Source organism: Kitasatospora xanthocidica (assembly GCF_014656195.1).
GTDB classification, from domain to species: Bacteria; Actinomycetota; Actinomycetes; order Streptomycetales; family Streptomycetaceae; genus Kitasatospora; species Kitasatospora xanthocidica.
The window spans coordinates 1-57,671 of sequence record NZ_BNBY01000025.1; the positions used below are offsets into that span (position 1 = coordinate 1).

At 69.9% G+C, this 57,671-nt stretch carries 43 protein-coding genes and 1 CRISPR repeat array (1 of these 44 running past the window's edge); of the genes, 21 read left to right on the forward strand and 22 right to left on the reverse strand.

Annotated features, from left to right (window positions below):
- Window positions 1-62: 62 nt before the first annotated feature.
- Window positions 63-1,073, reverse strand: a complete 1,011-nt coding sequence (locus tag IE332_RS31210; protein WP_189922992.1) for an HNH endonuclease — start codon at window positions 1,071-1,073, stop codon at window positions 63-65.
- A gap of 237 nt (window positions 1,074-1,310) precedes the next feature.
- On the opposite strand from IE332_RS31210, the gene IE332_RS31215 reads away from it, so the two are divergent.
- Window positions 1,311-2,954 (forward strand): IS1182 family transposase, encoded by a 1,644-nt coding sequence (locus IE332_RS31215; protein ID WP_189922994.1) that lies wholly within the window; start codon window positions 1,311-1,313, stop codon window positions 2,952-2,954.
- Between the two features lie 109 nt (window positions 2,955-3,063).
- Here IE332_RS31215 and IE332_RS31220 read toward each other — a convergent pair whose 3' ends face one another.
- A complete protein-coding gene (locus IE332_RS31220) occupies window positions 3,064-6,630 on the reverse strand; it encodes a ricin-type beta-trefoil lectin domain protein (RefSeq protein WP_189922996.1) in 3,567 nt (1,188 codons plus the stop codon).
- A 632-nt stretch (window positions 6,631-7,262) separates the two neighbouring features.
- Between IE332_RS31220 and IE332_RS42035 the strand changes: the two genes are divergently transcribed.
- The 3 genes from IE332_RS42035 to IE332_RS31235 all read left to right on the forward strand — a co-directional run bounded on the left by IE332_RS42035 (window position 7,263) and on the right by IE332_RS31235 (window position 15,967).
- Window positions 7,263-14,408: a polymorphic toxin-type HINT domain-containing protein gene (locus IE332_RS42035; protein WP_189922998.1), complete on the forward strand. Its 7,146-nt coding sequence runs from the start codon at window positions 7,263-7,265 to the stop codon at window positions 14,406-14,408.
- Between the two features lie 16 nt (window positions 14,409-14,424).
- The gene (locus IE332_RS31230; protein ID WP_189923000.1) at window positions 14,425-15,108 is read left to right on the forward strand and encodes a DUF2625 family protein; all 684 of its coding nucleotides are present in this window, start codon (window positions 14,425-14,427) and stop codon (window positions 15,106-15,108) included.
- A gap of 538 nt (window positions 15,109-15,646) precedes the next feature.
- A complete protein-coding gene (locus IE332_RS31235) occupies window positions 15,647-15,967 on the forward strand; it encodes an SUKH-3 domain-containing protein (RefSeq protein WP_189923002.1) in 321 nt (106 codons plus the stop codon).
- Window positions 15,968-16,404: 437 nt separating this feature from the next.
- Here IE332_RS31235 and IE332_RS31240 read toward each other — a convergent pair whose 3' ends face one another.
- Entirely contained in the window at window positions 16,405-17,601 is a 1,197-nt protein-coding gene (locus IE332_RS31240; protein ID WP_189923004.1) for a site-specific integrase, read from the reverse strand.
- Window positions 17,602-17,805: 204 nt separating this feature from the next.
- Between IE332_RS31240 and IE332_RS31245 the strand changes: the two genes are divergently transcribed.
- The gene (locus IE332_RS31245; protein ID WP_189923006.1) at window positions 17,806-18,243 is read left to right on the forward strand and encodes a hypothetical protein; all 438 of its coding nucleotides are present in this window, start codon (window positions 17,806-17,808) and stop codon (window positions 18,241-18,243) included.
- Between the two features lie 162 nt (window positions 18,244-18,405).
- On the opposite strand, the gene IE332_RS31250 is transcribed toward IE332_RS31245, so the two are convergent.
- From IE332_RS31250 to IE332_RS31290, 9 genes are all read right to left on the reverse strand, one after another.
- Complete coding sequence (locus IE332_RS31250; RefSeq protein WP_189923008.1) at window positions 18,406-19,041, reverse strand: hypothetical protein; 636 nt, start codon at window positions 19,039-19,041, stop codon at window positions 18,406-18,408.
- 350 nt (window positions 19,042-19,391) lie between these two features.
- Window positions 19,392-19,940, reverse strand: a complete 549-nt coding sequence (locus tag IE332_RS31255; protein WP_189923010.1) for a flavoprotein — start codon at window positions 19,938-19,940, stop codon at window positions 19,392-19,394.
- A 498-nt stretch (window positions 19,941-20,438) separates the two neighbouring features.
- Window positions 20,439-20,873, reverse strand: coding sequence for an NUDIX hydrolase (locus IE332_RS31260; RefSeq protein WP_189923012.1), 435 nt, complete (start codon window positions 20,871-20,873; stop codon window positions 20,439-20,441).
- A gap of 635 nt (window positions 20,874-21,508) precedes the next feature.
- Entirely contained in the window at window positions 21,509-22,672 is a 1,164-nt protein-coding gene (locus IE332_RS31265; RefSeq protein ID WP_189923014.1) for a hypothetical protein, read from the reverse strand.
- A gap of 4 nt (window positions 22,673-22,676) precedes the next feature.
- Window positions 22,677-24,758, reverse strand: a complete 2,082-nt coding sequence (gene fxlM / locus IE332_RS31270; protein WP_189923016.1) for a methyltransferase, FxLD system — start codon at window positions 24,756-24,758, stop codon at window positions 22,677-22,679.
- 14 nt (window positions 24,759-24,772) lie between these two features.
- Window positions 24,773-26,029, reverse strand: a complete 1,257-nt coding sequence (locus IE332_RS31275; RefSeq protein ID WP_189923018.1) for a lanthionine synthetase C family protein — start codon at window positions 26,027-26,029, stop codon at window positions 24,773-24,775.
- Entirely contained in the window at window positions 26,026-29,010 is a 2,985-nt protein-coding gene (locus IE332_RS31280; protein ID WP_308437627.1) for a lantibiotic dehydratase, read from the reverse strand. The genes IE332_RS31275 and IE332_RS31280 overlap by 4 nt, the downstream gene beginning before the upstream one ends.
- A gap of 212 nt (window positions 29,011-29,222) precedes the next feature.
- On the reverse strand, window positions 29,223-29,393 hold the full coding sequence (locus tag IE332_RS31285) for an FxLD family lanthipeptide (RefSeq protein ID WP_189923022.1): 171 nt from the start codon (window positions 29,391-29,393) through the stop codon (window positions 29,223-29,225).
- Between the two features lie 66 nt (window positions 29,394-29,459).
- On the reverse strand, window positions 29,460-30,347 hold the full coding sequence (locus tag IE332_RS31290) for a TauD/TfdA family dioxygenase (protein ID WP_189923032.1): 888 nt from the start codon (window positions 30,345-30,347) through the stop codon (window positions 29,460-29,462).
- A gap of 177 nt (window positions 30,348-30,524) precedes the next feature.
- Here IE332_RS31290 and IE332_RS31295 point away from each other — a divergent pair, with 177 nt between their 5' ends.
- Window positions 30,525-30,956 carry an NUDIX hydrolase gene (locus tag IE332_RS31295; RefSeq protein WP_189923034.1) on the forward strand — a complete coding sequence of 144 codons (432 nt, stop codon included), beginning with the start codon at window positions 30,525-30,527 and terminating at the stop codon, window positions 30,954-30,956.
- A 3-nt stretch (window positions 30,957-30,959) separates the two neighbouring features.
- Window positions 30,960-32,108: a helix-turn-helix domain-containing protein gene (locus IE332_RS31300; RefSeq protein WP_229929066.1), complete on the forward strand. Its 1,149-nt coding sequence runs from the start codon at window positions 30,960-30,962 to the stop codon at window positions 32,106-32,108.
- A 321-nt stretch (window positions 32,109-32,429) separates the two neighbouring features.
- Here the strand turns inward: IE332_RS31300 and IE332_RS31305 are convergent, their stop codons facing one another.
- Complete coding sequence (locus IE332_RS31305; RefSeq protein ID WP_189923037.1) at window positions 32,430-32,879, reverse strand: ATP-binding protein; 450 nt, start codon at window positions 32,877-32,879, stop codon at window positions 32,430-32,432.
- 34 nt (window positions 32,880-32,913) lie between these two features.
- Window positions 32,914-33,285 (reverse strand): hypothetical protein, encoded by a 372-nt coding sequence (locus IE332_RS31310; protein WP_189923039.1) that lies wholly within the window; start codon window positions 33,283-33,285, stop codon window positions 32,914-32,916.
- 986 nt (window positions 33,286-34,271) lie between these two features.
- Between IE332_RS31310 and IE332_RS31315 the strand changes: the two genes are divergently transcribed.
- Entirely contained in the window at window positions 34,272-35,021 is a 750-nt protein-coding gene (locus IE332_RS31315) for a helix-turn-helix domain-containing protein (RefSeq protein ID WP_189923041.1), read from the forward strand.
- Window positions 35,018-35,488 carry an NUDIX hydrolase gene (locus tag IE332_RS31320; RefSeq protein WP_189923043.1) on the forward strand — a complete coding sequence of 157 codons (471 nt, stop codon included), beginning with the start codon at window positions 35,018-35,020 and terminating at the stop codon, window positions 35,486-35,488. Before IE332_RS31315 ends, IE332_RS31320 begins: the two co-directional genes overlap by 4 nt.
- Here the strand turns inward: IE332_RS31320 and IE332_RS31325 are convergent, their stop codons facing one another.
- Complete coding sequence (locus tag IE332_RS31325; protein WP_189923045.1) at window positions 35,489-36,034, reverse strand: HD domain-containing protein; 546 nt, start codon at window positions 36,032-36,034, stop codon at window positions 35,489-35,491.
- 224 nt (window positions 36,035-36,258) lie between these two features.
- Between IE332_RS31325 and IE332_RS31330 the strand changes: the two genes are divergently transcribed.
- From IE332_RS31330 to IE332_RS31340, 4 genes are all read left to right on the forward strand, one after another.
- Window positions 36,259-36,411: a hypothetical protein gene (locus IE332_RS31330; protein WP_189923047.1), complete on the forward strand. Its 153-nt coding sequence runs from the start codon at window positions 36,259-36,261 to the stop codon at window positions 36,409-36,411.
- Window positions 36,412-36,451: 40 nt separating this feature from the next.
- A complete protein-coding gene (locus tag IE332_RS42040; protein ID WP_268256648.1) occupies window positions 36,452-36,577 on the forward strand; it encodes a hypothetical protein in 126 nt (41 codons plus the stop codon).
- 129 nt (window positions 36,578-36,706) lie between these two features.
- Entirely contained in the window at window positions 36,707-36,952 is a 246-nt protein-coding gene (locus IE332_RS31335) for a hypothetical protein (RefSeq protein ID WP_189923049.1), read from the forward strand.
- 124 nt (window positions 36,953-37,076) lie between these two features.
- Window positions 37,077-37,640 (forward strand): peptide deformylase, encoded by a 564-nt coding sequence (locus tag IE332_RS31340; RefSeq protein WP_189923051.1) that lies wholly within the window; start codon window positions 37,077-37,079, stop codon window positions 37,638-37,640.
- Here the strand turns inward: IE332_RS31340 and IE332_RS31345 are convergent.
- A complete protein-coding gene (locus tag IE332_RS31345; protein ID WP_189923053.1) occupies window positions 37,577-39,412 on the reverse strand; it encodes a hypothetical protein in 1,836 nt (611 codons plus the stop codon). The two genes, IE332_RS31340 and IE332_RS31345, sit on opposite strands and share 64 nt — an antisense overlap.
- 662 nt (window positions 39,413-40,074) lie before the next feature.
- Here IE332_RS31345 and IE332_RS31350 point away from each other — a divergent pair.
- Window positions 40,075-40,614: a GNAT family N-acetyltransferase gene (locus IE332_RS31350; RefSeq protein ID WP_189923055.1), complete on the forward strand. Its 540-nt coding sequence runs from the start codon at window positions 40,075-40,077 to the stop codon at window positions 40,612-40,614.
- 893 nt (window positions 40,615-41,507) lie between these two features.
- Here the strand turns inward: IE332_RS31350 and IE332_RS31355 are convergent.
- Window positions 41,508-41,747 carry a hypothetical protein gene (locus IE332_RS31355; protein ID WP_189923057.1) on the reverse strand — a complete coding sequence of 80 codons (240 nt, stop codon included), beginning with the start codon at window positions 41,745-41,747 and terminating at the stop codon, window positions 41,508-41,510.
- Between the two features lie 162 nt (window positions 41,748-41,909).
- Here IE332_RS31355 and IE332_RS31360 point away from each other — a divergent pair, with 162 nt between their 5' ends.
- Window positions 41,910-42,821 (forward strand): aminoglycoside phosphotransferase family protein, encoded by a 912-nt coding sequence (locus tag IE332_RS31360; RefSeq protein ID WP_229929067.1) that lies wholly within the window; start codon window positions 41,910-41,912, stop codon window positions 42,819-42,821.
- A gap of 162 nt (window positions 42,822-42,983) precedes the next feature.
- Here IE332_RS31360 and IE332_RS31365 read toward each other — a convergent pair whose 3' ends face one another.
- Window positions 42,984-43,559 (reverse strand): AAA family ATPase, encoded by a 576-nt coding sequence (locus IE332_RS31365; protein ID WP_189923059.1) that lies wholly within the window; start codon window positions 43,557-43,559, stop codon window positions 42,984-42,986.
- Between the two features lie 200 nt (window positions 43,560-43,759).
- Window positions 43,760-45,190 (reverse strand): hypothetical protein, encoded by a 1,431-nt coding sequence (locus IE332_RS31370; RefSeq protein ID WP_229929068.1) that lies wholly within the window; start codon window positions 45,188-45,190, stop codon window positions 43,760-43,762.
- A gap of 349 nt (window positions 45,191-45,539) precedes the next feature.
- Between IE332_RS31370 and IE332_RS31375 the strand changes: the two genes are divergently transcribed.
- The 6 genes from IE332_RS31375 to IE332_RS31400 all read left to right on the forward strand — a co-directional run bounded on the left by IE332_RS31375 (window position 45,540) and on the right by IE332_RS31400 (window position 51,802).
- Entirely contained in the window at window positions 45,540-46,565 is a 1,026-nt protein-coding gene (locus IE332_RS31375; protein WP_189923062.1) for a hypothetical protein, read from the forward strand.
- Between the two features lie 204 nt (window positions 46,566-46,769).
- Window positions 46,770-48,299 (forward strand): serine/threonine-protein kinase, encoded by a 1,530-nt coding sequence (locus tag IE332_RS31380; protein WP_189923064.1) that lies wholly within the window; start codon window positions 46,770-46,772, stop codon window positions 48,297-48,299.
- A gap of 111 nt (window positions 48,300-48,410) precedes the next feature.
- Entirely contained in the window at window positions 48,411-49,568 is a 1,158-nt protein-coding gene (locus IE332_RS31385) for a helix-turn-helix domain-containing protein (RefSeq protein WP_505744311.1), read from the forward strand.
- A gap of 10 nt (window positions 49,569-49,578) precedes the next feature.
- Window positions 49,579-50,052 (forward strand): hypothetical protein, encoded by a 474-nt coding sequence (locus IE332_RS31390; RefSeq protein ID WP_189923065.1) that lies wholly within the window; start codon window positions 49,579-49,581, stop codon window positions 50,050-50,052.
- 291 nt (window positions 50,053-50,343) lie between these two features.
- Window positions 50,344-50,829 carry a hypothetical protein gene (locus tag IE332_RS31395; protein WP_189923068.1) on the forward strand — a complete coding sequence of 162 codons (486 nt, stop codon included), beginning with the start codon at window positions 50,344-50,346 and terminating at the stop codon, window positions 50,827-50,829.
- A 394-nt stretch (window positions 50,830-51,223) separates the two neighbouring features.
- Window positions 51,224-51,802, forward strand: a complete 579-nt coding sequence (locus IE332_RS31400) for an RICIN domain-containing protein (RefSeq protein ID WP_189923070.1) — start codon at window positions 51,224-51,226, stop codon at window positions 51,800-51,802.
- A 113-nt stretch (window positions 51,803-51,915) separates the two neighbouring features.
- Window positions 51,916-52,859: direct repeats of the CRISPR family, unit length 29 nt; unit sequence CGGCTGACCCCCGCTCGCGCGGGGAGGAG.
- 242 nt (window positions 52,860-53,101) lie between these two features.
- Here the strand turns inward: IE332_RS31400 and IE332_RS31405 are convergent.
- The 3 genes from IE332_RS31405 to IE332_RS31415 form a co-directional block, all read right to left on the reverse strand.
- Window positions 53,102-54,625, reverse strand: a complete 1,524-nt coding sequence (locus IE332_RS31405; RefSeq protein WP_189923072.1) for an HsdM family class I SAM-dependent methyltransferase — start codon at window positions 54,623-54,625, stop codon at window positions 53,102-53,104.
- Window positions 54,622-55,998: a restriction endonuclease subunit S gene (locus tag IE332_RS31410; RefSeq protein WP_189923074.1), complete on the reverse strand. Its 1,377-nt coding sequence runs from the start codon at window positions 55,996-55,998 to the stop codon at window positions 54,622-54,624. Before IE332_RS31410 ends, IE332_RS31405 begins: the two co-directional genes overlap by 4 nt.
- A 67-nt stretch (window positions 55,999-56,065) precedes the next feature.
- Window positions 56,066-57,671 carry the 3' portion of a DNA/RNA helicase domain-containing protein gene (locus IE332_RS31415; protein WP_189923076.1) on the reverse strand. The gene runs 326 nt beyond the window's last position, so 1,606 of the gene's 1,932 nt are visible here — the last part of the coding sequence; its start codon lies off the right edge, out of view; the stop codon is at window positions 56,066-56,068.

The window sequence follows — 57,671 nt, forward strand, 5'->3', positions numbered from 1 at the left end:
CCACGCCGCGTCCGTCAACTCACCTCGACCTGCCACGAGATCAATTATCAGACAGGCCTTAGTCAGGAGCCGTCCTGGGCGCCCGGCGCCCCGGCCTCCGAGATCAGGGACCGAAGCTCTCCAGGTGTCGGCCACGGAGCGCGGCGATGGATCATCCGGTGGCAGTTCGCACAGATCAGAGCCAGGTCCGAGAGCTTCGTCCGGCCCTCTCCCGCCGCATGCAGGGGGACTACGTGGTGGCACTCGATGTACCCCGTGCCGCGGTCGCCGTAGGTCCGCTGGAAGTCGAAGCCGCAGGCCTCGCAGGCGAGGCGCCGTCCGTGCCGCACCACTGATTCGATCTTTTGGCGCCGCAGCTTGGGGTTCCTCTCCCGGGCGAGGTGCTGGCGCAGCAGGAGACGGCCTTCCGGCGCGTCGAAGTCCTCCAGGTCTTCATCTGCGACGGCCGGTGCCTGCAGGCCACCAGTGAGGACGCCGGCCCGGATCAGCTGGGCAGCCGCAGCCATCTCGACCGGGCTTGCCAGGAACTCCTGCAGGACGGCGCGGTCTGTAGCGCCGCCGTTGGTGGGCTTGCCCTGGTAGTCCGGATGGCGCGTAGCGATGTCGAAGGTCTTGCGTGCGACCCCGTTGGCGTTGCGGAAGGTGTCGTTCCTTGACGAGGCGTCGTGGATCGGGAGGAGCCGGAGCAGGCCGGATAGCTCGACGACGCGGGGGTCGGTCGCGGCCAGCCCCCTCCAGCCGTTGTCTGCCGTGATAGCGCACGCCAGGACGACCTCATCCCACGCCCAGTCGGGATTGCGGAGCGACTTGACCGTGAAACCGAGCTGCTCCAGCCAGACGACGGCCTCCCCGGTACCGCCGTGGAACTCCGTCGGCCGCAGCGCCCTGCCGTACTCGTACTGGTGGGCCACGCCGGCGATGGCCTTCGAGTCGTACTCCCTGCCCTCGTGTACGAGCAGGTAGTTGCGGGCCTGGGCGAACCCGTACTCGGCGAGGAAGGCGTCCTGGCCGACACGGTCGTACTCGTCTACCGCACTGAGCACCGATTCGCGGCTGATCACTCCCTTAAGCATGCTCTCCAGCATAGGACTTGGCGCAACTCGGAGGTCAGGCCCGGGACCGGCGGTACGGTGCAGGGAGGCCAGGACTGCTGCGCCGACTGCCTTGCAGCTGGTGGGCCGGTACGCGCCGAGGGCGGGGCCCGGCTGGTCTGACACTGTTGGTAAATAGCCAGACCCCGACCGTGACGTCGGTCTTCTCCACCTGGTTGTGGGTGGTGAGGACCGACGTTGCGCTTGGGGAGGGTATCGGTGTCGTTGCGGGAGAGCGGGCTGGGTGAGATCCCGGCGGAGACTGTGCGGGTGGCTCGGGCGGTGTGTTCGGAGGGCACGTTGGCGATGAGGCTGCGCGACGAGTTCGGGGAGGTCTTCTCCGGTGACGCGTTCGCGGCTCTCTTCCCCCGCCGGGGCCGACCTGCGGTGTCACCGGGCGTGTTGGCGCTGGTCACGGTGCTGCAGTTCGCTGAAGGGCTGTCGGACCGGCAGGCCGCCGAAGCGGTCCGGGTGAGGATCGACTGGAAATACGCGCTGGGGCTGGAGCTGACGGCCACCGGTTTCGACTTCTCGGTGCTCAGCGAGTTCCGTGCCCGCCTGGTGGAAGGGCGGATGGCTGATGAGATCTTCGAGCGGGTGCTCCGGGCTGCCAGGGAACGTGGTCTGTTGAAGACAGCAGGGCGGGCGCGGACCGACTCCACCAAGGTGCTGGCGGCGGTCCGGGCGGTCAACCGCCTGGAGATGCTCGGAGAGACGCTGCGGGCGGCCTTGAACGCGCTCGCTGAGGCGGTCCCCGAGTGGCTGGCCACTCAGGCCGTCCCGGAGTGGTCCGACCGGTACGGCCATCGGGTGGAGGAGTCCAGGCTGCCCCGAAGCGCGGCCAAGCGCGGGGAGTGGGCACTGCGGGCCGGCGTCGACGGGATACGCCTGCTGGAAGCGGTCTTCTCGCCATGGGCGCCGACTGAGGCCCGTTCGCTGGAGGCGGTGGAGCTCCTGCGGCAGATCTGGGTACAGAACTACCAAGTCCTTGACAGGCAGGTGTCGTTGAGGGATGCGAAGAACGTTCCCCCAGGCCGGTTACGCCCGTTCTCCCCATACGACCCGCACGCCCGCGCCGGCAACAAGCGGGGCAGCACATGGACCGGCTACGCAGTGCAGCTGACCGAGACGTGCGAGCCGGACGCCCCGAATCTGATCACCCACGTTGCCACCACCGGCGCATCGGTGAGCGACATGAGGATGACTGACGTCATCCGCGCTGACCTGCGATCCCGCGACCGGCTGCCCGCTGTGCACCTGGTCGATGCGAACTATGTGGACGCCCAGCGTCTGGCGGCCTGCCGCCAATCCGACTTCAAGCTGGTGGGGCCGATCCAGAAGAACAAGGCCACCCAGTCCTCCAGCAGGTTCACCACCGAGGCGTTCACGGTGGATTGGGAAGCCAGGAGCGTGACCTGCCCCAACGGCCAGGTCTCCGAGCAGTGGTATTCCCGAGCCTCTTCCCGTGGTATCCCGGTGATCCGAATCCGGTTTCCCTCCTCCGTCTGCCAGCCTTGCCCCGACGTCCAGACCTGTGCGCCCTCGAAGGCCGGCCGAGGCCGGGAGATCACGCTGCGCGAGAAGGACGCGCACGACGCCATCCAGAAGAACCGTGCTGATCAGCAAGATCCCGATTGGCAGCGTATCTACCAGCACCGCCAGGGAATCGAGGCAACCATCTCGCAGGGCGTTCGAGCATTCGGCCTGCGCCGATCCCGCTACCGCGGGCAACCGAAGACCAGCCTCCAGCACCTCTACACCGCCACCGCCATGAACCTCACCCGACTCGACGCCTGGATCACCGGCACACCACGCGCCGGAACCCGCGGCTCCCGCTTCGAACGACTGTGTCCCGCCGCTTGAGAACGGCGGGACACAGTCAAACCCAGCTATTTACCAACAGTGTCTGGTCTGCCGGGCCCCGCCCTCGGGTGTCAGCAAGGTCGGCTCGACCGGCCCGACCGCTTCGTTCTCAGGGAGCGTGCTTCTCGTAGGTGAGGTTCCACTGCTGGTTGGCCTGCGGCGCGGGGCAGTCCCAGATGCCGAGGCGGGTTCCCGGTTCGGTGTGCCATCCGGGCAGTTCGAGGCAGCGGCCGCCGGGGTTGTCCGCGGTGACGGTGGCGGGCAGGTAGATCCGGCCGTCGGGGCGAACCGCCCACTTCTGGCCGGTGTTGCCGACGCAGCGGGAGAGCATCAGGCCGGTGCCGTTGGCGAGGGTGTTGCCCTTGGTAGACACGCACCAGCTGCCGGAGCGGATGGTGCCGTCGATGGCGAAGTTGAACCGCTGGTTGACGGTTTGCCAGCAGCCGTAGACGGCGACGTCGGTGCCTTCGTTGGGGCCGCCGATGGAGTCCATGCACTGCCCGTCCGCCAGCTTGGGGTGGACGGTGACGCTGGAGTCGGAGTAGCCGGCGAAGGCCCAGTGGTCGAAGCTGTCGACCTTGCCCTTGACGCCGGTGCCGCTCTTGCCGGGGAAGATGGCGATCGCGTTGGTGTTGTCCATGACCCACAGGTCGGGTGTGCCGTCGTTGTTGAGGTCGCCGGCGCCGATGCGGGGGTAGTCGGACGCCTTCACCGGCAGCCCGACGGTGAGCTTGATTCCCTGGTCGGGCTTGGTGAGGGCGGTGTAGTCGACGGTCCCGTCGGGCTTCCAGCCCAGCGGGTAGGCGTAGACGTCGCCGGTGACGCGGTTGCGTGCCCAGACGGTGGCCTGGCTGGTGGGGTCGGTGGTGCCGGGGACGACGGTGGTCCCGTTGGCCGCGCCCGGGTTGATCAGCTCCAGGTCGGCCCAGCTGCCGGAGGCTGCGGGCAGGTAGGTGGCGGCGTCGAGGGCGTCGGCGAGGCCGTTGGGCTGGAAGAGGTAGAGGTTGTTGTTCTCCAGGGAGAGGATGGAGGTCTGGGTCATGATGACCTTGCGGTTCGCGTTGCCCGGGTCGCCGCCGACCGCCTCGCCGTCGGGCGTGCCGATCGCGAGGACCTGCGAGGCGCTGCTCCAGTTGGCCTGGTTGTAGCCGGGGCAGGCCGCGCCGGTTACGTAGGTTGTGCAGGCGGGGCGGTTGAGGGCGACGGGGGTGAGGGTGTCGAAGCGCCCGGTGCCATTGTTGGGGATCAGGTACAGGGCCTCGCGGAGCTTGGACGTGGTGTCCTTGTTGTAGTGCGCGAGGACCTCGTCGACGGCCTGACCGACATCGAAAGTGCCGTGGTGGCTGATCTGGTAGTCGGCCCACGTGGTGCCGTACGTGCCATTGTTGGGGGCCGCGGCGGCGGGGGCGGCCAGCGATGTGGTCGGGTCGGTGGTGCCGCCGATGACGCGCAGGTCGCCGTTCTTGTCGACGGTGACCATGTCGGGCTTCTGGTCGTTGTCGACGTCGCCGAACAGCGGCTGGGTGTCGGGCTTCCAGGGGACGTAGAAGTTGTAGACGGCCGCCTGGCTGTAGTTGCCTGCGTTGTCCATGGCCCAGGCGTACAGGGTGTTGGTGCCCCAGTCCTTGGGCTTGTACGTGTAGGGCTGGCCGGGGGCGAGGGTGCCGCCCTGGCCGCACTTCCAGCCGACGACCGGGGTCGGGTCATTGCTCACCCGCACGCACGCGACGCCGGAGGCCTGCAGGCCGGCGCCGGGGGCGGGGTCCTCGGCGTTGATGGTGAAGGTGCCCTGGTCGTTGACGTACTTGGCCGGGTTGGGGTTCGGTGTGCCCGACGGCGGGAAGTCGGTGGAGCTGATACTGAGGCGCGGGTTGGTCTTGTCGACGCGGAAGTAGCACCAGGCACTGCTGGGCGAGGTGAGCGTCTCGTCGGTGGCGCGGGCGAGCCAGCCGTACTGGTGGCCATCCGACAGCGAACCCACGCCCGAGGTCGGGCCCGGATCGTTGTAGCTTCCACCCCACCCACCGGGAACCGCGCTGAAGTTGGGGTCGTTGTCGTCCCACATCTGGTAGCCGGTGTAGAGGTTCTGGCCCGTGGGCGACCAACTGTTGGCGGTCAGGTAGATGTCCTGGTTGTTGCCGACCCAGCCGGGGTTGTCCCAGGGGTTGGCGCCGCCGCTGGTGCACTCGGCCGTGCTGTTGTTGCTCGCGAACCCAGGGGCGGGACTGGTGCGCGGGTACCAGATGGTGGGTGTGATGTCGTAGGTGGTGGTGATGGAGGGATTGTTCGCCAGGTAGTGGCGGAAGTCCATGTTCCACTCGGAGGTCTGCGGTGCGATGCCGACCGTCCAGACCTGCCACTTCTCCGCGGCGGCGCGCTTCATGGTGTCGGTCACGTCGATGGCCAGCGGGCCGGTGCCCTTGAGCATCTGCCCGTTGACGGGGGTGCACCCGTTCATGACGAGGTTTCCGTTGTCACCACAGGGCTGCACGTACCAGTTGGTGTCGAGGCCGATCGTCTTGTCTGAGGGTGTGGAGTAGATGACGAACGGCGTGTCGGTCGCCATGTTGGAAGCGCTGGTGACCTGCCCGTTGAAGGTGGCTCCGAGGATGGTCGGGGCGGAGTAGGCACCCTGGGGGATCGTGTAGATGGCCGGGTTGATGCCGAACTGGAAGTACGCGCGCTGGCGCCCTTCCTGACCGCAGTCGAGGCTGGGATCCTTGCTGTGGAAGCCGCAGTAGCCGGTGGCGACGTTGGACTTCAGGTTGTAGTTCTTGGCCTCCTTGTGGTTCTCCTGGACCTCGACGGAGCCCTGCGTGTAGCTGGTGGCCGCGACGAAGGAGGGGTCGAGGAACCACGGCCCGTCGCCTGATCCCAGCGCGTCCTGGTTCGGCGTCAGCTCGATGGCCGAAGGGGTGACCTTGGTGGCGATGGCCGCGATGTTCGCACCGTCACCCGGCTCCTCGGTGGTCGACGGGATCCCGGTCGGCCCCGCCGTGGGCGCCGGGGCCGGATCGGCGGCGAGCGCCGCGCGCTGCTCCGACCGGGAGGCACGGGTCGCGGCCACGGGCGGGTTCGCGGGCTTGCTGGAGTCCCACTGCAGGGGCGCCGGGGCGCGGAAGCGGGTCGTGCCCTTGTCGTCCTTGACACTGAGCGCACCCGACTGGTCGGCGGCGACCGACAGACCCTGCGCGGAGACCGGGAAGGTCAGCGACTTGAGTGCCGCGCTCTCTGCGGCGGCCTTGGTCCGTACGACGATGACGTCCCGCCAGCCGCCCTGGGGCAGCGCGGTCAGCTGCAGGTCCACCCCGGGAAGGACGTCGGCGTAGGTGGCGTTGGCACCGGCCACGGACGGCTTCGGCAGCGGGAACGGTGCGTTCACCGCCAGGCTCTTGCCGTCGTCGGTGGTCACGGTGGCCATCGGGCCCGCACCGCCGCCCGAGAACGTCAGCCCGGTCGTGGCCACCGCCGGGCTGAGCGTGCCGTTGCCGTTGGCCCGCAGCGTCGGGTCGATGTCCTTCCAGGAGCCGGCGCGCTTGGTGCGCACGGCCTGGGCGTTGTCGGTAGTGGTCAGCGTGCCGTTCGGGTTGGCGACCGTCGTGGAGAGCTCGTTCGTCAGCCTCTCGACGGGGACGGGCTTCCCGGTCGACTTGGCCTTGGCGATCGCATCCAGCATCGCCTGCTGCTCGGGCCTGCGCGACGGTGCGGGTGACGTCGGAACAGGGACCTTCACGCCGCCCACGGGGCCGTGGGTCGGTGGGGCCGGGGTCGTGTCAGCCGCGAGCGCGGTCGGAGCACTGAGCAGAGCGAGGCTCAGTGCGCAGCCGGTGCCGAGCGCGGTGAATGTGAGCAGGCGCTTGCGTATGGACGGTGTTGGCGGTGTGTGCGCGATGGCGCGTGGAGTGCTGGACATGGTGGAGCTGTGGGGTCCCTCCCGGTCGGCCGCCCCTCGAAGGGGGACGTTCGGGTGGGAACGATGCGGCCTGACCTGGGGTTGGGTCAACCCCGGCATCGGCTTGCACGGACATGTCCAGATATGCGGTGGATCGCGAGATCAAGACTTCATAAACATCTCATGCATGGCGTCCGAACAACCTGGTGATGTGATCGCCGGCTCACATATCGTCACCTCGAGCATGGTGCGTCCATGACTATATGACGTTGTGTCGACATTTCACGAGGAGAAGCCACGTGACGGTTTGGCCTGCCCGGAAACGGGCCGGAACACGAATAGGCGGGCGGTGGCGGTCACCGGCGGTGGCAGCCGCAGTCGCGCTCGCACTGACCGGCGTGAGCGTGCCACCGGCAGTGGCATGGACCTACCCCGAACCCGAGGGCAAGGTCTGGACACCTCCGAACACGCCCCTGGGAAGCACGGGCCGCCCGGTCAAGGGGCATGACGCCAAGCCTTCGGGCGCCAAGGCCCCGACCAAGGCGGCCGACTGGAAGCCGGAGGTCGCGGCACCCGTCGTCACCGGCACGGCGACGGTGGTCGTCGGGGCCGGCAGCGCCGAGGCCGAGGCCGCCCGAAAGGTCACCGGTGGGGCATCGCCGGCCTCCGGGGGCCAGACCGGCGCCAAGGCTGGCAACCTGGCGGTCCGGGTCGCACCCGGAACCGGCACCGGCGAGAGCGCTCACACCGTCACCGTCGAGGTGGCCGGGCAGGACAAGGGCAAGGCCGCCGGCGTCAGCGGGCCGCTCATCTCGCTCAAGGACGCCGAAGCCCAGGCAGGAGGCAACGGTCGCGAGGCTCACGTCTCCCTGGACTTGAAGGCCCTGCAAGCCGGCGGATGGTCGGACCGGGCACAGCTCATCGCGCTGCCGGCCTGCTCCCTGATGACACCGGAACGCCCCGAGTGCCGCACGCAGACGCCGGTGACGGCCAAGGCCGACAGCGTCGGCACCGTCACCGCCGACATCACCCTCCCACCGGCGGCCGCGCCCGACAACGCGCGCACCGGCGCCGTCAAGGCGTCGTACACCACGCGGCAGGATGCCGCCGTGACGCCGGCCTCCAGCAGCGCGGGCTCCGCCGGGAGCCCGGTGGTCCTCACCGTGGCGTCGTCGCCGTCCGGCTCCATGGGCAACTACACCGCGACGTCGCTCTCGTCGTCGTCGGCGTGGACGGCGGGCTCGAACACGGGCAGCTTCACCTACAGCTACCCGATCCAGCTCCCGCCGGCGCTCGGCGGCGCCGCCCCTACCGTGGCGCTGGGCTACAACTCGGCGGACGTGGACGGCAAGACGTCCGCCACCAACGCCCAGCCCTCCTGGGTCGGTGACGGCTGGGGCTTCGAGCCCGGCTTCATCGAGCGCTCCTACCGCGGCTGCGACAAGGCCGGGATCACCGGCTCACCCGACCAGTGCTGGGGCGGACAGAACGCCTCCCTCTCCCTGGGAGGGCATTCCGGCGCGATCGTGCGCGACGACACCACCGGCAGCTGGCACCTCGAGAGCGACGACGGCACCAAGGTCGAGCAGCTCACCGGCGCGCCGAAGGCCGCCGGTGACATCGACTACCAGGGCATGGAGTACTGGCGGGTCACCACCCCGGACGGGGTCCAGTACTACTTCGGCCTCAACCACCTGCCGGGCGGCGACGGAAGCGACCCGGCCGCGAACTCCGTGCTGACGGTGCCGGTGTACTCGCCCAACAGCGGCGACCCCTGCTACAGCACCGGCAGCGGCAACAACTCGTGGTGCCAGATGGCATGGCGCTGGCAGCTCGACTACGTCGTCGACCCGCACGGCAACCTGACCACGTACAAGTACGCCACCGAGGGCAACAAGTACCAGCGTGGACGCGTCCAGAGCGGCGGCGTCGGAACTCTCGCGGACTACCAGAGGGCCGGTTACCTCAAGGAGATCGCGTACGGCCAGCGCCTGGACGAGCAGACGGCGGCCAAGGGCGGGGCGGTCCCGGCGGCGAAGGTCACCTTCTCCGTCGCGGAGCGCTGTATCCCCAGCGGATCGATCACCTGCTCCGAGGACCAGCGCACGGCCGCCAACGCCGGCGCCTGGCCGGACACGCCGATCGACCAGATCTGCACCGACTCCTCCTGCACGGTCTCGGCGCCCACGTTCTTCACGACCAAGCGCCTGACCACGATCACCACCCAGGTCCAGACCGATTCCGGGCCCCGAGTCGTCGACACCTGGAACCTCAACCAGCAGCTCGCCGACCCCAAGGACGGAACCAAGCAGCTCCTGCAGCTCGACTCCGTCCAGCGGGTACCGAGCAACGGCCAGGCGGAGATCAAGGACCTGCCCGCCGTGCAGTTCCAGTACACGATGCGTGCCAACCGCGTCGACGGCCTGGTCCCGGCGTCGCCGATGTTCATGCGCCCGCGCCTGATGGGCATCACCACCGAGACCGGTGGGAGCATCAACGTCATCTACAAGGACCCGGAGTGCTCGCGGGTCAACAACCGTATGCCGTCGTCCGAGGACGGCAACACGATGGCCTGCATACCCGTCAAGTGGTATCTGCAGGGCCAGTCCTCGCCGGACCCGGTCAACGACTGGTTCGACAAGCCCCTCGTCAAGGTCGTCACGGAACAGGACCTGGTCAGCACCCCCGGGGTCAGCAAGACCACCGAGTACACCTACGAGGGCGGCGCCGCCTGGCACCGCAACGACGCCGAGTTCACCGACCCCAAGACGCGGACCTGGGACCAGTTCCGCGGCTACCAGTCGGTGATCACCACCACCGGGAGCGGCGACGCCTCCGAGGCCCCCAAGACCCAGCAGCGGGTCACCTACCTGCGGGGCATGACCGACGACTATCTCGCCAACAGCACCCAGCGCACCGTCCAGGTGCCGAGCCCACTGGGCGGCACGGTCACCGACAGCGCCCAGCTGGCAGGGCGTGCCGTGGCCACTGAGGTCTTCGACAAGGCCGGCGGCACGGTCACCGGCGTGACCGGGATCACCTACAGCGGACAGCAGAAGTCCGCGACCCACGCCCAGAGCGCAGGCGCGCCCAAGGTCTACGCTTGGCTCCCGGACGCCGAGAGCACCGCGATCACCAAGGCCCGACTCGCGGACGGCAGCTGGCGTACGACCACGGCTGTCACCACCACCGAGCCGGCCAACGGCAACCGAGTCGTCAAGGTCGACGACAAGGGCGACGGCACCGCCGCCACCCCCGAGACCTGCACCACGACCGGCTACGCGACCGGCGACAACCCCCAGATGCTGACCCTGGCGTCGGACACGACCACCTTCCAGGGGTCCTGCTCGGGGACGGCAACGTCAGCGAACACCCTGGCTGCCAGCCGCATCATCTACGACGGCAAGCCTCTCGCGAAGGCCGGCACTGTCGGGGACGCGACCAGCAACCAGGTCCTCGATCACTTCGACCAGGCCGGCAACCCCGTCTACGTCCACAACGGCAGCTCGACGTTCGACGTATACGGCCGAGGCCTGACGACTGCGACGACCGACGGATCGACCTACGATCACAGCGGCGCGCAGATCACAGGCCCATCCGTCACCCCCGCCGTCACCACCATCGCCCTCACCCCGGCCTCGGGCCGGCTGCCGACCGAGATCCGCACCACCGGGCCGCTGGGAGCGGGATGGACCACCACCGTCACCCAGGACCCTGCCCGCGGCTCACCGCTGACCAGCAAGGACATCAACGACCGCGTCACCACCAGCCAGTACGACGCCCTCGGTCGCCTCACCGCGGTCTGGGCGCCCGACCGGCCGACCGCGGAATTCCCGAGCCGGAAGTTCACCTACGCGCTCAACGGGTCGAAGGCCCCGTCCGCGGTCACGACCGAGTCGATCAACGACGACGCGCTCTCCTACTCGGCGAGCGTCGAGATCTACGACGGCCTGGGAAGGCCCCGGCAGACCCAGAGCACCAGTGACGCCAAGCCCACCGGGCGGCTGATCACCGACACCGTCTACGACAGCCACGGTTGGGTGATCAAGACCTCCGCCCCGTACTACGAGCAGGGCTCCTTCCCCACCCAGTCCATCTTCCTTCCGGCGGCCGACGGCCAGGTCCCCGGCCAGACCTGGAACAGCTACGACGGCAACGGGCGCGTCGTGCGCTCGGAGTTCCGCTCCAACGGCAACCTCCAGTGGGCCACCACGACCGCCTACCCCGGCGCCGACCGTACTGACGTCACCCCGCCCTCGGGCGCCACGCCGTCCTCGGCCGTCGTCGACGCCCGCGGGCGCGCCACCGCCCTGTGGCAGTACCGGACGCCCACCGCGACCGGCAATCCCGCAGACGCGGACATCACCGCCTACGGCTTCACACCGACAGGCCTGGCCTCGTCGCGGACCGACGGCAGCGGCAACACCTGGAGCTACACCTACGACCTGCGCGGACGCCAGATCTCGGCGGCCGACCCGGACACCGGCACCACCAGGACGTTCTACGACGTCAACTCGCGCGTCGACCACACCGTCGACGCCAGAAACAACACGGTCGCCTTCACCTACGACCTGCTGGGCCGCAAGACCGGTTCCTTCACCGGAAGCGTCGCGCCCGCCAACCAGCTGGCCGCCTGGACCTACGACACCCTCGTCAAGGGTCAGAACACGTCCTCGACCCGCTACGTGGGCGGAGCGAGCGGCGCGGCCTACACGAACGCCGTCACCGGCTACGACACCGCGTACCGGCCGCTCGGTACCTCCATCACCATCCCCGCGGTTGAGAAGGAGTTGGCCGGCACCTACACGACGGCCAACACCTACAGCCCGGTCATCGGGTCCCTGAAGAAGCTCGACATCCCCGCGGCCGGCGGACTGCCGGCCGAGACGGTCAGTTACGGGCGGACCATCACCGGTCTCCTGACGGCCTCCGCCAGTCGCGGCAAGGCCGTCATCGCCCAGGTCGCGTACGACGCCCTCGCACGTCCCGTGAGGACGACCGCCGGCGATTACGGCAAGCAGGTCGTCTCCACCCAGCAGTACGACTGGGGTACCGGCAGGGTCATCAACTCCTTCCTGGACCGCCAGACCGGCACCACCTCCCTCGACCAGACCTCCTACACCTACACCCCGTCGGGCCGCATCACGTCGGTCACCGACCGCCAGGACGCCGCCGCCACCGACACCCAGTGCTTCACCTATGACCACCTGAGCCGGCTGACCGGCGCCTGGACCGACACCGGCGGCGTCTCCACCACCGCCGACTGGACCGACTCCTCCGGCACCGTTCATGGCACCGGCAGCTCCACCACCGTCCCGGGCGTCGGCGGCTGCATCAACAAGGACGGCCCCGCCACCGTCAGCCCCGGCGGACGGACCGTCGGTGGCCCGGCACCGTACTGGAACACCTACACCTACGACGCGACCGGCAACCGCACAGGCCTCGTCCAGCACGACATCACCGGCAACAGCCTCAACGACACCACCACCACCCAGACCTTCGGAGCCGCCAAGACCACCAACACCCCCACCAACGCCCCCAACACCGGCGGCGGAACTGGCGGGCCCCACGCCCTGTTCACCTCCACCACCAGCGGACCGGCGGGCACCAAGGCCGTCACCTACCAGTACGACGCCAAGGGCAACACCACCGCCATCACCGACACCGGCGGCACCACCACCCTGACCTGGAACGGCGAGGACAAGCTCGACTCCCTCACCAAGACCGGCCAGGCCGGCGCCACCACCTACCTCTACGACGCGGACGGCAACCAGCTCATCCGCCGTAACCCCGGCAAGACCACGCTCAACCTGGCCACCGACGAGCTCACGCTCGACACGGCCAGCGGCTCCACGAGCAACGTCCGTTCCATCGCCGGACCCGGAGGTCTGACGTACACCCGTGTCACCGCCGCCGTCGGCGGAGGCACCGTCCTGATCCAGGCCGCCGACCCGCACGGCACCAACGGCGTCCAGATCACCGGCAACACCGCCCAGACCGTCACCCGACGCCCCACCGACCCCTTCGGTAACCCCCGCGGCACCCGGCCCACTGCCAGCCAGTGGGCCGGCACCAAGGGCTTCATCGGCGGCAGCAAGGACGACACCACCGGACTCACCAACCTCGGCGCCCGCCAATACGACCCCGCCCGCGGACGCTTCATCAGCCCGGACCCCGTCCTGGACCAAGCCGATCCCCAGCAGTGGAACGGCTACGCCTACAGCAACAACAACCCGGTCAACCTCTCCGACCCCAGCGGCCTACGGCCCGAGGGCGTCTGCGGTGGGTTCGGTACCTGCGCTGACTACAAGGGCAACATCACCACCGAGACCTTCAAGCTCGAACGCGACGGTTCCTGGACCGAGGGCTACTGGAACTGGTACAGCGGCAACAGGGACCACCCCAACCACGTAGGCAACCACTACTTCATCCTCTACCGCGGCGGAACGTACAAGGCGGCCTTCAAGCAGCTCGCCGACACATTGCAGTACGTCCCCGGGCTGAACGCCGTCGGGGCCGTCGGATCCGCCGTCATCGATGCCCATGACGGCAACTACATGAGCGCCGCCCAGAACCTGGCCGGCCTCGTTCCCGGCGAGCGCGTAGCCGCAAAGGCCGCCGGCATCGCCGGAAAGGCAGCGACGGCCGCCAACGCCGCGGAAAAAATCGATCAGACCATCAACACAGCCTGTGACATCACCAGCCTCATCCAGGACGCACACAGCTTCCTGCCCGGCACCCAGGTTCTCCTCGCCGACGGCACGACCCGAGCCATCGACAACCTCCAACCCGGCGACCAGGTCACGGCAACAGACCCGGAAACCGGAACCACCCAGTCCAAGTCGGTCATCCGCACGATCCGCACGCCGGACGACGAGCAGTTCACCGACCTGACCCTGCAGGCCCACGACTCCAGTGCCAGCTCTGGAGCGACAGAGAGCCTCACCAGCACCCAGCACCACCCGTTCTGGGATGAGACCACCCACCGCTGGACCAACGCCTCAGACCTGCGCGCCGGAGACGACGTCCGCACCGCAGACGGCGGGACCCTCACCGTCCTGACAGTGAGGAACTACAACGCCGCCCCACAGGCCGCATACGACCTCACGATCGCCGACCTCCACACGTACTATGTGCTGGCGGGGGCCACTCCGGTACTCGTCCACAACTGCCAAGGCGGCCAGGATGCCTCCGGGGCCGCGTGCTCCTGTCCGAGCCCAAGGCCCGCTACATGGACCATCGATGCGATTCAGCATCCAGATAGCGCAATTCATGCAGCCGAGCAAGGTGGTGAGGGCATGATGGTGACCCTCGACAGGGCAGGTGCAGACGCTAGGCGGACAGATAATCTGCGAGGTATACCAACACTTCCCGGCCAGGATAGGGACGAATTCCCGCCTGCGGTATTCAAGGAAGGGGCAAGTGCCCATGTAAAGCACATTGGGGCCGGAGATAATCGAGGCGCCGGTTCCGATATGAAGAATCAGCTCGTGGGCATTCCGAACGGCAGTCGAGTGAGGGTCACCATCATGAGCCTCAACTACATATTGGGGCGAAATTAATGATATGCGAGATCGAATGAGCAAGTTGCTTTCGGTTGCAAGTGGGGCAATTTCTCCCAAAACGCCGAAGATTAGTCCCGCACTTGGCAGTGCTGCGACTTCCCTTGAGGTCCTACTGGCCGAAATGAACGGATTCTATGCCTTCGAGTCGGCACTCCACGTATTTCCCTCAGGTGAGCCCGGGCTGCCGGGGCGTTCACTAGAGGAGTGGAATTCGAAGTCACTTTGGCGGGAAAGCTACGGCCGCTTGATTCCGGAAATGATCTTCTTCGCAGAGGATGTTTTCGGCGGTCAATTTGCCATGGCGGGGGATGGTGCCGTCTACTCCTTCAATCCCGAGACGGCCGCTCTTTCGAAATTCTCTGAAGATGTCACGAGTTGGCAGGATGGCGTCGTCGCGGACTGGAATTATGTCACTGGATACTCAGTGGGGCATGAATGGCAGATGCGGAATGGGCCGCTGCCCGCTGGGCACCGGCTCGTACCCAAGGTCCCCTTTTCTGTCGGTGGAGAATTCTCCTTTGGTAACATGATTCCTGTGGAGGCCGCTGCAGCGCTGAAATATTGGGGTGGTTTCGCGCTTGCGATCTCAGGGGCGCGGGACGGTGGTCAATTTAGGTTCAATCCGGAAGTGATCGAGAGATTGAGGTGTGGGATATGGTCGTCAGGGGAGGAATCCATTTGTCGCTGCTTCGCGTGAATCTCGTCACTAGTGCACTCTAATCGGCCAAAATTCCGTGTGAGATGCACGAGCTCTCATCGGCAGTGATGTTAACCTCGATATTTCGTGACGGTCCGTCGGTTCATCCGGCGGGCCGTTTCGGTTTGTCGGGCTGGTGGTGGGCAGGCCAGCGGCTGCTGACCCGGTCCTCGGTAGGGAACGCGGGAACAGTGGCGCGGCGCTGGGCTGGCTGGACATCCACCGGTGGAGGGCGCGGGCCGCAGGCTCGGCGACCGGGATGGTCCGTGGGGCCTTGCCAAAGGCGATTCGGACGCGGCACCGCGGGTTGGTCTCGTGGAGCAGGTCCTCGGTGTCGTGCTCCAGCTTGATGTCGTTGCTGTTGAGGTCGGCGACTTCGTGCAGGCGCAGTCCGGCGTTGATAACGAGTTGCGCGAGGGCTGCCTCTGTTCTGGGGCGAGCCAGGGCAAATAAGAACTTCAAGTCAGGAATTGGTCCCTGCGATAGCTGCAAATCCCTGGTCGCGCATTTTGATATCATATTTGAAACGGGGTAAATAGTGGGAATTTTCGCTTCGGATGTTGAGGCCGTACTGCGTCTCTCTGGCTGGTTTCCCGGGCGTTCGGTGGGAATCAGCGGCTACAAGGAGACGCTTTCTGGGTTTGCCTGGCATGAAGCTTCAGAGAGGTTCCTCGAGGAGTTTGGCGGGATCTCCGTAGATGTGCGCGGCCCGGGCGTATCGGTCGCAAGAGAGCCCTTTGAGATCGATCCGGAGCTAGCAGCAGGCGAGGAGTTCGCATTCGCGGATCTGTCGCGAAAATTCAACCGGAAATTTTTCCTATTAGAGAAATCGGACAAGGAGAGTTCTTTCTCGCTATAGACGAGGATGCAATCCTATATCTGGTTGGCGCATGGTCATTTCGGCTCGAACTATTCTCCGAGGGTCTTACTAATATGATCAGGGGGGTTAAGGCGGTGAAAATGGCGAATCCCGATTGATGGCTGAATCTGGCTAGGTGTCCGGGCTTGGTTAAGCTTGCTCAACCCGGGCCTTTGCAGGTTCACCTATTCGGCCTCTGGGGTGGTTGGATCTGAGCCGGCCACCCCATCATTGGCTCGAATTCAACCTTAAACGATTATGGCCATCTTGAGGCTCTGTCGGACACGTCTCCGGCAGAGCCTCTGGTTTCTTGGCGTAAGGGTTGCTGGTCAGAGGATCGCGGGTATCACCTCGGTCTTACTTGCAATTGGGGCGATGGCGTTGTCTTCAATGGCATGTCCGACAGTTTTCCTGGGTAGTCCGGGAATTGCGAAGGTCTATTGGCGTGGGCTATAGGATTCTGCGCGCCCTACGCTGGCAGAGCGGTCTAGCGGTGGTACGACCAATGCGTCGAGGGCTTGCTGGGCACGGCCGAGGTTGTCTTTGCCAGCACGGCGTAGGCCAGCCTTGGCGTATTGCTCGACCATGGTGGTGGACTTCCAGTCCTCCGTGATGACCATGATCTCGGCGGCACTGTAGCCCTGGGCGGCGAGGTCGGCGGGGACGCCGGCGCGCAGGCCGTGGCTGGTGGCGTTCTTGGCGTCGAAGTCGGGGGTGCGGGTGACCATGCGTTTGAAGGCGCGGTTCACGGCGTGGCCGGTCATGCCGGTGCCGGAGGCGGGGACGGGCATGAGGCGGCCCCAGCGGGTGATGCCGCGGAGCAGGGGCAACTGCGGCTCTGCTTGGCCGAGTTCGGCGAGCAGTGAGATGTAGGTGCGCACGACGGTGATGGCGACCGGGTCGCGGATGACGTACTCGCGGCCGGTGGACCAGTGGTCGTTCTTGCTGGTGCGTTTGCCGACGACCATCTGTTCGGTGCCGTCCTCCAAACGCTCGAACACGATGGAGTCGATGCGGTAGGCGGCCTGTTCGGAGCGGCGGGCGCGGGTGCGGTAGCCGAGGTGCAGGATTGTCAGGTCGCGCCAGCGGGTGAGTGGGATGTCGGCGGTGGTGCCCTGCTGGAGGTGGGCGATGCGGGCGGCGTCGATGGGTGGGCTGGACTTCGGGGTGCGGCGGGCGCGGGCGTGGTCGGCGGCCTGCTTGCGGATCAGTTCGGCGGTAGCCTTCTTCGGAGGCCAGTTCTCGTACCCAGCGCGGGCGTTGGCGTCGCGGATCGCGGCCATGGCCAGGCGCAGGGAGCTGACGGGCGCGCCCGTTCCGTCGCGTCCGCCGCGGCGGCGCAGGTGGGAGACGTAGGAGACCATGTTCGCCTCGCTAGTGCGCGGCCCCGGGTGGCGGCCGTTGTCGGCGCACCAGCGGGCGAAGTAGCGCCACTGTTCGGCGTAGGTCTGGCTGGTGCGCGCCGGCCGGGCGGTGGCGAGGTCGTCGGCCGCGTCCTCGGTCAGCGTCTCGTTCGGGTCGAGCCCGGCGAGGGTGAACGGCACGAGCACCTGGCCGGCGTCGACCAGTTCGCCGAGCACGATCTCGGTGGGTGCGTCGGCCAAGGCGGGCAGGTTGTCCGCTTCCTCGTCCACGGGAGCTTCCCTTCCGACGCGCGGGCTGATGATCCGTCCGGGACAGCCTATCTGTACCAGGCCCTGTATCGCGTCCTCTAAATCCAGTTAGAGGACGCAACACAGAGATTGATACATAAGAAGCGCTCCAAGTTGGCCCTCTGTTTCCAGGACGTCTGTCGTGGTTATTTGTGTTCAGCCCCATGGGGTGCAAGGGTGTCCGTCATGAAGATCACGATCACCGTGGAGAATCCGACCCCCGAGGCACTCGAGAAGCTGCTCGCCCTCGCCGCCATGCCGGCAGCCGTCGTGACCACGGAGCCCGACGACCGCTGGACACCGAAGCGGGCCCGCTCGTACTACGACCGTCTGCCACCCCGCGCGCAGCAGATCCTGCTCCAGGTCATCCACGGCGAAGGCGAATGCGCCGCAGAGGAGTTGAAGGCGAACGGCCGGAGCCTGCGGGGATCCACCGGCGCGTTCCGCCGGGTGCTTTCAGAGGGCAAGCGGACCGGCCTCTGGCCCGACGCACTTCCGGTACCGCTGGTCTCCCACATCGTCGGAGGACAGCTCAAGAAGCTCGAGATGCCCGGGCGCGGCACAGGGCAGTACGCACTCACAGCATTCGAGGACGGCCTGCGTGATCTGCGGACTGGCGACTGAGAAGAGGATCTGTTCGAGGCCTGCGGATCGGGTGCGACGGACCGGGTCACCGACCCGTATCCGAAGCTCGGTCAGCAAGAACAACCGCCTGCCGGCTCGACCGGCTGGCTGCCAAGGACGTGAGCGTAACGGCCCTTCCAGCAGGCTGAGTTGGGGAGCGAGTCAGGAGACGTGTACCGCCACGCCGCACAAGCCGAGCCCGTTCTCGGCCGCGGCGCGCCACAGTCGCAGCGGGCCGTCAAGGACGGACTCCTCCCGGGGCGAGTAGTGCAGCCAATCCTGAGCATCCGCCGCAGAACGCTCGGCCTCGGTGAAGGTGAGGGCTCGCTCCACGCGAGGCAAGGTCTGGCGGACCTGAGCGGAGGTGAGCAGGAAGTTGCCGCACCAGCCCGGAAGGAAAGAGGCGCGGGCCGGGCCGATGGCATGGAAGAGCGATGCGACCGCGTACTCCTTGGAATTCACCGAGACGAAAAGGCCGTCACCCGGTTGATCCGTCCACACATCGTCGATGACACAGAAGTCCGGATCGGCCTCTCCGTAGCACATAGCGTCAACGTTGAGCCCTGGGGCGGTGAGTTCCCGGAACGATTCCACCGCGGCATCGTCGGCCGACGCGGGCCCTGAACTCCTGTACCACGTCCGGTAGTCGGGCAGCGGCGCCTGCAGCCAACGTTCCCATCGCGCTTGAGCGCGGGGCTGGGACCGGTCCGCCTCCATAGCGGGCAGTAACCGGGGAGACAGGTCGGAGATAAAGGAATCCGGGTGGCTGGTGATCGCCCAAACGCTGGTGAAGCCCATACCCTGGACGGTAATACCCGCCGCTGACATCGACTGCGGTAGCCCGATTCCGCCGGACACGGCTCGACCGTTTGCCGTTGCGCACCCCAGCTGCCGGTTGCCCCGGCAGCCTGACGATCCGTGCCGCTTCCGCCGCCCGGGCTGGTCACCGTCGTCGGCTGCACACCATGCCGAGTGGGTGTCACCGCGCCGATCACGAAAGTCCGGCTGCCGCCGGACCCGGGCCTTGACGGCCCTTTCCGCGCTCATCCATTCGAGCGGCCGGCCACCGTCTGTCCCGAACATCCCGCTCGAAGGCATGGGGAACCGTGACCAGGCCGATGACCATTCCAGGTTCCGCATTCTGTGAGTCACTGCCGGACAGACTCCTCCACAGCCGCGAGTGCGGCCTCCCACGGGTAAGCCTCCGGCTGCCCCTGGCCGGGAGCGTTCGGGACGAAGCCTCCTTCGCCGAGCAGAACGCGCACGCCGGCTTCGCGCAGGGTGGCGACGCTGCGGGGGAACTGGGGGTGGCCGGTCAGCGCCGTGTTCGTGCAGGGCATCACCGTCAGCGGGATTCCCTTGCCGATCGCCTCGGCGGCGAACCCTATGACCCAGGAGGTGGTGATGCCGAGGGCGAGGCTGTTGATGCTGTTCATCGTGGCGGGTGCGAAGAGGACCGCGTCGGCGGGTGGGAGGACGTCCGGGTCGCCGGGCCGACGGTAGGTGGACTTCACCGGATGGCCGGTCAGGCGCCTCAGCGTGGGGAGGTCGTCCTGGAGCCAGCTCTCCGCGGTCGGGGTGAGCCCGAGCGCGACCTCCCATCCCCTGAACTGGGCGTGGCGTACGACCTGCGCCATGTTCAGGACCGGCGGGGCGGCGGAGCCGAAGAGGTACAGGACCGGGCGCGTGGTGGGCATGGCAGTCGTCGAACCTTGTGGGGACGGTCGGCGGCAACCCTGCCGAATTCGGTGATGTGCCCGATTACTTGGCGCTTCGATCAGATCACCGGGCCGAAACTCCTCAAGGGACGCGCCGTGACCGACTTCATCCTGACACTGCGGGCAAGCGGAACAGGAAGTCCCGCAAGCTCCGACACATGACCCAGCCGGCCCGGTGACGGCTCAACCGCCCAGCCCCGGCCAGTCGGCGGTTTCTAGGGGCCATTGAAAGGACCGGGCCAGCGGGGCGGATGCCCCCCACGCGTGCAGGGAGGGCCCGTTGCCCTGCCTCGCGTCCGGTGCTGCTGGCTGGCTGGCCGACTTCTGGGGGCTCCCTGCGGAGCTTGACGATCAGCGGTACTGCCGTGCTGGTGTTCTCGGGCTCCGGGCCCCGGGCTCCGGACGAGCCGGTCGATCGGGTGGTGCTGTTCGGTGGTGCGGTGTATCGGCTGCCTTCCTTGATGCGTGACCGGGCTGTCAGTCGAACAGCCGTCCCAGCAGGGCGCCCTGGCCGGACTGGAGGATGTGCGCGGCCTCCAACGGAATCCAGAAGCACTCGAAGTGGGTGGGATCCTGCCCGCCGTCGTGGTCCTCCCGGCTCGTCCACCGCTCCGGGGTGGGCTCGGTGAGCTCTAGATGGAAGACGTGCCGGTGCTGGATCTCGAACCGGTACGGGCTGATGTCGTACTCGGTCTCGCCGAGCTTGCGCACGATCCTGAAGTCGTTCAGGCCGGTCTCCTCCCGGGCCTCCCGCAGCGCGGCGGCCTCCGGGCTCTCTCCCAGCCGGATGCCACCGGCCGGGACCTGGATACCGACCTCCTCGTAGCTGTAGTCGGTGTGCCGGAACACCAGCAGCCGCCCGTCGCGCACGACGTAGACGAGCACCTTCTCCTTGGTGACCTTCTCGGGCATCGGAACAACCTTCACATGGTCGGGAATGATCATCTGGACCTCGCGGGACCGCAGCTCCAGCCCCGAGGCCAGCCGATGAGTCGAGGCTGGCTCGAGACCGACCAGGCCTCGTTCCCAGAGATGTCGTTGGGAGCGAGTCAAGGCCCGTGATCTAGGGGATTCTCGGTACTCCATAGCTTGCTCATCCGAGCTCTGTGGGCGTTGCCATCGGCTTTCGAGCGCGCCAACCCAGTTCGTCTCAGGGGCGCACCGCAGCACCAGGTCGCATCCTCCGCCGGCGATGGTTAGCCGGAGGCCAGGGCCGGCGATGCCGACGACGCGGAGGCCGACGACGCCGCTGACTTGCCCGCCGGGCTCGCCTCCAGGTAACAGGCTATCCAGGGCATGGGCACTGCGAGGGTACGGGATCCCTCTGCGGAACGTTGTATGCCTGTCGAGGCGTACGACGGCTGCCTGCACGGTCTCAGCACATCGAAGTCGATCATCAGCGGGGCTCCTCAGTGTCTCGGGCGGGCGCGGCCCGCCGGTCGGTGCTGGTCGTCGCCGCAGCGCCTGCAAACACGGTCGGCTCGGGGGCGGGCAAGAGTTGCTCCGGAAGCCAAGTCGGTTTTCGTAGAGTGGAGTTCATTAATTTTCTAGGGGGCGGCGTCCGATGTTGGTGCTGGCCGGGCGCGTTGTTCAAGTGGATTGCCTCCGGGAGAGCCCGGGGTGAACGGGGACTTTTCGAGCACATTCCGGGCGTGGGAGAGGGCCTCCTCCAGTCGGTCGCGGATGGGTTCGGGGAGGATGGCGGAGCCCAGTGCGCAGGTGGCGAGCGAGCGTTCGAGCGCGGCTGTCCGGCCGGGATCGAGGCGGCGGCGGACGCCCTCGTGCGCGAGGAGGTCGCGCAGTGCGTAACCGTCGCCCGATTCACCCGTTCGGCTGGACAGCTGCTCGACCAGGTTTCGGGCGGCGGGTGTGTCGGGTTCGGTGGCGTCGAGCGCGCTCAGAGCGAGGCGGGTGGTGAACACGTTCAGGCCCTCGTTCGGCTCGAAGGTGAGGCACAGGTCGACCGCGGTCTCGGCGGCCTGTCGGTTCCCGGGACGGCAGAGCGCGGTGAGCACGGCGGTGACGGCGTCCTCCCACGGGGCGCCGGCCTCGGTCTCCTCCACCAGCGTGAGGGCACCGGTGAGATCCCTGGTGGTGGCTCGGGCGAGGACGGCGACCTGGCGGCCGTCGAACATGCGTCGGCCGATTCCGCGGTGCGCCTCGATGTGTCGCAGGGCATCGCTCCAGTGGCCGGCGGAGGTGAGGGCGCGGGCGCCGTCGGCGAGCACGACCCGCCATAGCCACTGGCGGACTTCGTGGCGCTGCTGGTCGGTCTCGGTGAGGCGGGTAGGGAGGGTGATGCCGTCGAGCGTTGCCTCGGTGGCGGCCTCGGTGCCGCTGGTGACGGCGCGGTAGAGGTCGAGGAGGAGTCGGTGGCCGCGCTGGTGGCGGCCGGCGCGGGTGTGGAGGCGGGCGAGGTTGATGATCGGCTCAAGTCCGCGGATGGCGCTCGTCGCCGGGAGCGGGCCGCGGGTGAGGTGGAGGGCGGCGTGGCGGTGGCACAGTTCCCGTGCGTAGCCGGGAAGGGCGAGGTCGGAGGCGAGGAGGGCCGCTTGGTTGAAGATGGTGGACGCGAGGCCCGGGTCGGCCTGCCGGGAGGCCGTGTCGGCCAGCTCGCAGAGCCGGCCGACACGGGCGTCGAGGGGCAGGCACGCGGGCCGGTGACGTGCGACTAGCGGGAAGCGCCGGGCGACGGGGCCGGTCGGGTGCACGAGGCTACTCCCAGATGACGGTGATCGGGTGGTGGGGGCGGTCCAGGACGAAGCGGCCGGCGGCCGGGTCCGGGGTGGCCGGGGTGTCGGGGAGTTCGAACCGCAACGTCCGGCCGCGGAAACCGGCGTTCCAGGCGCGGACGTGTTCGGCGACGAGGTCGGCGAGGGCGGCGCCCGCAGGGCCGTGGCCGATCACGCCGGTCTCGAAGGTCGCGCGGCCCTCGGTGTCGGGCTCGCCGGGGCGCAGGGTGAGGTAGGCGAGGGAGTCGGCGTCCACGGTGGCCATGGCGCCCCAGCCGAACATGGGGTTCACGCCGCGCTCGCGGGCGGCGGCGGTCACGCTCATCCGCATCAGGGAGTTCGGGAGGGTGAGGGCCAGCCACAGGTCCTGGTACTCGTAGGTGGTGCCGGCCGGGATGGCCACCCCGGTCCAGGCCTCGTGGCGTTGGTTGTCGAGGACGCCCGTCAACAGGTCGGCGTCGACCGCCTCGTCCTGGTCCTTGTGGACCTGGAGCGTGACGTCGCCCCCGTCGGTGAGCTGGACGGTGCGGCGGGCGTCGTCCATGCTCCCGCGCAGCGGCATGAAGACGGCGAGCTGGTCGTCGACCGACACCCAGCCGTCTTTGCCGCGCTCGAAGGCGATCACCCGGCTGGCGGTGCCGCGCAGGCGCAGCGGCAGGACGATCCGCCCGGAGGGCTTGAGCTGCTGGAGCCATGCGGTGGGCATCTCGTTGGTGCTCACCGTGGCGATCACCCGGTCGAACGGGGCGCCGTCGGGGTGGCCGAGGGCGCCGTCGCCGAGGACGACGTCGACGTTGGTGACGCCAGCGTCGGCGAGGTGCTTGCGAGCGCTGTCGACGAGGTCGTCGTCCACGTCCACGGCGACGACGTGTCCGTCGGGGCCGACGATGGTGGCCATGTAGGCGGCGTTGACGCCGGTGCCGGCTCCGGCCTCGAAGATGTGCTCGCCGGGCTGGGCGTCGAGTTGTTCCAGCATCAGGGCGACGATCGTGGGCTGGGACGCGGCGCTGATCTGGGTGCCGGAGCCGTCGGTCTTGGTATAGGTGGGGTTGTCGGAGTAGCTGGCATCCAGAGGGAAGCCGGGCAGGAAGTGCTCGCGGGCGACGGTGCGGAAGGCGTGTTCCACCGCGGTGCTGGTGATGTCTTTCCGGGCGAGCAGGCGGTCGGTGAGGCTGTCGCGCAGCTGCTCGGCGGCCGGGGTGGCGGAGCTGTCGCTGAGAGTAGTCATTTGGGTGACCCTAGTGGTTGTGCGGATGGTGGACTGCGAGAGCGCGGGGCTCTCGACGGAGTGGAAGACGCTGTCCAACGCGCGGGCGGCGGTGGCGGCTTGGTGTTCGACGGGCACGCCGGCGCGGTTGGCCTGGAAGATCAGCAGGTGGGCCAGGACGGCGCGCAGTCCGCGGGTGAGACGGCCGTCGCGGGTCAGGCGGACGAGGTCTTGTCCGGCCTTCTCGAAGGCGTCGACCCAGCCGGTGCGTCCGGCGAGCGGTCCACCGGGGCGGGTGAGCCGGCGGGTGTCGAGGGTCATCAGGCGGCGCATCGCGGCGGTCAGGGCGGCGGCCCGCTCGGGGGTGAGGGTGGACGGCTCGGGCCGTTCGGCGGCGAACTTCCACCAGACGTCGCCCTGTTCGTACCAGTCGAGGCCTGCGGCGCGGAGCATGGCGGCGGCCAGTACGACGAAGGTCTCGGTCCGGCCGAGGCGGGCAGGCGCCTGCTGGGCGCCGCGGGCGAGCAGGTGGTGGCTGTCGGCGTGGAAGAGGCGGTGGGCGATCTCCATGGCCTCGGGGCCGCCGAACGCCTCGGTCTCGGGTTCGTAGACCTCATGGTTCCAGCAGGTCAGGAGACCCTCGCCGACGAGGCCGTCCAGGAGGGCGGTCACCTCGGGAGAGGGTGCGTCGGCACGATAGCGGAGCCGGAGCGGCTGCTTGCGGATGTACCACCAGTCCTCCAGCACGGCGGAGTTCTGGGCGGCAGTGAGGACAGGGGCCAGGCGGTGGGTGGCGAGCTGTTCGACGGTGTCGCGGTCGGCGAAGGTGAGGTTGTGCTGGATCCAGCCGGTGGTCATCGATGGGTCCTCGGTCAGGAGGTCAGGAGGCAGGCGTCCCAGCGGGTCGCCGGTGCGGCGCCGGTGGCGGGGGCGAGCAGCGCGAGAGCGGTGCCGGCGGCGCCTTCCAGGAACCCGGGTCCGGCTGAGGTGAGCAGCTGTCGGGCTTGCGAGCCGGGGTCGGTACGGGGTGGGTGGGCGGTGTCCAGGAGCAGGGCGGCGGCGGAGCGCAGCCGGGCGGCGAGGCGTGGGGAGGCGTCGGCGGCGGCGCGGTGGGCGATGTGGGCGAGCCCGGCGAAGCCGTGGCAGGCGGACAGATCAGTGGTCGCGGCCAGCGACGGCGGGTCCAGCAGGGCGGCGGACAGGGCGTCCTCGGCGTTGTGACGGAGGCGCTGGTCGCCGAGGGCGAGGGCGGCGAGCTGCTGGGCGCGGGCGATTCCGGCGGTGCCGTAGCACCAGCTCGGCCGTTGCGGGGCCAGCGGTTCGCGGGCGCCGAGGGGCAGGTGCACGGGGGTGATCCAGTACGGCCAGGCGTGGTGGTCACGCCAGCGCTCCAGCCAGGCCAGGATCGTGCCGATCGCCGAGCGTTGGCCGTCCACCTCCACTCCGTGGCGCAGAGCCAGGGCGAGCAGGGCGAGAGGACCGGCGATCCCGTGCGCGAGGCCGTTGTTGGCGTGTCCTGCGGGGAATCGGTCGTCGGGTTTCCCGGACGGGCCGCTCGCGGTCCACCAGCCCGGCAGTAGCTCGCCGCCGCGCTTCACGTCTTCGGTGAGCCGGACGACGTAGGTCAGCACTGCGCGGATCGCGTTCCCGCGCGGCGCCCGGCGCAGCAGGACGGAGCCGAGGCCGGCCAGGCCGCGGATGGTGTCGAACTCCGCGAGGGTCGGGAGGTCGCCGCCATCGATCCGGGCGAACGCGGCCTCGCACCGGGCGAGAGCATCGGCTGTCACTACCTGGTCGAGTTGGTCGAGGGCTCGCTTGTAGGAGCCGGGTAGGGCCTGGGCTGCGCAGCCGAGGACGTGGGTGAGGGCGGGGGCGCCGTAGTAGAGGTGGCTTTCCGGCCCGCTGGTGACCTGGGCGCCGGTCGCGACCTCGAGCCAGGCACGGGCCGGTTCCCACGGGCCCCGTCCGGTGGCGGCGCGCTCGATGTGGAGCAGGGCGATGCCAGGGGCACCGGTGGCCAGGGACTGGCGCCACTGCGGACGCGAGGCCCAGCCGGTGGGCGCATCGTCGGGGGCGGCGAGCAGCTCGGCGATCCGGTCGGACAGGCGGAGGGCGGGGTGCGGGTTCACAGGTCGCCGTCCCGGGAAAGGCGGGCGCAGGCGGCGGCGCGGGCCAGGTGCAGGACCTGGGCCTCGTCGTCGAAGTCGATGCGGTGGGCGCGGGCGTAGGAGCAGTGCAGCAGCGAGCCGAGGACGTCGTCCGGCGAGACCCCCTGGGTGTGTGGGCCGGGGAAGAAGCGGCGGTAGGCGTCGAGGGTCCGGTGCCGTCCGGCCCAGGTGTCCACGATCGTGTCGCCTCCGGGCTCCGTGCGCAGCGCCGCGAAGCCGCCTGCGGGGTCGGCCAGGCGCACGGCCTCGCGGAAGACCGGCCGGGGTATGGCGGCTGGGGGTGTGGCGGGGACGTTGCGGATGAGCCAGTGGAGCCCGGCGGAGGGGGAGCCTGTGAAGCCTGCGGCGATGGCGACGGCGTGGGCGGTCAGCAGCGCCAGCCGCTCTGGCCGGGCGGGCTGGGACAGGTGGGCGAGGACGGCGGCGGAGTCGGCGCGGAAGACCTGCTCGGCCGCGGCCCAGGCGGGGCCCTCGCCCCAGCGGCCGGTCTCCGTGTACGAGGTGGGGTACACGACCTCCGACAGCAGTCCGGCCTGGTGCATCTCGGCGACCCAGGTGCTGATCACGGCGGCGGCGGGACCGAAGCCGTCCGGGCCGGGCAGGGCGATACGCAGCCGCAGGTGCTGGCGGGGGTCGCGGAACCGGACGAACCACCAGGCCGGATGCCTGAGCCGCGTGAGCAGGTCGGGCAAGTGCCGGGTGAGGACGGTGTTCTGGCGTTCCGGGTCGCCGTACAGCGAGGCGAGCAGTACCCGGGAAGTGCCCGGTGCGTCCCCGTGGCCGCGCCGCAGGATCCGCGCGGTGGTGGGCTTGGGCAGTCGCGGCCAGGCCGGGGCCCGGGTGGCGGTGACCGGGACGACGATCTCGTGAGCCCGGCCGCCGGCCCAACCCAGGTCCGTCGGAGAGGGGGTCTCCACGAGGACGGCGTGCGACGCGGAGTGGAGGTGGGAGCGCAGCAGGACGCGGTGGCCGGGGTGGTCCAGGTCGAGCGGCAGGCCTTGGCTGTCGGCGGCCAGCAGCATCCGACGCGGTGCCCGGCGCCGGTCCAGCAATGCGAGGAGCGCGTCCTCCCACTGTGCCGACGGCACACGTGGGGGCGGAAGCTCGGTGGCGGACAGCCGCCAGGTGGCCGGGGAGAGGATGATGCGGCCGTACCGCAGCCGGGGCCGGAACGGTAGGGAGGCCAGCGCGCCCCAGGAGAAGAGGGTGACCTGCGCGGCCTGGGCGCGGGAGAGTTCGGTGATCAGCCGGGCCATCGGCGCCGTGTGGATGCGCAGGTTCAGGGCGTGGGTGGCGCTCGCCTCGATCCGCACGCCGTGCGCGGGCGCGGCCAGGTACATCCGTCGGCCGTCGCAGCCGACTGCCAGGTCCTCCAGGCGGAGAACCCGGTCATCGGTGTCCGGGCGGTGTTCGGTGAGGCTGACGACGAGCTGTCCGGTCGCCGTGCTGCGGGCCACGTGCCCGGTCGCCGCGTCCAGCGGCGGGCAGGACAGCTGAGCGGTGACCGCGTGCTCGTCCATGCTCGGCAGGTTCGTCAGCACCTCGGTGAAGGCCGCGCGGTGCTGCGGGGCGAGGATATGAAGGAACCGGCCGGTCGACACCCCGGCCGCCCGGGCGACGGAGACGACCTCCAACCAGAAGCGACCCCGGTCCAGGGCCTGCGAGCTGCGGGCCCGGAGGCGGAAGACGATCTCCAGATGCGGAGGAAGACGCGGCCCCTCGGCGGGGCCGAGGTCGAGGGCGTCGAGAATCTGCTCGTCGAGGACGACCTCACGCTGCAAGTCGAGCGCCGCCCGCTGGGCGAGAGAGGCCAGGAGCTCGTCACGCTCGCCGAAGCGCGGGGCCTCGGCCGGTTGGGCGCCGGGGTACCCGTCGGGCCAGCCGATCCCGCTGTCCGCGACCATGTCCAGCAGCGGCACCAACGCGCCCCGGCCATACCGCTCGTAGAACCTCCGATGGTAGGAGCGCCACGCGGCAGCCCCGAACGGCAGGGCGCTGAGTCGGGTGAGCAGGCCGGCCGCCGTGGCGGCGTCGTCGGCGACGGTCCGGGGCAGCACGAGGTCGGTGTCCAGGCACACATCAACGGCCAGCACCGGTCGGTCCGCCATGGCAGGCCGACCGGCTGCTGCCATCGCCCGGGTGATCTCCGTACGGGCGGCGCGACTCGGCGCTTGAGCATGGCCGGCGATCCCGTCCTCGACGGCCCGCAGGTCGGCGAGCAGCCCGGCGGCCTCCGGCACTTGGCCGGCGCCGTCCTTCTCCAGCGCGGCGATCAGGTGACCGAGCGGGTCCGGTTCGGTGGCGGGAGCGTGGAGGCTGGTGATCAGGGCACGGCGGGCGACCAACTCGGCCAGCGCGTCCTCGATCCGCCAGTCGGCTGCGGTGGGGAACTCGGAGGCCAGCTTGTCGGCCATCGCCCGGAACAGGATCGGGCGATGGGCGAGGGCCAGGGCGAGCGCGACGGGGCGGGTGTGGCGCAGGCTCACCTCCGCCGTACCCGTGCCGCTCCCGGACCGGAAGAGTGGCTGATGCGGAATCACCAGGCGGTCGTCGCGCACGTGCGCGGTGGTGTTCGCGACCACCTCCAGCCGGGCGAGCACTGCCGGAGTCTGCTCCAACTGCCGGATCAGCTGGGCCACCCAGGCGGCTGAGGCCCGCGCGACGGTGTGGTGCTCGGCGCCCCAGCGCACCTCGGCGGCGGGTCCGAACCCGGCTGCCTGGACGCCGGCGAAGTGCCCGAACGGGGTCGGCCGAGAGGTCGCCCGCAACAGGTAGCGGGCGGTTGAGAGCGCGGCGCGACGGACCTCGCGCGGCGTCGGCTCTCCAGCGGAGAGCAGCTGCACGACCTGGCGGGCCAGGACTGGGCTGGCGAGCGCGAGCGCCTCGGTGAGGCCCTCGTCGGCCCACACCTCGCGCAGCCACCCGACCTGCCCGGGGACCAAGGCGCTACTGGCGGCAGTCAGATCAGGCCAGGCGGGAACGGGCAGATCGGGACGGGCGACAGCGCGGACGATTGCCACATCGGCGGCGAGATAGGAAGCCGGAGGAATGGAGCGGCGCATGGCTGACCTCGGTGGTGAATCGGATGACGGCAGTAGGTGTCGGTCGGTGCCGCCGGAACGAGCGCTCCTTCCGGCGGCACCGACCGGGTGGATCAGTGGAAGCCGGTGGTGCAGGCGCCGCAGGTCGAGCCGCAGCCGTCGTCGGTGAGCACCTCCAGGCTCGCCGCGTCGGTCCTCTCGACGGTGCTGACGTCGAGGTCGAACTCGTCGCCGATGACGACCGCCGTGGCGGCCTGGGGCCCGGCCGTGATCTTCTGGGCCATTGATGTTCCTCCTTCTTGGGTTTTCCTTGCGAGACCTGGGGCCGGGGCGCGGGGATGCGCCCCGCGTCACCAGGAGACGGTGAGGCGGCAGTGCCGCTCGTCGACGGTCGACTGCGCTGCGGGGGCCTGCTGTCCGTGGGGAGTGCCCGCGGCATGGCTTTCCGTGTACGGGGCGGTGGGGCACGCCGTGGACCACCGCGAGGGGAAGCCGGGGCTGAGCGCGGATCGCGGTTCACCCAGCGCACGCAGTATCAGCCGCTCGCCCGAGAAGCCGGTGCGCCCGTGCAGCATGCGGTGGTTGTCCAGCACGACGCCCTGCCCGGGGGCCAGGTGAAGCCGCAGGAGGTTCCGGTCGATGGCCTGGCACAGAGGGGGCAGGTGTGCCTCGGCGTCCGGCGAGAACCGGGCGAGGTCGTCCCGCCGCAGGCGCAGCCGCCAGCGGCCCGCGGGCAGCTGCTGGAGGACCGGGGCGAAGTGGCCGCCTGATCCACCGAAGTAGGCGGCCTGCTCGGCGGAGAGCGCCTCGATAGCGGCGGGGTGGTGCGCGGCCAGCTCGGCGAGGACGGCCTGGCCGTCCACCAGTAGGCTCTCGCCGCCCGTGTCACCGGCGCGTGTGCACGCTAGCAGGAGCAGACGGGGAGGATCGGGGTGCTGCGCGCACTCGGTGTGCACGGCCAAGGCGCCGCGCCCGAGGCCGGCGAAGCCCGGCCTCCCCGCGTGGCGGCCGGTGTCGCGGATGGCGGTCAACCCGTCCGGGTCGGCATCCCGGTGCCGCCACAGCGAGGACATCAAGCGGCCGACCGCCAGGAGAACGTCGTCGCGCCCGCCCAGCCCGGCCAGTCGCAGCAGCCCGTGCTCGCGCAGCACCGATTCGGCTCGCTCGCGCGTGGCTCCGACCAGCGCGCTCGCGGTGAACTCCTCGCCGCTCGTGGCGGCGGTGTCGTACGACGGCATGGTGAATCTCCCTCGTGGGGCCGAGTGGGCGGGAGGCGACACACTCTCCACGCCCCACCGTCCTCGTGGAAAGTGACAGATTGTCAAAGCGCGATCACCTGCCGGTGGGGCGTCGCCGCGCCGCGCGACTGCTACCTTCGACAGGCCCGTGCCCGCCTGCGCGCCCCGGAAGAAGCGATGACCGGACAGACAGAACAGCCCTACGTGCCAACGGCTTTCCCGATCTCCATCAAGGGCGTCGTGCTCGACCCGCAGCAGCGGGTACTGCTGCTGAAGAACGAGCGCCAGGAGTGGGAGCTGCCCGGCGGGAAGCTGGAGGGGACGGAGACACCCGAGGAGCGGGTGGTCACGGAGATCCACGAGGAGAGCGGCTGGACGGCGAGTGCCGGGCCGCTGCTGGACGTGTGGATGTACGAGCCGATTCCCGGCCGTAAGGTCTTCATCGTCACCTACGGCTGCACCGCCGCCGACGCACACCAGGCTCCGGTCGTCAGCCACGAGCACAAGGAAGCCGGCCTCTTCCACCGCGACGAGGTGCCCGGCCTGGTCATGCCGCAGGGCTACAAGGACTCCATCGCCCGCTGGTACGAGCTGCACGACCAGGCCTGATCCGTGGCCCGGGTCGACCCCCACGGCGGAATCCGCTGGCACTGGACCACGCCCAGGGCCCAGGACATCCTGCGCCGCCGCGCCCTGCCCGAGATCCTCCAGTTCCACCGAGAGATCCATGGCCTGCCGCAACAGGAACTCGCCGACCTCCTCGGCTACTCCACCAGCTACGTCTCCCGCATCGAGACCGGCTCGCGCACGATCACCGACATCGGCGCCCTGCGCCACCTCGCCGAACGCCTCGGCCTCCCGCCGCACTGCCTCGGAATCACCGACGACACCGACGCAGACCACCAACTCGTGATCCAGCTCGCCGACTCCGTACTGCGCCTGGCCAGGACCGCCCGTCAGGCCGGTCACGCCACCACCGCCGTCGCGGAGCTGTGGCCGCTGGTCGCCCGTCTGGAGGCCCGCACCGCCGACGGCCACGCCGACCTCGACACCCTGCGCCTGCTCGCCCGCTCCCGCGTCGGCCTCGGCGTCGCCCTCGGTCACGTGCTCCCGGAGGAACGCCTGGCCACCGCGGCCCGCTGGACCGGCAAGGGCCTCAGCGTCGCCCGACGCCTGGGCGATCCCGCCCTGCACGCCCACGCGCTGCGCCACCATGGCAACGAGCTGCGCAAATCCGGCTTGCACCTTCGCGCGCTGGATCGGCTCGGGCAGGCCCGCGACGCGGCCCGCACCGCCACCGAACGCGCTGAGGCGGTCGTCCTGCTGGCACGAGCGGCCGGAGCCGCCGGGAACGCCACCGTTTTCGACAAGGCAGTCGAGGACGGCCACCGACTCTTGGGCGAAACGGCCCCCACCGCGCTGTTCTCCGAGTTCACCCTCCACGAGGTCCGCCTTCGCGGTCTCATGGGTACCGGTCGGGTCGCGGAAGCCGTCCAGCAGCTCGATCAGGCACCGGCCGCCGGACTCGCGGCGACGTCCCAGTGGCGGATCATTGCGGCTATCACCGCCGGTGAGGTACTTCTGCGACGAGGAGACGCGACCGGAGCAGCGCAGCAGCTGACCGCCGCGGTCGACGGGGCGACCCTTCACCGTCTGCCTCACCAGCTTCAGCGCGTCGTGCGGGCCAGCCACCGGTTGTCCGAGGTGCGGGAGCAGGCGGACGACGCTCTTGCGCGGCTGAGGGCCGAGATAGCGGCCTAAAGCTCGGAGCGGGCTACCGACCCTGCCGGCGAAGCTCTTGACCTGCTCCGTCACGGTGTCGACGCCCCACTGCCCGGGGACCTTGCGGCCGACCGATTCGAGCACCTCGTTCTCCTTCGCGCAGTCGTGTGCGGGCAGGACGCGGCCAGGGCGGCCACTCCCCATGCGGAGTGGCCGTACAGTGGTGCTCCAGCGCGGTGCGAGCCACGGTCAGCCCAACGCCCGGGTGGATAGGGAACGGGACGGAACCAGCCCACGCCTTGGGGGCGTACGGCCCGCACCGGGTCCGCACGGGACGCCGGGCGGAGTCCGGGGACGCCGTCAGGCGATCTCGCTGGGCACCTCGAGGTCGGCGTGCACGACCTTGCCTCGCGCCCACAGCTGGACACCCCACTTGGCCTTCGTGAGGCGGTGGACCAGGTCCAGCCCCCGTCCGGACTCAGCCGAGGGGCCGGCGTCGATGCGCACGGGCATCGACGCGGAGCCGTCGGAGACCAGCAGACGCACAATCCCCGCGGCGGGGCGGCGCACGGCCACGACCATGAACGTCTGGCAGCCCGTCTTCGCCGCGTTGCCCACCAGCTCCGAGATGATCAGCTCGGCGTCCTCGACCAAGGCCTCCAAGCCCCACTCGGTGAGCTTGACGTTGACCAGGCGCCGGGCGGCACGTGCCGACTGAGGGGTGTACGGCAGCCGCAGGGTCGCCGGGGCCGGCCGGGCGCCCAGGGGCGCCTCCAGATCCTGCTGTGACCGTTCGAGGGTGGTGGTCATCGCCGGTCCCGTCGGCGGTGCGGCACAGGACGGATCAGCATCCGGAGTTCCTGGGGTCGGTGCCGTGTCCCGCCGCGCGACGAGAGACGAACAGACCGGCGGCCGACGACGAGAGCTCGCGCCGTCGCCAGCGGTCGCCCGCCGAGCGGCGCGGCGGCACGGTGCCGACCGGGGTGGCCGCGGTGGCCGGGTGGGCGGCGGCGAGGAAGGCGCCGCGCTCCCGCAGGATGTCGGCGAGCCGGTCGAAGGCGGTCGCGTGCTCGTCGTCGTGGACCATGCCGCGGGTCCAAGTGAGGACCCCGGCGGCCTTGTGATCCGCCAGGGCATCGGTGACGGCCTGCCAGCCGGGCCGGGCGGTGAGGGGCCGCGCGGGCACCGCATGCTGCGGAGGAGCGTGTTCAGTCATCTCTATACGTCTTCCTCGTAGTCCTCCGTCACCGGAGGTCGGAGCGAATCGGCTGTCGTGCGTCCGTGATGAGCCAGCGAGTTAGCCGGCAACGCTCGGACGGATTCATGCCGGCGGGGACGCGAGCACCTCGCCTCTGACGATCCGGGGCGGAGCCGCTGTTGGAGGGGTAGGGCAGAGAAGGCGCGCGGCCGCAGACACGAAGCAGGCACGGCGCACATGCCGGAGCCGTACGGCGGGAGCAGCCCCACGGAGCCTGTCGGTGGCCCTCAGGAACTCCTCGCACTGGGCGAGAGCGTCTCCGGCGATTCCGACGTCGGCCGAGCGGGCCCTTGTGGCCCGGACCTCGCGGCAGATGTCGGCCAGCTCCCCAGGAGCGGCGTCGTCAAGTGGACCGGGTCCGGTCCACCACGTGAGTTCCGCAGCCAAGTAGACCAGCGCCCGTACGAGAACTGGGGATATCCGTCGAGCGTCGAAGGCACCGGCCACCTCGCTGTCGAAGACAGGACAGCTGATGCCATGTTCGGTGGTTGCGTGGCTATACCTCTCCGAGGTCGACGGTGGACCGGGCAGGCGCTGGCCCGTGCGCGACCTGTTGCCGTTCCAGCTGCCGGTTGACGAGCAGGCCCAACAGGAGGAGGAGCAGGAGGTTGCCGGCCAGCCAGCTGGTTTCGAGCACAGCGCTCAGGTGATGGGGATGGGCATCGCTCTGCCGCGGACCTCCTCCCGATCCCCGCCTTCCGATCTCCGTGTGGCCGGAGTTGCTGGGCGCGACGATGGCGCTGCTCAGGGCGGGCGATCTCATAGTGAGCCTCTGCGGATGGGCGGAGTTGATCAGCTCGACCGCTGCTGCGCGTCGAGCTTTCGGGGCATCAGAATGCCCGTGGTGAGGAGGACATGATCAGGTCTGAGGTGGACGTCTTGGGACGTCCTCGGTATCGTCCGAGGACCTCAGTACGTCCCAAGACGTCCCACTCGGGAGCGCTATGGCGAACGAACGCCTTCGGTCGGCTCTGGTCATCCGTGGAGTCACCGAGAAGGAGCTGGCCGAGCACTGCGGCGTGGACGCCAAAACGGTGGAGCGCTGGATCCTCAAGAACCGCGAACCCTACCGCCGGCACCGCCAAGCTACGTCGGCCAGGCTGCAGATTGACGAGGACTACCTCTGGCCGGACGCGAAGTCCGAGGGACAGCGCCTCGACGAGGCCGATGCCGAGATCGTCCACGTGTATCCTCACCGGTCGTCCGTACCTCCGGATCTGTGGCTGCAGTTCGCCGAGCGGGCCACCACCGAGATCGGGGTCCTCGTCCACGCCGGCGTGCACCTCGCGGAGAATCCCAGGTGGCACCGGACACTAATGGACCGGGCGAGGTCGGGAGTTCGGATCCGCGTGCTGTTGGGTGATCCGGACAGCCCCGAGATCGCGCGAAGGGGCCAGGAGGAGGAGATCGGCGAAGGCGTCGCGTACAAGGTGCGCGAGGTCATGAAGCTCTACCGCCCGCTCTACGGGACGCCGGGCATCGAGTTCCGGGCGCACTGCTCCACGCTGCACAACTCTCTCTACAGATTCGACGACGACATCCTCGTCAACACCCAGGTCTACGGGGTGAGCGCCCCGCTGACGCCGGTGCTTCACCTGAGGCGGGTCGCCGGCGCCCAGCTGGTCTTGACCTACCAGCACAGCTTCGAAATGGTCTGGACCAGCGCAGTTCCCCTACCGAGGCAGGCATCGTGAGCCGTACCGACTACTTCGACGACCCGCGCGCCCCGAAGGCCCAGCGGATCGTTCCCGCCGTGACCGCCTTCGTTGTCAGCGCCCAGGGCGAACTCCTGCTGGAGCGGCGCTCCGACAACGGCCGGTGGGGGATGCCTGGCGGCGTCCTGGAGATCGGCGAGGACCTTTCCGGCGCAGTCGTTCGCGAAGTGCGGGAGGAGACCGGAATCGACGTCGAGGTGACCGGGCTCGTCGGCACCTACAGCGACCCGGGGCACGTGATCGAGTTCTCCGACGGGGAGGTGCGCCAGGAGTTCTCGCTGTGCTTCCGGGCGAGGCCTGTCGGCGGTGAACTCAGCGCGAGCACCGAATCCTTCGAGGTTCGCTGGGTGTCGCGGGAGGAGTTGGAGTCCCTGGACATCGCGCCGACGACCAGGCTCCGGCTCGGACACGGCTTTCTGAACGAGGTTGCCCCGCATATCGGTTGATCACGACCGGTCGGACTCGGCGATCCGCTTCTTCGTCCGCTCGACCATGGCCAGCAAGGCGGGCCGGGCAGTCGACACGGCTCGATGGACGACGTGGGTGGGGCCGTACCGTCGGAGGACTTCGTCCAGCCTGGAGACGGGGTCGACCTCGGTGCCGTCCGGGCCGCTGGTGAGGTCGCAGTAGGTGATCGCGTCCAGTAGCTCGGACGGCGGCCTGAGGAATTTCGCGAGCTCGGCGGACAAGCCGAGCTCGGAAGCCTCCCACTCCGAGGAGGAGTGGTAGGCAACGAGTGAACAGACTGTCGGATCGACGCCGAGGCGGTCGAGGAACCGGGCGCCGTCGATCATGTGCTGACCGGTGTCTACGGCGGCCCGGGCGTAGCCGACATCATGGAGGACCGCGGCAACCGAGAGTAGCTCGGTGTCCGCTCCAAGCACCGGTGCGAGACGTCTGGCCTGTTCCAGGACCTGACAGGAGTGCGCCCAGCGCGAAGGCAACTGCGTGAGAAGCGATTCGGCGACCCGACAGGCGGTGCTCAGCTTCATCGCCCCAGGCTAAGGGACGATCCGATCGCAACAGCGGTTCGCTATCTCCTGGCGGTGCGCGGGCGACGGCCTGCCTCCGTGGGGTGGATTCAGATGGCGGCTGCGAGGGGCGTCGTGGTCAGTTCGCTGATCCTCTCGGCGGTCTTGAGGGTGTGGTAAGTCAGGGGGCCGGAACCTCCGGCCAGCACCGGTGAGGTCAACCAGCTCGGCCTCACTCAGTGCAGTTGGAGGACAGCACCGGGCAGGCAGTGGGGATTCCGTTCACGGCCGAGCAGGTGGAGCGGTTGACCATGAGGGAGCCGATGCAGCCGGCGGGAGCAGCGCTGCTTCAGCTGGCGTGGCAGCACCGCGACGTGCTCCTGAACATGGGTGGCTGAGCGGGGCTGCCGCAACGACGGTGAGCGCTGACACTTCGCCTTGGCCACCGACGACTCGTCGGTGCACGCCCGCTTCCGCCTCGAATGGCGCTTCTGCGCCGCCGCCCGCGAGGGCGAACGCCTCCACCCCGCGCCCGACCGGCACAGCTACACCCGCATCGCTTGAGCGCGGCCGAGCAAGCGGAGGGGGTTCGCGTTGGTGATCGAATAGCGGCGTTTTGGCAGATCAGCCCCGGTATTCCCCTTCTGTCGTGACACTTGGTCAACTTTGGCGCGGGGCCTTACAGTGCGCGGCATGAATCTCCGCACCAAGAAGACGCTGGGTGTCCTGCTCAGAGGCGCGATCGTCCTCGCCTGCTCGACCCTTTTCGGCCTGGCCAGAGGCGGGCACTTTGGGGTCAATCCGCTCTTCTTCGTCTTCGTGGCTTTGTTCTTGGCGATCGCCGGGTACACGTGGTGGTGGTACGGCGACTCCCCCAAGGCGGTGGCTGTGCGGGCGAAGGTGGAGGCCAAGAAGGCTGCCCGGCAGCAGTTGAGCTGACCACCCCGGTCTCCTCGGGTTCGACGGAGGCAGATGGGTCAGTGGAACCACGTTTCACTCTTGATCGAGACTGTCAGGCCCCATAGCGCTTCCGCTCCACCCCACAGCGGACGAAGGAGGCCAGGTGAGCCTGGTGCGGCCCAGCCAGCAGATGCGGTCCCTCGGCGTGATTCAGCAGGGCACTCCGATCCTCCACCGGTCAGCCGAGCCGTTCGACCTGCCGACGGAGGCCGCAGCCGCTCAGGCGGTCATTGACGAGCTGTTCGGCGCCATCGACCGGATCGGCCGCGTCCACTCCTTCGCCAAGGGCATGGGCATCGCAGCCCCGCAGATCGGCATCCCGCGCGCCGGCGCCATCGTGCTGCCCCCGACGGCCGGAGCTGAGCCGATCATCCTGCTCAACCCGAAGGTGACGGCCGTCTCCGACGAGACGGACGAGCAGTACGAGGGCTGCCTCAGCTTCTTCGACGTGCGCGGCATGGTGCCCCGACCGCTGCGGATGGATGTCACCGCCACCGCCTTGGACGGTGCCGTCACCACCGTGACCTACGAGTTCGGCCTGGCCAGGCTCATCGCCCACGAGATCGACCACCTGGGCGGACTGCTTTACACCGACCGCATGCGTCAGGGCGTGCACCCGATCCCGGTCGAGGAGTACCGCGGCACCGGGACGTCCTGGACGTACTGACACGACCGCACGGTCCGTAGACCCGAAGCGCAGAGATCACCGGCAACCTGCCGCACCCCTCGACGAACCCCAACGCCGTCGAAGACGACTCCCTCTGAGCCGGTAGTCACTCGACCATGACTGACAGTGGCGTGGACGCAAGTACTGTGACAACCGTCTGTCTGCTCACGTGTCGGTGGGTTTGTCATCCTTCGTGGCCGACTGCATCTCCGCGGCGAGCACCGGAACCTGGGCCAGGTGATGGTCTGGAGCAGCCACGCGGAGAGAGACCAGATGCTGTGCCCGTGGTGCAGTCCGTTGCCGTACACGCCAACGGGGAAAGCCTCGGGCCCCTGGAAGCCGTCCCTGCCGCCGCCGAGCCACGAGTCGGTGTTGTACCGGCACTCTACGCCGATGGTTCCGTCCAAGCTCCGTAGCGCCTCGTCGTCGGACTGGCCGCGCCAGAGGTCGATCTCGGCCGTCCAGTCCTCGCCGTCCCGGGTCACGCTGACCTCGATGTGCGCGTCCGTGCCCGGGACATCGAAGCTCTGGTGGTCCTCCAAGGTTCCCTCGTCAAAGGTGACGCCGGGGACCATGGCCAAGGCCGTCATGAAGTCTTCCTCGAACTCGTAGCTCTCGTCGAAGGCCCTTTCCAAGAGCATGGCGGCGGCGTCGGTGTCGGCCGACATCTCGCTGATGACCCCGTCGGAGAACTCGAAGGTGAGGTTGGCGCGCACCAGGACGTTGCCGATCGTGGCGACCCGCATTTCAAGGTCATCGGCTTGTGGCACCTGCTGGAGAGTGGCTTCTCCGGTCGCCAGGAAGAACACCACCGCGTCGACGATCTCCGGATGCGCGGTTCCAGGATCTGTCGGATCGACCCAGCCGTTGGTCGGCGCATCCTCGGGCACTTCATCTACCTGCACACGGACGACCCCGATGCCGGCCAGAGCGACGAGCTCGGTTACTTCGGCCCCGTACACGCTCGCGGTGCCGTCGTCCCGGTCCTCGAGCTTGGCGGCGTAGGCGGCCTCCAGACCGCTGATACGGCCGATGTCGAGTGCGTCCTGATCGGTCTGGTCAATGGGGAGGCGCTCGGTCAGGTAGCGAATGATCGCGGTGCGCGCGTGGCCGTCGTCGACCTTGAAGTCGAACAGTGTCGATCGCAGCTGGGCCAGGGATCGCAGGTTGGGTACGGGCTTGCCCCATGCCTCGCACGCGGCTTGAACGTCTCCGTCGCTGGTGACGATGAGGATCTCGTCCGGTTCGGCCAGGTCGAAGACGTCGCGGAGCCAGGCGCTGTCGCTTGCCCCCGTCTTGGTCGCCTTGTCTCCCTCGCCCTTCGTTTTTGCCGGGCGCCGTAGGAGCACCTGGTCCTTCAGCCCCTCAACCGCGCTACGGCCAGTGAGCGCGATGACCTTCACACCCGGGATCTTCGAAAGGTTGGTGAGCACTGCGGCGATCACATCGTCGCGGGTGGGGTAGCCGAGCGGTGCAGGTACCTCCAGGCCGGCACTCTCAAGCCGCCCCCGCTCCTTGCGGGCCGCGTTCTTCATGACCTCCCAGTCGCGAACCAGGTGTTCTGCCCACTCCCAGGCGACGGGTTCCGGCACCCAGGTCTCGACACCCATCGCGGCGAGGCGCTGCGCCCAGCGCGCGAGCCGGTCCAGGTCGGGTCGTGCGTGCCCGTAGGCGTTCGCGTCGAGTACTACTGCCTTGAGCTTCTCGCGCTCGGCAGGTGTGAGGCGAAGCTGTGCTTCGTCGTCCGGTCGCGGTCGGGGGGTGCGTGCCATGCCGGGATTCTTCCAGGGCGACGTGGCTGTGCGGTCCGATCAGTCAAGATCACCCTCCCGCAGCCCGGCCGCCAGCGCCGTCGGCACGATGGGTAAGGTGGAACGGAGTGACCGGCTCTGACCAGGGGAAACGGGTCGATCCTGGAACCCTGGAACGGGACGCGGAGCGGGTGTCGCAGAGCAACTGGGGCCGCGAAGACAGATGGTCCTTGCGTCATTCCGGCGGGAGAGTCGGATCATCCTGCGGCGACGTAGGCGTCGGCCGCGAGCTCGACCGTTCGGTTGGTCATGCCGAGTTGCCGTTGGACGACGCGAATGCTGTGGCCCGCGTGAGCCGGTGGTCCAGCAGGCATGGATCACGGCTGACCCCCGCCGGTGCGGGGAGGACGGCACCACCGTGCGTCTCCAGGACGAGATCCGCGGCTGACCCCCGCGGGTGCGGGGAGGACTCGACCACGTCGGCGATGCCGGAGGCAACGTTCGGAGCTGAAGGCTCCGACAAGCGCGACCACGTCGCCGTTGCCACCGAACGGCAGGGCCGGTCCACCGGGCACGGCGACGGCTTGGCGGACCCGTCGCCCGGAACTGGACCACTCGTCAGACGCATCCCCCTCTGCGGCACCGTCTCCTGGTGTCGCCGCCGTCGAGAGGAATCGCCCGCCATGACCGGACTCGGACCCGTCGTCTGGCCACCTGAGCCGATCAGGACCGAGCGTCTCGTGCTCCGTGAGCCCGAGGCCCGGGACCGTGCGGTGTTCATCGAGCTGCTCGCCTCGCAGGAGGCGCACACCTACCTCGGCGGCCCCCGGCCGCGTGACGAGCTCGAGCGTGAGATGCCCGAGGTGCCCGAGCGGTGGCCGGGGAGTTTCGTCGTCGAGCTCGACGGGTCGATGATCGGCCAGATCCTGCTCAGGAGGGCGCCGGAGCACCATCGCCCGGCCGCCGCGGGGAAGGCCGATCTCGGCTACCTGTTCCTGCCGCGGGCGTGGGGGGTCGGGTACGCCGCCGAGGCGTGCGCGGCGGCACTCGACTGGCTCGCCGATGTCCTTCCCGGTGAGCCGGTGGTGCTCGCCACCCAGACCGCCAACGTCGGCTCGATGCGCCTCGCGGCGAAGCTGGGGTTCACCGAGGTGGAGCGGTACCAGGCCTGGGGCGCTGAGCAGTGGCTCGGCGTTCGGTCCCCGGTCACGCCGTCCGGTTGATCTCGTACTCGACAGCGCGGATCCGCGAGGCCACCGACAACAGGTCGCCGGCCTCGGCCGCCGCCGCTTGACCTCGTGGAGCACGAGCGCCCGCCGCCAACGAGCGACGTGCCGGCGAGCGGAGATCCGCGAGCAGGCGCTGCAAGCTGGAGTCCTCGGAGCCGGGTCCACTCACGCCGAGAACCTGTCAGTCAGGGATCCGGCAGGGGAGGACCCGGTGGCCACGGCATTCCTCGAGCGTGGACTCCGGTTTCTCCTCGGTCTCCTTCAGCTCCTCACTCAACGCAGCCGATCACGCCCGGCATCGGGCTCCCGCAGCTGAGCCATGCCTGCCTTGAGCCGGTCCCGCTCTGCGCGCAGGATTCTGAGCTCTGCCGTGGCCAGTTCCAGGTCGGCCGCCAGTGATTCGGCCGAGGCGTCCGTTCGAGCCCACCTCCGCCTCGCGTTGTGTAGCCCCGCTCTGCTTCTGCGGCGACGGCAGGGGTGACGGCGCAAGCGGCGGCAAGGCACCCCGTACGCCGATGGCGGTGGCGCCCCTGTCCCCCCGCGCGACGCCACCGCCCCGTCCGGCTTCCGCCAGGCGGTCGGCTCAGTGCGGGGCTCCCCCGTGACCGCCGTCGATGAAGGGTCGCTGACCTGCTAATATTCTTCTTGTCGCGAGGGAGATGATTCCTCGTCAGGCGTCAGCGGTGCTACCAGAGCACGTCCTACTTTCAGTAGGAAGAGTCTGTGCGACCCGGGCCTGGCGCTCCACTGAGGCGAGGCCCAGTACCCACCCGGGTACCGGGCCTCGTCTGCGTTCGTGGGCGGTCCGCAGGTCGGAGGAACGACGGCTGCCGGCGGCCGGCTTCCGTGAGAGTGCGCCCACGTCCGGACCTTCGTCAGCTTGGCGTTCAGCCTTCGTCGTCTTCGTAGCGGAACGGTTCGATCGTCCAGGCCAGGCCAGGCTCGTCCCGATAGGCCGCGCAGCCGGGCTGCAGGTCCGCAGTCCCAGAGACGGAGGCGTCCTCCTCCACCAGGCACGCCAGGCAGTACACACCACTGGTATCCGGGAGGTTCGGATCGTTGATACCGTCCCCGATCAGCCAGTCGCCCTCGCCCTCGCCCTCGCCCTCGCTGTCGTGGACGACCACGAGCGCGGGTAGGCGTCCTTCCGCGACAGTCCGTTGGACCACTGCGCCGAGATCACGCGGAACCGGCCGTCGGGCGGGTTGCCGAACCCGTATCGGGTGGGTTCTGCTCGCGTGGAGCGATGCCTGTCCGCTCACACTGGAGCCTGGACAAGGGGGTACCTGGTGAACGATGTTCCGGATCTTGGGCCCATGCCCCAGCGGGTCGCCGTCAGTGCCGAACAGGCGGGGCGGCTGGTGGCCGAGCAGTTCCCGCAGTGGGCCGCACTGCCGGTGACGGCTGTGGAGAACGGCGGCTGGGACAACCGGACCTTCCGCTTGGGCGACAGCATGCTGCTCCGCCTGCCCAGCGCGGAGGAGTACGCCCTGGCCGTGGAGAAGGAGCACCGTTGGCTGCCCGAGCTGGCACCCGCTCTCCCGTTGCCGATCCCGGTGCCGCTGGCGAAGGGGAGTCCTGGTGCGGCCTACCCGTTCGCGTGGTCGGTCTACGGGTGGATCGACGGCACGCCCGCGACGTTCGGGTCGGTCGCCGATCCGATCCGCTTCGCCGGGGACCTGGCCGACTTCGTCACTGCGTTGCGGAACGTCGACGCCTCGGAAGGGCCACAGCCCGGCAAGCACAACTGGTTCCGTGGAGCGACGCTGCGGACCTACGAGGCGCTGGCGCTCGGTGCGCTGGACGAGCTGCGCGGCCACATCGACGTCGCGCCGGCACATGAGTTGTGGACTCAGGCACTCGAAGCGCGGTGGGACGGGGCCGACGTCTGGTTCCACGGCGACCTCGCCCAGGGCAACCTGCTCCTTCAGGACGGACGGCTCGCCGCCGTCATCGACTTCGGTACGTGCGGCGTGGGGGACCCTGCTTGCGACCTCGCGATCGCGTGGACCTTGCTCTCGGCCGACGGCCGCGACGTGTTCCGGGAGCGGCTGGGCGTCGACGACGCGACGTGGGCGCGCGGACGCGGATGGGCGCTGTGGAAGACGCTCGTCTCGTGCGCCGACAGCCTGGGCGAGGACGGCGCCGACGCCCGTGACGCGCGACGCGTACTCTCGGGGATCCTCACCGATCGAGGCTGAGTCAGCCGGACGCGGTGGTGAGCCGGTGGATCTGGACGGTGACCAGGTCGGTGTCCGGGCCGTGGGCGATGATGCCGACCGACAGCCGCCGGTCCGTGCGTCGGGGGCTCCTTGCCGGGGTGGAACGGTCAATGGCGCGGACACGGCGCGCGACAGCTGCCGCTAGCTGTCGCGCGTGGGCAGCTCCGAGAGCGCGGTGTCCCGCATGATGCGCTCGACTGTGTCGCGGAGGGTGCTGTCGCCGCCGATGACGGTCTCGATGCCGCCCGGCAGAACGTCGTGCTCGCGGTACCAGTCGCGCAGTTCCCGCTCAGTGACGGCGGCCAGGTACTCGCGATCGGCCTTCGAGGCGTGCCGCAGGAACGTCTCGTCGATCGGGATGTCGAGGTAGTAGCAGCAGGTGACGCCGAGATGGTCGGCCACCAGGCGCGTGAGCATCTCGCCGTAGTGGTCGGCGTACAGGATGCCTTCGATGACGACGTGGTAGCCGGCGTTCAGCGCGTACCGTGCGACGGTGTCGATCAGTCCGATGTTCGCGCCGCCGGGCTGGTCCCGCTCGCGCAGCACGATCCGGCGGAGGTTGTCCTGCGCGACGACGGCCAGGCCCCGGCCGAACCGCTCCCGGATTCCCGCCGCCACCGACGACTTACCCGACGCCGAGTTCCCCCGGACGACCACGAGCCGAGTCTCCGGGCTCCCCGCAGGCGTCCCGGCCGTCGGGTGGCTCGCGGTGCTCATGCCGGTCGGCCGACGGCGGACGGCGAGCGGTCAGCGGTGATCTGTGCGAGCGCGTCAGGTTCGAACAGTGCGTCCAGTCCGTCCGGGCTCTCGCGGCCGGTATCGATGTCCATGGAAATGCCCCCTTGATCGGCGACCTCCGAAAGGCGTTCTCCAGAGCCCGCGGTGGCCGTGGATGAGCCGGGCCGCACCCCGGCAGGCTACCGGCAGTCCCACTCCTCGCTGGGCAGTGAGTGCCAGAGGTCGAGCCAGCCGTGCAGCAGGAAGAGCGGCCGGGTCAGGTTGACGTCGCCCGCACGCTGGGCGCGGATCGCGAGGCCGAGGTCGGGGAAGACCGGGTCGGCGGCGGGGCTGTACAGCAGCCGGCCGTGCGCCGTGCGGTGGACGAGCCAGTCCTCCACCCGGGACGGTGCGCAGCCGGTCAGCGGGGTGCCGTCCAGTCGTACCTGGGGGCCGGTGAGGGCGTTCACGGCCACGCACTCCAGGCGGTCCGTCCGGAAGAGAGCCCTGACTCCGGCGGTGCGGAAGTCGGCGTAGCCGAGATGGCGCTCGTCGCTGCCGGGGTCGTAGTAGGAGGAGACGGATCCCTCTTCGCCGAGGGCGGCGGTGATCTCGTCCAGGGTCATGCCGAAGTGCAGCGGTCCGACGCCGACGTACGGCGTGAACGTCCACTCGTGGCGTTCCTCGTCTCTGGCGATCCGCCACGGGCCCCGGTGCCCCGGGTCACTCCCCTGGACGGCGGTGGGCGGTTCGGGTGCCGGCTCGTGCGGGGCCGCCGGCTCCGGTGCCGGTGCCGTCCAGTCAGGGTGCCAGCGGCCGGGCGGTTCCAGGGCGGCGGTGTCCTCTGGTTGCTCGGCCAGCCAACGGGTCGCCTGCTCCTGGCCGTCGCCGAACGGGTTCTCGGCCAGCGCGTATGCCCGGCCCGCCGCCGCGCGGTGATCCTCCTCCGTGGCGGTGAGGGCCGTGGTGTCCTCACCCCAGGCCTCCAGCCGCTCCCGCGCGATCCACCGGTAGTACGAGTCCGCGCTCCGGGCCAGGACGTCGCGGACGACGGGCGCGTACCGCGGGACCGACGCGGCGAGGGCGGGGTCTGCCAGCAGCAGGGCGGTGGCCGCTATGGCGGCCTCCCTCACCAGAGGGTCACCGTCCTCGCAGAAGACCGCGACCCGGGTGAGGAGCGTCGGCCGTGCGGCACGGGCGGCGGCCAGGTCCCGCGGTGCGCCGGCACCGTCCACGGCGTCGAGGCGGGCGACATCGGCGAACGAGGCCAGCCAGTTCAGCAGTTCCGCGCGCAGCGGCCGCCGGCCGGCTCGCCGTTCCCACCGGCCCCCGGCGAGCGTGCGCGGATCGTCGAGCAGCGCGGCGACGACCAGCGCTGCCGGGGCGGTCGCCGGGAACACGCGCTCATGGTGGAGGAGCAGCCGGTACAGGTCCCAGACCGCGCGGGCCCGGCGGGTGTGATCGGCGTCGAGTAGCCGGGCGAGGATGTCCGGTGTGTCGGGCACGTTGTGCAGGCCGGTGCAGACGTGCGGCAGCTCGCTCCACGCGGTGGCGGTGAGCTCGGCCAGGGCCTGGGGCGGCAGGAACACCGTGGGACTGCCGGGAGCGTCGACGGCTGCTTCGTTGACCACGGCCGCAGTGTTCCAGCAGCCTCCGACACTCGTGGGAGGTCGACGCGGCCGAGGGGACAGCTCCTGAGGGTCAGCCCACGTCGGAACGGTTCGGGGAACGATCTCCGACGGACCGGGAAGCGACCTTCGCCGGTCGGAACCGTCCCCGCTCAGCGCCACCCTCTGAACGGCCCGGACCACCGCGCCGATCGAACGCACGCTCCTGAGAAGTGAGTGTCCGTCACACCCGTTGATACGAAGAGCCCCTGCCCCCGTGAGCGGCGTGGTACGTTCCGTAACCCAACCGAAAACAGTTGACCCCGGCAGCGCGCCAACGCTCCGGGGTCCGGCACAGGAGCTCCCACTCCCAATGCGGATCCATCGTACCGCCCACGCGCGCAACTTCACCGTGCTGCCCAACACCCTGCTGCAGGACCGCCGGCTGGGCTTCACCGCCCGCGGCCTCCTCGCGGACCTCCTCTCCCGCCCTGACGGCTGGCGCGAGGACGGCCGGCACATGGCGGACACCAGCCCCCAAGGACGCGGGGCGATCCGCAAAGCCCTCAAGGAGCTGACCCAGGCCGGGTACTACCGGGTCGACGTCGTCCGCATGCCCGACGGCACCATCCGCTCCGAGACCCACGTCTACGACACCCCGCAGCTCGGGCCGCCGCCGGGTGTCCCCCGTCCGGCGTCCGGTACGGCGGAGACCGGCGCCACGGACACCCCTGTAAAGGACCGGTACCAAGAACCCTCCCACCCCACCGGAGCCGAACCGGCCGACGACCCCGGTCGGCCCGGCCGGCGGGATCGGCCCGATCGGCCCGATCGGCCCGATCGGCCCGATCGGCGGGAGGCGAACCCCGACAGCGACCGACGACCGTCCACACCACCCGACGAACAGACCCGCGAGGCGATCGCGACCCTGTTCCGGGTGATCCGACCGGAACCACGCCTACGCCTCGGCGAGACCGAAGCGAAGGAACTCGCCCCGCTCGTCACCCAATGGCTCCAGCGCGGCGCCACCACCGCCGAACTGGCCCAGGCACTCCTACCCGGCCTGCCGACCCCCGTGCACTCACCGGCCGGTGTCCTCCGCCACCGCCTGCAGCACAAACTGCCGCCCGACCGGCCCCCGCACCAGCCGTCCGGACAGCCCCGGCCCCGCTACACCGAGTGCGCCACCTGCCACGACCCCGTCCCGCGCCCCGGCATCTGCGCCGCGTGCGCAGGCCTCGGCGGACGACACGCCACGTCGGACGGCGAAACCGGCACCGCAGCCGTGGCATCCGCCGGAGCCGCCCGCGTCCGGGCAGCCCTACGCACCGCCCGAACGACACTGCTCCCACGACAGCCCGCCGGATCAGGCCTCACACCGCCGCTACGCCCCGTCTGAAGGGCCGACCCGCGACCGTCCGACGGCGATCGGAGGCGCCACTCCTCGCGGTAGTCGACGCGATCGACGTGTCGGCGTGATCTGCGTGGAGGGACGCAAGCAGGCGGACAGCCGTCGGCGTGCTCCGTCAGGTGCTCAGCTCGGTATGGACGGACGCGCTCAGTCTCCGTCCGGTGCGATCGTGTTCCATGCGACGATCCGGGGATGGCGAACCTTGACGCTTCTTCTCCGGAGCGCCGTGTGAACAGTGGTGGGCCGCGTGGAACGGCGCAGGGCCTGCGCAACTCTGCCCTGGCCTTGCTGGGGGCGCTGCTCGACCGGTCGCTGGTGCAGATCGCCGACGCCGCCGCCGACGCCCAGTGCTTCGACCGGGAGACGATCCGCGCGGCGGCGGACGTGTGGGACAACAACACCTTCCCGCTGTTCCGGGCGGCGACGGCCGGCACGCGCAGCGGGCGCGAGCGTCGAGCGAGGGCGGCGTTGGAATGGATGGCCGACCTCGGTGAGGAACGACGTGCCTGGATGAGCGAGCAGGCCACGGCCGCAGGGCAGTCGTTGGACGGGCTCCTCGCGCCCCGGAAGCCGTCCGCGCCGCGCCGGGACTATCGGGGACTGGTGATGGCCCCGGTGATGCCGCTGACCGCGCACACCGCGCAGAGCCTGGCCGCCGACTACGACCTGCCCTCGGCCCAGGTCCGCCATCTGCAGGTCGAGCGGGTCGGCAGCAGCCGTCTCGTCGGCCGACTCGAACTGGCCGTCACCCGTTCCTACCCCGTCGACGACGGCACCTCGCCCGAGACCGCGACGCTGGCCGTACGGCTGCGTGACCTCACCGAGGTCCGCTTCGACTCGCAGGACGCCCGGGGCGCCGTCCTGCGAGCGCGAGCGGACGGGGTGTCCATCGCCCTGGGGGATCGAGGGACACTTCGCGCGGCGACGGCCGACCTGCACCCAGACGACGACCACTGGCACCTGTCCTCCGCCGGGCGCCGGGCCGACGCGACCACACCGCCCCGCGACACCCGGCCCGCCCGCGTCCTCCCCGCGCAGAAGGGGGACCTGAGCGTCGACGCCCTGGCCGCGGCGACCGTCCTGCACCGCGCCATGCTGCAGGTCCGCTTGGGGAGTAGTGCCGGGTACGCGGGCCAGGTCCCGGTCCGCGAGTTCACCCGGGCCTTCACCGGAGCCGGCGAGGCGATCCTCGCCGCAGGTGATCACTACCTGCCCCACCGGCGGGAAGCGGCTTTCCGCCACCTGGTCGAGACCTGGGTCCGACGTGGCGGACCGGCCCTCGCGTCCTGGTTCACCGGCGTGCTGACGGACACCGGCCACCGACCGGACCTCCTCACCGGCCTCCGTGACGAGGACCGACCGCACCCGACCGTCGGCACACCGCAGAAGCCCGCCGCGAACCCCGACGCGAAGCCTGCGGCGGCCTTTGGCCCGATCGAGGTCGAACTCCGGATGGCCTCCTACACCTCGGCACACACACGCTACGGCGCGGACCACGACGCCTCCGCCCTCGTGCACCTGGCCGTGCCGCCGTACCCCCGGAACGCCGAGGACGACCCGTGGCGGCTGCGCGCCATGCACGCCGCCAACCCCGCTCGCTTCAAGCTGCGGACAGAGGCGTTCCACGGAACCAGCGGGCCCCCCGTCGCGGTCGACGACAATGCGGTTCGCCGCGTCGTCCTGCACGACGGAGCCCTCGACATCACACGTGGGGAAGGCTGAAACACCACGTGCCGCAAGTCCCGCCACTGTCACGACCCACGAACCGGTCCTTCGGGAAGCACTCGACGGAGCGAAATCCAGGCGGCGTCACGGGCCGGTGACTATGGCAAAGTGGTTGAACTGGGACGCCGAGAACGGCGGTTGACCCAGGTGCAGCTCGGCGAGACCCTCGGGCTGTCCCAGTCGGCGATCTCCCGACTGGAGAAGCGCGGTCCGTCGGGCACCTACGACATGGCGCTACTCGGACGCGCAGCAGCACACCTGCACATCTCCGCCAGTCTCGTTGGTCTGGCGGGCACCCCATCAGGATCGGTGGCAGTGGAGCGACGGGAATTCCTCGGCATCGGCGCAGCAGCAGCGGTTACGCCGGTCCTCGCCGTGATCCCTGTGCAGCCCGAGACGGGCCAGCCCGCCGCTCTTCGGCTCGGCACCGCGTCGTACCGCCGGCTTGACGGGTCGACGCCGTCCCGGGATCTGGCCGACGCCGTCCGCGGCCATATCCAGCTGATCGACCGGCTGTCCGCTGGCAGGGATCGGCCCCAGCTTGCGGCCGTCCGGTCCGAGGCGCTCGCATTCGCGGGCTGGCTCTCCTGGGACATGGGCGACCACGGCTCCGCCCGATCCTCCTACGGCCACGCGATCAAGGCAGCCCGCGCGGCCCAGAACAGCCTCCTCGCCGCCTACCAACTTGGCAGCCTCGCCCAGTTCGAGGCCCACGCGGGCAACAGCCCCCAAGCGCTCAGCCTCGCCGGGAGAGCCCGGACGATCCTCGCCGACCCGCCAGCCATCGCGGACGCCTGGCTCACCTCCGTGGAAGCGCTGGCGCACGCAGCAGGCGGAGACCGCGACCGCGCGGACCAGGCACTCACCCACAGCCGGAAGGTCGCACTGCGACTCGGCCGGGAGGAAACTCCCCCGTGGCCCTGGGTCTTCACGTTCGACGAGTCGAAGGTGTCAGCCGCCCGGGTGGCGTGCGGGGCACGGCTCGGTCTGGCGGACTGGGTGCTGTCCGCCGACACCGCAGCGTTGGCCACCGGCCATGAGAAGCAGCGGGCACTCCTGATGTTGGACATCGCCGCCGGGCATCTCGCCGCCGGCCGCGTCGACGGCGCCTTCGCAATCGCCGACCGGGCCCTCGACATCGGGCTCACCTACCGGTCCGGCCGGATCGTCGACCGGGCCTGCGGTCTGCGGCGTACCCTCACCACCACGACACCGCCCCGCGTGGTGCGAGAGTTCGACGACCGTCTTCACGACGTGTACCTGTAGGAGGGGCAGCATGCGAATCGGGATCACCGGCCACAGGGGCCTGACCGGAGTCGTCGAGCAACAGGTCCGCCAACTCCTGGCCGCCGCCGCGCGCACCTACGACGGGCCGGACCTGACCGTCGTGTCCATGCTCGCGGACGGCCCCGACAGCTGGTTCGCACAGCTCGTTCTGGAACAGGGCGGATCCCTCGAGGTCGTTGTGCCGGCGGAGGAGTACCGGGACGGCCTACCGCCCGACCACCACCCGCTCTACGACCGGCTGTTCGATCGCGCGGCCGAGGTTCACTGCACCGGCATGATCGCCTCGGACACCGCGGCTCACATGGCCGGCAGCGAGGCTGTGGTCGGATTGGCGGACGTCGTCCTGGCGGTCTGGGACGGCCTACCTGCCCGCGGCCACGGCGGCACCGCCGACGTCGTGTCCTACACACGGCGTTGCGGCGTGCCCGTTCAGGTGCTGTGGCCCGAGGGAGCTACGCGGTAGCCCCTGGGGAATTCAAGCCCCGGGTCGAGGGCCGGCCGAACGCACGCCGCAGTGCTGGGGGTGGCCCAGGAACTCCCGGAGCGGCGGGAACGGAATTGCGGGGGAACCGGGCTCCTGCGGGGCGCGTGCGCGACGGTGGACACAATGTGGGCGATCGTCGTGCGAGCGACATCGGTCATGCAGCGCACGCTACACGTAGCGAATGCTGCGGGACGTCACGACTCACAAACGGCCGTACCCGACCGACAGGTAGCCCGGTAGCGTCGCGCGCACACCTCACCAAGGGGGACCATGCGCATCCGTACCGCCGCCGCGGCCGCCGTCGTCGCGCTGCTCGCCGTCGGCTCGACGGCCTGCTCTAGCTCGACCGGCAGTTCGAAGTGGTCCGCGGCGCCGAGTAGCGCAGCCACGGCCCCTCAGGCTCCGGCGGCGGCCGCACCTACTGCGCCCCCGGCGCCAGCCGGGACCACGACGGCCGCGCCTGCCGGGGCGAAGCCGAGCGGGCCGCCGCCGCGGCCGGATGCCGCGACTACCGCCGCCTACATCGCGGCCTTGACGGCCATCGATCCGGAGATCGTCAGCGACAAGGTGGACCGTGCGGTCAGCCGTGGCCGCGATCAGTGCACGTCGGTTGCCCAGTCCCCGGGGGACCAGGCGGGGTTGGTAGCCCTCGCAAACCGGCGGTTCACCTCGGCGAAGCACCCGGACGGGTTCGGGCCCGAGAAGTCCGCGAAGATCCTCGAGGTCGTGCGCAAGCATCTCTGCCCGACGTACTGAGCGGGACGCACGAAGGCGCCCTGGACGAGGTGGTTGCGGAGCGCGGGCGGCGTGAGCCGCGGCACCGGTTCCTGCCGGCGCGGGACGCGCAGATGGTGCCGGACCTGTTGCGCGTCCAGCGGATCCTGATCGTCCAGGGCGCCCGGCTTCAACCGGCCCGACGCGGTCACCCGGATCGGCGAGTTCTTCAGGGCTCCGCCCAGCGGTGAGAACCGGACCGTCCGTTCGCGTCGTCCTTTGCCGTGTCGGCGGCCCGGCAGACCGTCCGGGCGGTAGGGGGGAGGGCGACCGGCGCGAGCGCGCGACCGGGGCCCTGGCCGACGCGGTGTCGGGTGAGAGCTGCGCCCGGTGGACCGAGCCCCCTTCCTCGACCCCTGAAAGGGACCGGTTCCCCGTGCACTCAGCCAGCCGCCTGCCCCACGCCCGCACCGCCGCAGTCATTGTCGGCAGTGTGGTCGCCCTGCTCGCCGCGCTGCCCGCCCCTGCGGCCCACGCATCCGGTGCCGACACCTACGTCACCACGTTCGTGAACGTCAACAGCGGTAAGTGCCTGGAGATCGCCGACCTGAGCACCGATGACGGCGCGCCCGCCCAGCAGTGGGACTGCGACGGCGGCGACAACCAGCTGTGGGACGTCGTGTACCACCCCGGCGGCCAGTACACCATCGTCAACCGCCACTCCGGCAAGTGCCTGGAGATCGCCGACTTCGACCGCGAGGACGGCGCGCCCGCCCGCCAGTGGACGTGCACGGGGAGCATCAACCAGTACTGGTACCCCTCGCCCTTCCTCGATGGGAACAGCGCGGGCAATCTGATCAACGAGAACTCCGGCAGGCTGCTGGAGATCGCGGACTGGGACACCGAGAACGGCGCGCCCGCCCAGCAATGGGGCAACGGTATGGGGCCGGAAAGCCAGGCGCCTCACCAGCTCGACGCGAACAAGCGCTGGATCTCCAACGTCCGGCCGATCTGACCGGCCCGAAGGACACCCCCGCGAGCCGCGCCGCCCGCTGACGCGGCCGGCCGCTCAAGGGGGTGCCCTTGGGGTTCCGCGAACTCTCTGACCGCGAGCCCCAATGCCAGTGCTGGCTGCCCCCCGCTCGCGCGGGGAGGAGAACGTAACGATCTTGTTCATTACGTCGTTGAACGGCTGACCCCCGCTCGCGCGGGGAGGAGGGGTCCGACAGCGTGTCGGCGATGCGGCCCCACGGCTGACCCCCGCTCGCGCGGGGAGGAGGCCGAGGACGGCGGCGAGCCGGTCGGCCCGCGCGGCTGACCCCCGCTCGCGCGGGGAGGAGACGATGGGAATTGCGTTGCTGGACAAGACACCCGGCTGACCCCCGCTCGCGCGGGGAGGAGGACGGCGACCAGGACGGCGACGACCTCGAGGACGGCTGACCCCCGCTCGCGCGGGGAGGAGCGCCCAGTTCGACGTGCCAGCAGACGCGAACACGGCTGACCCCCGCTCGCGCGGGGAGGAGGAACAACCGCGCGGAATCGGCGAGGAAGCGGGCGGCTGACCCCCGCTCGCGCGGGGAGGAGCACAACGGCCCCCAGCGGGAGGCGCGCTGGGACGGCTGACCCCCGCTCGCGCGGGGAGGAGGTCGTCACGCGCTCGGCCCCGTCACGTTTCCTCGGCTGACCCCCGCTCGCGCGGGGAGGAGCACCGCCGGAAGGGCAGCGAAGCGGAACAACGCGGCTGACCCCCGCTCGCGCGGGGAGGAGAGCTCGACATCACCACCGAGGACATCGCCGCCCGGCTGACCCCCGCTCGCGCGGGGAGGAGGGATCGACGGCCAGGCCGCGCTCGGTGACGGCCGGCTGACCCCCGCTCGCGCGGGGAGGAGGACGGAGGGACGGAAGGCTTGTTGGTCTTCTCCGGCTGACCCCCGCTCGCGCGGGGAGGAGTATCCGGCGTGGTCCCAGGTGTTCGGGTGCGGCGGCTGACCCCCGCTCGCGCGGGGAGGAGCCGGCGATCCCCGGGCGGTAGTCCGTCGTCCCCGGCTGACCCCCGCTCGCGCGGGGAGGAGACTTTCTGACCTGCGACGGAGGGAGGCCTTTGCTGTTTCTTGACCACGCCGGGTGGCCGACGAGATGCCGGTTTCGGTGAGCTGTCGTGGTGTCAAGGCGTGTGGTCCATCCTGCCATGTCACCCCGACGATGAGGGGAGCGGTTCTGGCATGGGCTGTCCCGGACAGGGCGGTCGGACTGGGTCCCCGTGGGTGGGGGAGAGAGAACGTTCTCGATCGACAGTTGTCACGGGCGCTGGAACTCACCCGCCAGAGGCGGGATCGGCGGCTTCTGCCGAATCCGAGAACAGGGACGGCGATGGCGCTTGGGCGAGCGTGTGGGTGATGGCCTCGAACTCGGCGAGTGCGGCCCGCAGGTTCTGCGAGATCTCGGCCGCGATGACCTCGGGCGGGCTGTCATCCGGCGGGGTCGGCTGCGCGATCGGGCAGGTCAGGTCGAGGTTGGCGTCATCCCGGTTGATCAGGTTCTCGTAGGTGAAGCGCTTGAAGCGGCCGTCCGGGGTCTCCGTGCGGGAGGCACGGTCGCCGGGGCGCAGGGCCTCGAGGGCGCCGGTCAGGTCCTCCGCCCGCAGTGGGCGCCGTGTCGGGTGGAAGGAGTGGCCGGTGCGCAGGTCGTAGACCCACAGGTGCGTGGTGGCCGGCGTGTCCGACCGTGCCCGCGGCTTGGTGAAGTAGAGGACGTTGGTACGGACCCCCGGCGCGCCGTGGAAGATCCCCGTGGGCAGCCTGATGAGCGTGTGGAGGTCGAAGTCGTGAAGGAGTAGCCGCCGCACCGCCTCCGCGGGGCCGCTTCCGAACAGGACGCCGTCCGGAAGAATCACCGCCGCTCTGCCTCCGGGGGCCAGGACCGACATGATGTGCTGGAGGTGGTTGAGGGCCTTGTCGCGTGTCCGGACGGCGAAGTCGGGGCGCTCCGGCGGGATGTCCAGCATTCCGAACGGCGGATTGCTGAGGACGATGTCGGCCTGGGTGAAACGGCGCGTGTCAAGCGGGTCGGTCTCGGTGACGTGGACCGGGCCGCCGTACCGGCCGGTGTCCTGCAGGAGAAGGTTGGCGCCGGCCAGGCGGCTCGCGGGGGACGGCTCGTTGCCCTCGAGGCGGTGTCCGGCCGACGGCGATGGCATGGTGTCGGGGTGCTGCTCGCGGATGTGGCGTAGCGCGGCGGCGAGGAAGCCGCCTGATCCGCACGCGGGGTCGGCGATGCTGTCCGCCGGGCCCGGTCCCGCGAGCCGTACGAGCGTGTCGACGAGGAAGCGTGGGGTGTGGTGCGGGCTGCTTCTCCGGGCGTCCTGGACGGCGAGTTCGAACAGGGCCTCCAGGACATCGCCCTCCACCTCGCTCCCGGGACCCGGGGTGAGGCCCTCCTCCAGGTCGTCGATCAGCTCCCGGAGCAGGAGTGGGTCGGCGACGGCCCCGCGCGCGTCGGCGAAAGCGCGCCCGAGTGCGGTGTCAGGCCGGCTGCCGAGGTCCTTCAGGATCCGCTGGTACACCTCGGGCAGATCGCCGTCCGGAGCGGCGCGGAGCGAATGCCAGGCGCCGGCCGCGGTGGCGAGCTCCGGGTCGGCCGGGTGCCCGGGCCGAGGTGCTGCCAGTCGGTCGGCCCGCTTGAGCAGGAGGAGGTGGGACAGCGTCTCGAGGAACATCCAGCCGGGGACGCCGTCCTCGCGCAGTCGCTCGTACCGGCTCCACAGACGGTCCGCCAGAGCCTTCGGACGTTCCGCCTCCTCGAAGGGCAGGGGCGGGTCGGTGGGGTGGCTGTCGCTCATCGAAAGTCGAACTCCTGCTGCTCGTAGCCGGTCTCGGGGAACCTCGTCGGCTCGTTGAGCCGGGTGGGATCGTCGGCAGCCACGGACCCGGTGAGCCGGCCGGACAACCCCTGGGCGAGGATCGACAGCCGCAGCGCCGGACCGGATCGGCGGGCGTCGTCCACGAGCGCGCCGGTGGTGCTCACGTGCTCCTTCCAGACCTCCGCCGCCCGTACGAGCCGGTCCTGGATGGGCAGGGCGGGAACTGGGATCGTGATGGCCTTGATGTCCTCGAGGCGGACGGAGAGGCTGCCCGTCGTGGCCCTGACCTGGTCCTGGAGGCGGCGGCGGGTGGCGGGGGCGTTCCAGACGAGCTCGAGGAACCGCGGAAGGAGCCGCCGGCCCGGCCTGATGCGCACGAGGTGGTTCTGGTACAGGGCGCCAGCCGGCTCCCCGTGCCAGGTGGCGGCCTGGCCGATGCGTTCGAGGCTGCCGTTCTGCCGGACGACCAGGAGGTCGCCGGCCTCGACGAGGTGGCGGCGCACGGAGTCGAGGGCGTGTTCGGGGATGGTGACCTGGCGGACGTCACGGAGCGTCAGGGTCTCGCGCGCGACGTTCGCGACGCCGAGGTACGGATGCGCCGATCCCCTGTCCGCGGCTTTGGGCGTGCGCAGACCCGCGGTGACCTCGGCGACCTCCGCGATCGGCAGCAGCGGCCCGGTGGCGGGCCCCGGGACCGGGCCGTCGGTGATGCCGTCGCCGGTGAGACGCCCGCTGACCACGGCGTTCAAGACGCTGTCCCACAAACGGGGAAGCCCCTGGTACGCGGCATCGTGGGCCGCCTCGCCCGCGTCGAGACGGCCCAGCAGCTCGTCCAGGGCGTCGGCGACGCGCCGTTGCTCGGCCGGCGGCGGCACCGGGACGCGCCACTCCCGGACCGCGGTGGAGCCCAGATGCTTGAGCCCGGTGACGCCCCTGGCACGGCGGCCGAACTCACCGCGCAACGCGTCGTAGGAGAGGGCGTGACAGAGGTAACGGGGGTCCACCCCGGGGACCGACCGGACGCGGATGAGACCGCTGTGGAAGGAGCAGTCCTCGATCTCGCCGTTCCACAGCACCGGACGGCCGATGCGCTCGACGCTCCCGGAGGCCTCGGCCAGGAGGATGTCGCCCGGGAGCAGGGCGTACCTGCGGGCCTGTTCCCGGGTCAGTTCCGTGGTCGCGACCTTCGCGAGGTCCAGGACGCCCCAGCCCAGGTTGGAGCACCTCAGCTGGCGCCGCGTGAGCGCGCCGGGTACCCGCGAACGGGAGGTACCCCGGCCGGGCTGGACCGTGGCGATCTCGCCGACCCGGCGGCGGGCCCAGCCGGGCGGCAGCGGCAGATCGAGGGGCAACCGGTTCCCGCTTTCCATCGTGGGCCGTCCGGGGGCGGCCCGGCGGGCGCCGTCGATCATCGGGGGCTCAGACCTTCTGGAGACCGAGATCGGCGAAGAGCCGCCTGGTCGCCGGGTCGACCGAGTACAGCACCGTGCCGCGGATGGAACGCGTCATGAGGACGCCGTAGGCGTTGCGGATCGCCCGGGCGAGCTCCTCGTCGGACCGTATCCGGTCGGCCTTGCTGAGCACGTGCTCGCGATGCACGGTCCAGGCGCCGTGCTCCCACGTGAGGTCGGGGCCCATGATCACGCCGCCCCACTCGTACTCCAGCCCCTGCGCGGTGTGCACGCAGCCGATCTGCCCGAAGCCCCCGGGATCCGTCGCCCAATACTTCCGCTTCGGGACACCGGGAGTCTTGTGATCGTCACCGGCGTTCCACGGGCGAGCCCACCCCTCGTCCGGCGCGACCTCCGGCACCGTGCCGCTCGAATCGGTCCACGGCCAGCACATGCCGGCACTCATCCGAGCACTGGCACCCGCCTCCTGCCGCTCACGCAGGAACCCCTCCATCTCGCCCGCGCTCTCGGCGTAGTAGAGCTGGAACGGCTCCGGATCCGGACCGTCGTCGGGGTTCCACACGATCGGGGTACCGGCCATGAGTGGCTGGACCCAGGCGTCGTACGTCGCACTCCCGACGGCACGCAGGACCCGGTCCAGGGTGATCGGGACGACCTCCGCCCCGAGACGCTTGATCTCCTCGACGAGCGCCTCCGGAGACCACACCTCCTCGGCGAACAGGCGCTGGTCACCGTCGATGAAGAACACCGGTACCCGCGCTCGGGAGACGATCACCTCGACCGACGACTCACCGGGACGCATGTGGAAGGAGCCCCGCATCGGGCGCTCCGACAACCGGTGCGCCTCGTCGCACAGGATGACGTCGAGTTCGTCCACCGCCCGGTCGTCGGCGACCTTGCTCAGTGTCGTGAACGCGTGGCGCCGGCCCGGTGCCGCGCGTCGGAAGGTGTCGCGCGAGGCGATCCCCCCGGAAACGAAGGCGGTCTGGTAGCCCTCGGACAGCGCGTCTCCCAGCAGGGTCAGCGCGACCAGCGACTTGCCGCTGCCCGCCCGTCCGCTCACCACGTAGACCTTCTTGGTGCCGGGGGCGGAGGCGGCGCGGACGGACTCCATCACGTCGTTCACCGCGCGCAGCTGGTTCTCCACCAGGCTGAAGCGGGTGTGGCCGTCGATGATCGCGCCGATCTCGTCGGTGAGGAGCGTCTCCGAGCGCCGCCGGTCCAGGAGCGCCTGGGCAGCCTCGGCACCCGATGCCGGGGCGAAGTTGGCCTCGAGGAACGTCCGCAGGTCGGCGGGACGGCGGGCCGTGAACGTCGGGATGCCCGGGCACGGTGCGACGTTTCCGATCCACTGCGCGTCCGGGCGCTTGAGGTTGTGCAGGTAGGAGGCGCCGGCGAGGTTGACGTAGCGGCTGTCGAACATGCTGTGGTGCTTCCTGAGCGCGACCACGTTGTCCTGCACCTGAACGGCCGGGTGCTTCTTGTGCTTGTCGTAATCCGGCACGAAGACGCGGTCGACCGCGCACCGCGCGCACAGCCCGTTCCCGCCTCCGGACCGGCACGACGCGCAGAGACCCTTGGGCTTGTCCGCCCGGGGACGCTCGACGACGTTC

Excerpts from the sequence above, each read along its gene's own strand:
- IE332_RS31210 (WP_189922992.1), bottom strand. The coding sequence starts at position 1,073 with ATGCTTAAGGGAGTGATCAGCCGCGAATCGGTGCTCAGTGCGGTAGAC.
- IE332_RS31220 (WP_189922996.1), bottom strand. The coding sequence starts at position 6,630 with ATGCTGGATGCGATCGCCAAGGCCAAGTCGACCGGGAAGCCCGTCCCC.
- IE332_RS31230 (WP_189923000.1), top strand. The coding sequence starts at position 14,425 with ATGAGCAAGTTGCTTTCGGTTGCAAGTGGGGCAATTTCTCCCAAAACG.
- IE332_RS31245 (WP_189923006.1), top strand. The coding sequence starts at position 17,806 with ATGAAGATCACGATCACCGTGGAGAATCCGACCCCCGAGGCACTCGAG.
- IE332_RS31250 (WP_189923008.1), bottom strand. The coding sequence starts at position 19,041 with ATGGGCTTCACCAGCGTTTGGGCGATCACCAGCCACCCGGATTCCTTT.
- IE332_RS31255 (WP_189923010.1), bottom strand. The coding sequence starts at position 19,940 with ATGCCCACCACGCGCCCGGTCCTGTACCTCTTCGGCTCCGCCGCCCCG.
- IE332_RS31260 (WP_189923012.1), bottom strand. The coding sequence starts at position 20,873 with ATGCCCGAGAAGGTCACCAAGGAGAAGGTGCTCGTCTACGTCGTGCGC.
- fxlM (WP_189923016.1), bottom strand. The coding sequence starts at position 24,758 with ATGACCACCGGCTGGATCCAGCACAACCTCACCTTCGCCGACCGCGAC.
- IE332_RS31285 (WP_189923022.1), bottom strand. The coding sequence starts at position 29,393 with ATGGCCCAGAAGATCACGGCCGGGCCCCAGGCCGCCACGGCGGTCGTC.
- IE332_RS31290 (WP_189923032.1), bottom strand. The coding sequence starts at position 30,347 with ATGCCGTCGTACGACACCGCCGCCACGAGCGGCGAGGAGTTCACCGCG.
- IE332_RS31295 (WP_189923034.1), top strand. The coding sequence starts at position 30,525 with ATGACCGGACAGACAGAACAGCCCTACGTGCCAACGGCTTTCCCGATC.
- IE332_RS31305 (WP_189923037.1), bottom strand. The coding sequence starts at position 32,879 with ATGACCACCACCCTCGAACGGTCACAGCAGGATCTGGAGGCGCCCCTG.
- IE332_RS31310 (WP_189923039.1), bottom strand. The coding sequence starts at position 33,285 with ATGACTGAACACGCTCCTCCGCAGCATGCGGTGCCCGCGCGGCCCCTC.
- IE332_RS31315 (WP_189923041.1), top strand. The coding sequence starts at position 34,272 with ATGGCGAACGAACGCCTTCGGTCGGCTCTGGTCATCCGTGGAGTCACC.
- IE332_RS31325 (WP_189923045.1), bottom strand. The coding sequence starts at position 36,034 with ATGAAGCTGAGCACCGCCTGTCGGGTCGCCGAATCGCTTCTCACGCAG.
- IE332_RS31335 (WP_189923049.1), top strand. The coding sequence starts at position 36,707 with ATGAATCTCCGCACCAAGAAGACGCTGGGTGTCCTGCTCAGAGGCGCG.
- IE332_RS31345 (WP_189923053.1), bottom strand. The coding sequence starts at position 39,412 with ATGGCACGCACCCCCCGACCGCGACCGGACGACGAAGCACAGCTTCGC.
- IE332_RS31350 (WP_189923055.1), top strand. The coding sequence starts at position 40,075 with ATGACCGGACTCGGACCCGTCGTCTGGCCACCTGAGCCGATCAGGACC.
- IE332_RS31365 (WP_189923059.1), bottom strand. The coding sequence starts at position 43,559 with ATGAGCACCGCGAGCCACCCGACGGCCGGGACGCCTGCGGGGAGCCCG.
- IE332_RS31375 (WP_189923062.1), top strand. The coding sequence starts at position 45,540 with ATGCGGATCCATCGTACCGCCCACGCGCGCAACTTCACCGTGCTGCCC.
- IE332_RS31380 (WP_189923064.1), top strand. The coding sequence starts at position 46,770 with ATGGCGAACCTTGACGCTTCTTCTCCGGAGCGCCGTGTGAACAGTGGT.
- IE332_RS31390 (WP_189923065.1), top strand. The coding sequence starts at position 49,579 with ATGCGAATCGGGATCACCGGCCACAGGGGCCTGACCGGAGTCGTCGAG.
- IE332_RS31395 (WP_189923068.1), top strand. The coding sequence starts at position 50,344 with ATGCGCATCCGTACCGCCGCCGCGGCCGCCGTCGTCGCGCTGCTCGCC.
- IE332_RS31405 (WP_189923072.1), bottom strand. The coding sequence starts at position 54,625 with ATGAGCGACAGCCACCCCACCGACCCGCCCCTGCCCTTCGAGGAGGCG.